Origin of the sequence: Roseovarius sp. TE539 (assembly GCF_003298505.1) — a bacterium.
GTDB lineage: Bacteria > Pseudomonadota > Alphaproteobacteria > Rhodobacterales > Rhodobacteraceae > Roseovarius.
Genome location: NZ_QNGB01000006.1, coordinates 56840 through 113521, shown reverse-complemented (window position 1 = coordinate 113521; position 56682 = coordinate 56840). Strand labels below are relative to the sequence as shown.

General features: G+C 63.9%; 52 protein-coding genes, 2 tRNA genes and 1 other RNA gene (1 of these 55 running past the window's edge). 25 read left to right on the top strand and 30 right to left on the bottom strand.

Going from position 1 to position 56682, the window contains the following annotated elements:
• Positions 1 to 118: 118 nt before the first annotated feature.
• The 4 genes from DQW77_RS06155 to DQW77_RS06140 form a co-directional block, all read right to left on the bottom strand.
• A complete protein-coding gene (locus tag DQW77_RS06155; RefSeq protein ID WP_113257315.1) occupies positions 119 to 1603 on the bottom strand; it encodes an NAD(P)(+) transhydrogenase (Re/Si-specific) subunit beta in 1485 nt (494 codons plus the stop codon).
• A gap of 13 nt (positions 1604 to 1616) precedes the next feature.
• Positions 1617 to 3191, bottom strand: coding sequence for a Re/Si-specific NAD(P)(+) transhydrogenase subunit alpha (locus DQW77_RS06150; protein WP_113257378.1), 1575 nt, complete (start codon positions 3189 to 3191; stop codon positions 1617 to 1619).
• 133 nt (positions 3192 to 3324) lie between these two features.
• Positions 3325 to 3777 carry an isoprenylcysteine carboxylmethyltransferase family protein gene (locus tag DQW77_RS06145; RefSeq protein WP_113257314.1) on the bottom strand — a complete coding sequence of 151 codons (453 nt, stop codon included), beginning with the start codon at positions 3775 to 3777 and terminating at the stop codon, positions 3325 to 3327.
• 96 nt (positions 3778 to 3873) lie between these two features.
• Positions 3874 to 4824 carry an MBL fold metallo-hydrolase gene (locus DQW77_RS06140; RefSeq protein ID WP_113257313.1) on the bottom strand — a complete coding sequence of 317 codons (951 nt, stop codon included), beginning with the start codon at positions 4822 to 4824 and terminating at the stop codon, positions 3874 to 3876.
• 132 nt (positions 4825 to 4956) lie between these two features.
• Between DQW77_RS06140 and DQW77_RS06135 the strand changes: the two genes are divergently transcribed.
• The 3 genes from DQW77_RS06135 to DQW77_RS06125 all read left to right on the top strand — a co-directional run bounded on the left by DQW77_RS06135 (position 4957) and on the right by DQW77_RS06125 (position 9659).
• Positions 4957 to 5709 carry an SDR family NAD(P)-dependent oxidoreductase gene (locus DQW77_RS06135; RefSeq protein WP_113257312.1) on the top strand — a complete coding sequence of 251 codons (753 nt, stop codon included), beginning with the start codon at positions 4957 to 4959 and terminating at the stop codon, positions 5707 to 5709.
• A 208-nt stretch (positions 5710 to 5917) separates the two neighbouring features.
• Positions 5918 to 7111 carry a kynureninase gene (kynU, locus tag DQW77_RS06130; protein WP_113257311.1) on the top strand — a complete coding sequence of 398 codons (1194 nt, stop codon included), beginning with the start codon at positions 5918 to 5920 and terminating at the stop codon, positions 7109 to 7111.
• A gap of 202 nt (positions 7112 to 7313) precedes the next feature.
• Positions 7314 to 9659 carry a Hint domain-containing protein gene (locus tag DQW77_RS06125; RefSeq protein ID WP_113257310.1) on the top strand — a complete coding sequence of 782 codons (2346 nt, stop codon included), beginning with the start codon at positions 7314 to 7316 and terminating at the stop codon, positions 9657 to 9659.
• On the opposite strand, the gene DQW77_RS06120 is transcribed toward DQW77_RS06125, so the two are convergent.
• The 5 genes from DQW77_RS06120 to DQW77_RS06100 form a co-directional block, all read right to left on the bottom strand.
• Entirely contained in the window at positions 9660 to 10232 is a 573-nt protein-coding gene (locus tag DQW77_RS06120) for a flavodoxin domain-containing protein (RefSeq protein ID WP_258523717.1), read from the bottom strand.
• Between the two features lie 27 nt (positions 10233 to 10259).
• Positions 10260 to 10688: a cytochrome c gene (locus DQW77_RS06115; RefSeq protein ID WP_258523716.1), complete on the bottom strand. Its 429-nt coding sequence runs from the start codon at positions 10686 to 10688 to the stop codon at positions 10260 to 10262.
• A gap of 88 nt (positions 10689 to 10776) precedes the next feature.
• Positions 10777 to 11553 (bottom strand): gamma-glutamyl-gamma-aminobutyrate hydrolase family protein, encoded by a 777-nt coding sequence (locus tag DQW77_RS06110; protein WP_113257376.1) that lies wholly within the window; start codon positions 11551 to 11553, stop codon positions 10777 to 10779.
• A 149-nt stretch (positions 11554 to 11702) separates the two neighbouring features.
• Complete coding sequence (locus DQW77_RS06105; RefSeq protein ID WP_309301308.1) at positions 11703 to 11870, bottom strand: DUF2256 domain-containing protein; 168 nt, start codon at positions 11868 to 11870, stop codon at positions 11703 to 11705.
• An 8-nt stretch (positions 11871 to 11878) separates the two neighbouring features.
• Positions 11879 to 13378, bottom strand: coding sequence for an FAD-binding domain-containing protein (locus DQW77_RS06100; RefSeq protein ID WP_113257307.1), 1500 nt, complete (start codon positions 13376 to 13378; stop codon positions 11879 to 11881).
• A gap of 118 nt (positions 13379 to 13496) precedes the next feature.
• On the opposite strand from DQW77_RS06100, the gene pepN reads away from it, so the two are divergent.
• From pepN to DQW77_RS06070, 6 genes are all read left to right on the top strand, one after another.
• On the top strand, positions 13497 to 16055 hold the full coding sequence (gene pepN / locus DQW77_RS06095; protein WP_113257306.1) for an aminopeptidase N: 2559 nt from the start codon (positions 13497 to 13499) through the stop codon (positions 16053 to 16055).
• Positions 16056 to 16201: 146 nt separating this feature from the next.
• The gene (locus DQW77_RS06090; protein WP_113257305.1) at positions 16202 to 17461 is read left to right on the top strand and encodes a hypothetical protein; all 1260 of its coding nucleotides are present in this window, start codon (positions 16202 to 16204) and stop codon (positions 17459 to 17461) included.
• Positions 17462 to 17554: 93 nt separating this feature from the next.
• Complete coding sequence (gatB, locus tag DQW77_RS06085) at positions 17555 to 19069, top strand: Asp-tRNA(Asn)/Glu-tRNA(Gln) amidotransferase subunit GatB (protein ID WP_113257304.1); 1515 nt, start codon at positions 17555 to 17557, stop codon at positions 19067 to 19069.
• 4 nt (positions 19070 to 19073) lie between these two features.
• Positions 19074 to 19478 carry a hypothetical protein gene (locus DQW77_RS06080; RefSeq protein WP_113257303.1) on the top strand — a complete coding sequence of 135 codons (405 nt, stop codon included), beginning with the start codon at positions 19074 to 19076 and terminating at the stop codon, positions 19476 to 19478.
• 88 nt (positions 19479 to 19566) lie between these two features.
• Entirely contained in the window at positions 19567 to 20049 is a 483-nt protein-coding gene (locus DQW77_RS06075) for a thioesterase family protein (protein WP_113257302.1), read from the top strand.
• A 98-nt stretch (positions 20050 to 20147) separates the two neighbouring features.
• Positions 20148 to 21068, top strand: coding sequence for a DMT family transporter (locus DQW77_RS06070; protein ID WP_258523715.1), 921 nt, complete (start codon positions 20148 to 20150; stop codon positions 21066 to 21068).
• A gap of 92 nt (positions 21069 to 21160) precedes the next feature.
• Here the strand turns inward: DQW77_RS06070 and DQW77_RS06065 are convergent, their stop codons facing one another.
• The gene (locus tag DQW77_RS06065; RefSeq protein ID WP_113257301.1) at positions 21161 to 21838 is read right to left on the bottom strand and encodes a thiamine diphosphokinase; all 678 of its coding nucleotides are present in this window, start codon (positions 21836 to 21838) and stop codon (positions 21161 to 21163) included.
• Positions 21839 to 21985: 147 nt separating this feature from the next.
• Here DQW77_RS06065 and DQW77_RS06060 point away from each other — a divergent pair, with 147 nt between their 5' ends.
• The 8 genes from DQW77_RS06060 to DQW77_RS06025 all read left to right on the top strand — a co-directional run bounded on the left by DQW77_RS06060 (position 21986) and on the right by DQW77_RS06025 (position 29055).
• Positions 21986 to 24085 carry a hypothetical protein gene (locus DQW77_RS06060; protein WP_258523714.1) on the top strand — a complete coding sequence of 700 codons (2100 nt, stop codon included), beginning with the start codon at positions 21986 to 21988 and terminating at the stop codon, positions 24083 to 24085.
• Between the two features lie 162 nt (positions 24086 to 24247).
• Positions 24248 to 24600, top strand: a transfer-messenger RNA (tmRNA) gene (gene ssrA, locus DQW77_RS06055).
• A 115-nt stretch (positions 24601 to 24715) separates the two neighbouring features.
• Positions 24716 to 25981, top strand: coding sequence for a chromate efflux transporter (gene chrA, locus DQW77_RS06050; protein WP_404947925.1), 1266 nt, complete (start codon positions 24716 to 24718; stop codon positions 25979 to 25981).
• A 77-nt stretch (positions 25982 to 26058) separates the two neighbouring features.
• The gene (locus DQW77_RS06045; protein ID WP_113257299.1) at positions 26059 to 26529 is read left to right on the top strand and encodes an SspB family protein; all 471 of its coding nucleotides are present in this window, start codon (positions 26059 to 26061) and stop codon (positions 26527 to 26529) included.
• A gap of 128 nt (positions 26530 to 26657) precedes the next feature.
• The gene (locus DQW77_RS06040; protein ID WP_113257298.1) at positions 26658 to 27215 is read left to right on the top strand and encodes a class I SAM-dependent methyltransferase; all 558 of its coding nucleotides are present in this window, start codon (positions 26658 to 26660) and stop codon (positions 27213 to 27215) included.
• 54 nt (positions 27216 to 27269) lie between these two features.
• Positions 27270 to 28661, top strand: a complete 1392-nt coding sequence (fumC, locus tag DQW77_RS06035; protein WP_113257297.1) for a class II fumarate hydratase — start codon at positions 27270 to 27272, stop codon at positions 28659 to 28661.
• The gene (locus DQW77_RS06030) at positions 28661 to 28843 is read left to right on the top strand and encodes a DUF4169 family protein (protein ID WP_113257296.1); all 183 of its coding nucleotides are present in this window, start codon (positions 28661 to 28663) and stop codon (positions 28841 to 28843) included. The genes fumC and DQW77_RS06030 overlap by 1 nt, the downstream gene beginning before the upstream one ends.
• On the top strand, positions 28840 to 29055 hold the full coding sequence (locus DQW77_RS06025; protein ID WP_113257295.1) for a ribbon-helix-helix domain-containing protein: 216 nt from the start codon (positions 28840 to 28842) through the stop codon (positions 29053 to 29055). Before DQW77_RS06030 ends, DQW77_RS06025 begins: the two co-directional genes overlap by 4 nt.
• A gap of 47 nt (positions 29056 to 29102) precedes the next feature.
• Here the strand turns inward: DQW77_RS06025 and DQW77_RS06020 are convergent, their stop codons facing one another.
• Genes DQW77_RS06020 through DQW77_RS06010 form a run of 3 tightly spaced genes read right to left on the bottom strand, consistent with a single transcriptional unit; the run spans position 29103 to position 32534 of the window.
• Positions 29103 to 30467, bottom strand: a complete 1365-nt coding sequence (locus DQW77_RS06020; protein WP_113257294.1) for a cytochrome P450 — start codon at positions 30465 to 30467, stop codon at positions 29103 to 29105.
• Entirely contained in the window at positions 30464 to 31729 is a 1266-nt protein-coding gene (locus DQW77_RS06015; RefSeq protein ID WP_113257293.1) for a hypothetical protein, read from the bottom strand. The genes DQW77_RS06020 and DQW77_RS06015 overlap by 4 nt, the downstream gene beginning before the upstream one ends.
• A 52-nt stretch (positions 31730 to 31781) precedes the next feature.
• Positions 31782 to 32534 (bottom strand): cytochrome c biogenesis CcdA family protein, encoded by a 753-nt coding sequence (locus DQW77_RS06010; protein ID WP_113257292.1) that lies wholly within the window; start codon positions 32532 to 32534, stop codon positions 31782 to 31784.
• A 93-nt stretch (positions 32535 to 32627) separates the two neighbouring features.
• On the opposite strand from DQW77_RS06010, the gene DQW77_RS06005 reads away from it, so the two are divergent.
• Positions 32628 to 32864, top strand: coding sequence for a sulfurtransferase TusA family protein (locus DQW77_RS06005; protein ID WP_113257291.1), 237 nt, complete (start codon positions 32628 to 32630; stop codon positions 32862 to 32864).
• Positions 32865 to 32914: 50 nt separating this feature from the next.
• On the opposite strand, the gene DQW77_RS06000 is transcribed toward DQW77_RS06005, so the two are convergent.
• From DQW77_RS06000 to purC, 6 genes are all read right to left on the bottom strand, one after another.
• A complete protein-coding gene (locus tag DQW77_RS06000) occupies positions 32915 to 35725 on the bottom strand; it encodes a ribonuclease E/G (RefSeq protein ID WP_113257373.1) in 2811 nt (936 codons plus the stop codon).
• Between the two features lie 405 nt (positions 35726 to 36130).
• The gene (locus DQW77_RS05995) at positions 36131 to 37465 is read right to left on the bottom strand and encodes a sigma-54 dependent transcriptional regulator (protein WP_113257290.1); all 1335 of its coding nucleotides are present in this window, start codon (positions 37463 to 37465) and stop codon (positions 36131 to 36133) included.
• A gap of 7 nt (positions 37466 to 37472) precedes the next feature.
• On the bottom strand, positions 37473 to 39233 hold the full coding sequence (locus DQW77_RS05990; RefSeq protein WP_113257289.1) for an ATP-binding protein: 1761 nt from the start codon (positions 39231 to 39233) through the stop codon (positions 37473 to 37475).
• A 39-nt stretch (positions 39234 to 39272) separates the two neighbouring features.
• The gene (gene purQ, locus DQW77_RS05985; protein WP_113257288.1) at positions 39273 to 39941 is read right to left on the bottom strand and encodes a phosphoribosylformylglycinamidine synthase subunit PurQ; all 669 of its coding nucleotides are present in this window, start codon (positions 39939 to 39941) and stop codon (positions 39273 to 39275) included.
• Positions 39941 to 40171: a phosphoribosylformylglycinamidine synthase subunit PurS gene (gene purS, locus DQW77_RS05980; protein WP_113257287.1), complete on the bottom strand. Its 231-nt coding sequence runs from the start codon at positions 40169 to 40171 to the stop codon at positions 39941 to 39943. The genes purQ and purS overlap by 1 nt, the downstream gene beginning before the upstream one ends.
• 42 nt (positions 40172 to 40213) lie before the next feature.
• Complete coding sequence (purC, locus tag DQW77_RS05975; RefSeq protein ID WP_113257372.1) at positions 40214 to 40975, bottom strand: phosphoribosylaminoimidazolesuccinocarboxamide synthase; 762 nt, start codon at positions 40973 to 40975, stop codon at positions 40214 to 40216.
• Positions 40976 to 41133: 158 nt separating this feature from the next.
• On the opposite strand from purC, the gene DQW77_RS05970 reads away from it, so the two are divergent.
• Together DQW77_RS05970 and bmt are read left to right on the top strand one after the other, a co-directional pair.
• The gene (locus DQW77_RS05970) at positions 41134 to 41448 is read left to right on the top strand and encodes a DUF1476 domain-containing protein (RefSeq protein WP_113257286.1); all 315 of its coding nucleotides are present in this window, start codon (positions 41134 to 41136) and stop codon (positions 41446 to 41448) included.
• Positions 41449 to 41584: 136 nt separating this feature from the next.
• Complete coding sequence (bmt, locus tag DQW77_RS05965) at positions 41585 to 42598, top strand: betaine--homocysteine S-methyltransferase (RefSeq protein ID WP_113257285.1); 1014 nt, start codon at positions 41585 to 41587, stop codon at positions 42596 to 42598.
• Positions 42599 to 42719: 121 nt separating this feature from the next.
• Here the strand turns inward: bmt and DQW77_RS05960 are convergent, their stop codons facing one another.
• The gene (locus tag DQW77_RS05960) at positions 42720 to 43826 is read right to left on the bottom strand and encodes a PA0069 family radical SAM protein (RefSeq protein ID WP_113257284.1); all 1107 of its coding nucleotides are present in this window, start codon (positions 43824 to 43826) and stop codon (positions 42720 to 42722) included.
• A 213-nt stretch (positions 43827 to 44039) separates the two neighbouring features.
• Here DQW77_RS05960 and DQW77_RS05955 point away from each other — a divergent pair, with 213 nt between their 5' ends.
• Positions 44040 to 44744 carry a B12-binding domain-containing protein gene (locus DQW77_RS05955; RefSeq protein ID WP_113257283.1) on the top strand — a complete coding sequence of 235 codons (705 nt, stop codon included), beginning with the start codon at positions 44040 to 44042 and terminating at the stop codon, positions 44742 to 44744.
• Between the two features lie 73 nt (positions 44745 to 44817).
• Complete coding sequence (locus DQW77_RS05950; RefSeq protein ID WP_113257282.1) at positions 44818 to 45468, top strand: DUF1638 domain-containing protein; 651 nt, start codon at positions 44818 to 44820, stop codon at positions 45466 to 45468.
• A 19-nt stretch (positions 45469 to 45487) separates the two neighbouring features.
• Here DQW77_RS05950 and DQW77_RS05945 read toward each other — a convergent pair whose 3' ends face one another.
• Positions 45488 to 45898, bottom strand: a complete 411-nt coding sequence (locus tag DQW77_RS05945) for a SufE family protein (RefSeq protein WP_113257281.1) — start codon at positions 45896 to 45898, stop codon at positions 45488 to 45490.
• Positions 45899 to 46026: 128 nt separating this feature from the next.
• Here DQW77_RS05945 and DQW77_RS05940 point away from each other — a divergent pair, with 128 nt between their 5' ends.
• Positions 46027 to 46548, top strand: a complete 522-nt coding sequence (locus tag DQW77_RS05940) for a hypothetical protein (RefSeq protein WP_113257280.1) — start codon at positions 46027 to 46029, stop codon at positions 46546 to 46548.
• A 31-nt stretch (positions 46549 to 46579) separates the two neighbouring features.
• Here DQW77_RS05940 and rnd read toward each other — a convergent pair whose 3' ends face one another.
• From rnd to purM, 3 genes are all read right to left on the bottom strand, one after another.
• Positions 46580 to 47737, bottom strand: coding sequence for a ribonuclease D (gene rnd, locus DQW77_RS05935; protein ID WP_113257279.1), 1158 nt, complete (start codon positions 47735 to 47737; stop codon positions 46580 to 46582).
• Positions 47738 to 47828: 91 nt separating this feature from the next.
• Entirely contained in the window at positions 47829 to 48422 is a 594-nt protein-coding gene (gene purN, locus DQW77_RS05930) for a phosphoribosylglycinamide formyltransferase (protein ID WP_113257278.1), read from the bottom strand.
• Positions 48419 to 49465: a phosphoribosylformylglycinamidine cyclo-ligase gene (purM, locus tag DQW77_RS05925; RefSeq protein WP_113257277.1), complete on the bottom strand. Its 1047-nt coding sequence runs from the start codon at positions 49463 to 49465 to the stop codon at positions 48419 to 48421. The genes purN and purM overlap by 4 nt, the downstream gene beginning before the upstream one ends.
• A 108-nt stretch (positions 49466 to 49573) precedes the next feature.
• Here purM and DQW77_RS05920 point away from each other — a divergent pair.
• A tRNA-Ile gene (locus tag DQW77_RS05920) sits at positions 49574 to 49650 on the top strand.
• A gap of 256 nt (positions 49651 to 49906) precedes the next feature.
• Here DQW77_RS05920 and DQW77_RS05915 read toward each other — a convergent pair.
• The 6 genes from DQW77_RS05915 to pdxH all read right to left on the bottom strand — a co-directional run bounded on the left by DQW77_RS05915 (position 49907) and on the right by pdxH (position 56523).
• Positions 49907 to 50440, bottom strand: a complete 534-nt coding sequence (locus tag DQW77_RS05915; RefSeq protein ID WP_147094933.1) for an ImmA/IrrE family metallo-endopeptidase — start codon at positions 50438 to 50440, stop codon at positions 49907 to 49909.
• An 11-nt stretch (positions 50441 to 50451) separates the two neighbouring features.
• Positions 50452 to 54111 carry a vitamin B12-dependent ribonucleotide reductase gene (locus tag DQW77_RS05910; protein WP_113257275.1) on the bottom strand — a complete coding sequence of 1220 codons (3660 nt, stop codon included), beginning with the start codon at positions 54109 to 54111 and terminating at the stop codon, positions 50452 to 50454.
• Between the two features lie 493 nt (positions 54112 to 54604).
• Positions 54605 to 54681 (bottom strand) — tRNA-Pro (locus tag DQW77_RS05905).
• Between the two features lie 78 nt (positions 54682 to 54759).
• Positions 54760 to 55260 (bottom strand): DUF192 domain-containing protein, encoded by a 501-nt coding sequence (locus DQW77_RS05900; RefSeq protein ID WP_113257274.1) that lies wholly within the window; start codon positions 55258 to 55260, stop codon positions 54760 to 54762.
• Complete coding sequence (locus DQW77_RS05895) at positions 55227 to 55754, bottom strand: cold-shock protein (protein WP_113257273.1); 528 nt, start codon at positions 55752 to 55754, stop codon at positions 55227 to 55229. Before DQW77_RS05895 ends, DQW77_RS05900 begins: the two co-directional genes overlap by 34 nt.
• Positions 55755 to 55884: 130 nt before the next feature.
• Positions 55885 to 56523, bottom strand: coding sequence for a pyridoxamine 5'-phosphate oxidase (pdxH, locus tag DQW77_RS05890; RefSeq protein WP_258523722.1), 639 nt, complete (start codon positions 56521 to 56523; stop codon positions 55885 to 55887).
• Between the two features lie 112 nt (positions 56524 to 56635).
• Between pdxH and fabI the strand changes: the two genes are divergently transcribed.
• Positions 56636 to 56682, top strand: the beginning of a protein-coding gene (gene fabI / locus DQW77_RS05885) for an enoyl-ACP reductase FabI (protein WP_113257272.1). Its footprint extends 760 nt past the window's final position; the window shows 47 of its 807 coding nt (coding positions 1-47); it begins with the start codon at positions 56636 to 56638; the stop codon falls past the right edge of the window.

The following is a 56682-nucleotide window of genomic DNA, read 5'->3' as shown; positions in this document are numbered from 1 at the left end:
ATCTTTCCGGAAATACTCCGGGGGCCGGAGGCAGCGCCCCCGGGGCCTGCGTGGCCCGAACGCGAACCGCAGATGGGTGGCGCAGCCACGCCGCGGGAACAGGGCCGGCCCGGGCCCATCAGTCCACGAGTGTCAGCAGCTTGCTCACGCTGTCCTTCGCGTCACCGTAGAACATCCGCGTATTGTCCTTGAAAAACAGCGGATTCTCGATCCCGGAATAGCCCGTACCCTGCCCGCGCTTTGACACGAAGACGTTCTTGGCCTTCCAGACCTCCAGCACCGGCATGCCGGCGATGGGGCTGCCCGGATCCTCCTGCGCCGCAGGATTCACGATGTCGTTGGAGCCGATGACGATCACAACATCCGTTTCGGGGAAATCCTCGTTGATCTCGTCCATTTCGAGCACGATGTCATAAGGCACCTTCGCCTCGGCCAGCAGAACGTTCATGTGCCCCGGCAGGCGCCCCGCGACGGGATGGATGGCAAACCGGACGCTCTTGCCCTTCCCGCGCAGCTTGGTCGTGAGTTCGCTAACCGCCTGCTGTGCCTGCGCGACAGCCATCCCGTACCCGGGCACGATGATGACGCTATCGGCCTCGTTGAGCGCCGATGCCACACCTTCTGCGTCAATCGCCACCTGTTCGCCCTCGACTGCCATCTGTTCGCCCGAGGCACCGCCGAACCCGCCGAGAATGACGCTCACGAAGGACCGGTTCATCGCCTTGCACATGATGTAGCTCAGGATCGCACCGGAAGAACCGACGAGCGCCCCCACCACGATCAGGAGGTCATTGCCGAGGCTGAAGCCGATCGCCGCCGCGGCCCAGCCCGAATAGCTGTTGAGCATGGATACCACGACGGGCATGTCCGCGCCGCCTATTCCCATGATCAGGTGATAGCCGATGAAAAGCGCCAGAAGCGTCAGCAGAACCAGGGTCCATATTCCCGCACCGCCAAGATACATCGCCGCGAAGACAAGCGACAGGCCCGCCGCCGCGGCATTGAGCATATGCCCTCCCGGAAGCTGTCTGGCCGCGCTGTCCACCCGTCCCGCGAGTTTGCCATATGCGATCACCGAGCCCGTGAACGTCACGGCGCCGATCCATATCCCGAGCACAAGCTCGACCTTCAGAATGTTCACCTCCACGGCCGTCTTCTTGGCCACGATCGCCGCGAACCCCGAAAATTCCTTTGCGAATTCCGCGCCTTCGGGCGTGATCTCGTAAGGCCGCGGGAAAGCCAGGCCGGCCCCGGTGAAGGCCGCCGCGACGCGGCCCAGTTCGATATCCGCGTTGAACCCCACAAACACCGCCGCGAGACCGACAAGCGAATGCATGATCGCCACCAGTTCGGGCATCTGCGTCATCTGCACCCGGGTGGCAAGCTGGTACCCAACGACAGCGCCCGCCGCGATCAGGACCACCGACAGGAACCACAGCCCCTGCCCCGGCCCGATCATCGTGGCCAGCACCGCGATGGCCATGCCGACGATACCGTACCAAACGGCACGTTTCGCACTTTCCTGGCCACTCAGCCCGCCGAGGCTGAAGATGAACAGAACAGCCGCGACCGCGTAGGCCGCTATGGTGAAACCGAATTCCATGATCCCCTCCGCCTTATGATTTCTGGAACATGGCAAGCATGCGCCGGGTCACGAGAAAGCCGCCGAAGATGTTTATCGAGGCCATGAACACCGCAAGCGCGGCCAGGATCGTGATCAGGACGGAGCTGGAGCCGATCTGAATCAGCGCGCCGAGGATAATGATCGACGAAATCGCGTTGGTCACCGCCATGAGAGGCGTGTGAAGGCTGTGCGACACATTCCAGATGACCTGGAAACCGACAAAGACCGACAGCACGAAAACGATGAAATGCTTCATGAAACTGGCCGGCGCCACCAGACCGACCGCAAGCACCAGAACCGCCCCGATCGCAAGGAGCGTAACCTGGTTGCGGGTCTGCTTTCTGAACTCCGCCAACTCCCGTGCGCGGCGTTCCTCGGGCGTCAGCTCCTTCTCCGGCTCCTTCTTAGGGGCGGCCGCGATGGCCTGCACCTTTGGCGGGGGCGGTGGATAGGTCACGTCGCCACCATGCGCCACGGTGGCGCCGCGAATCACGTCATCCTCCATGTCATGGACCGGCTTGCCGTCCTTTTCCGGCGTCAGGTCGGTCATCATGTGGCGGATATTGGTGGCATAGAGCATCGAGCTCTGGGTCGCCATGCGGCTGGGAAAATCGGTATAACCGACGATGGTCACACCGTTGTCGGTCACGATCTTCTCGTCGGGTCTGGTCATCTCGCAATTGCCACCCCGCTCGGCCGCAAGGTCGATCACCACGCTGCCGGCCTTCATGGCCTTGACCATGTCCTCGGTCCAGAGCTTCGGTGCCGGCCGCCCCGGGATCAGGGCGGTGGTGATGACGATGTCCATCTCCGGCGCCATCTCCCGGAACTTCTCAAGCTGCTTTTGCTGGAATTCCGGCGAGGACGGCGCGGCATAGCCACCGGTGGCGGCGCCGTCCTGGCTCTCCTCCTCGAAATCGAGATAGACGAATTCGGCGCCCATGCTCTCGATCTGTTCGGCGACTTCCGGGCGGACGTCGAAGGCGAATGTGATCGCGCCCAGAGATGTCGAGGTGCCGATCGCGGCCAGGCCCGCCACACCGGCCCCGACAACAAGCACCCTGGCGGGAGGCACCTTGCCCGCCGCCGTGACCTGCCCGGTGAAGAAACGCCCGAAATTGTTGCCGGCCTCGATGACGGCGCGGTACCCCGCGATATTGGCCATCGAGCTCAGGGCATCCATCTTCTGCGCCCGGCTGATGCGCGGCACCATTTCCATCGCGATGACGGTCGCCCCCTTCTCGGCCGCCATCTGCATCTGTTCTTCATTCTCGGCCGGGGTGAAGAAACTGATGAGCGTCTGCCCCTCGCGCAGTCGCTTCACCTCCGTATCGGTGGGCTGGCGGACCTTGGCGACGATGTCCGCGGCCTTCCACAACTGCGCGCCGGTCTTGATGATCTCGACGCCCGCGGCCTCGTAATCCGCGTCGGAGAACCCGGCCAGCTTGCCGGCCCCGGTCTCGATGGCGCATTCATAGCCCAGCTTCTGCAACTGGGTGGCGGAGTCGGGCGTCATGGCGACCCGCGCCTCGCCCGCGCGTATTTCTTTCGGCGTTCCGATCTTCAACGTGATGTCCCCCTTCTGGCAGGTCACTTTCTTGCCGCGGCCCCGCGTGACACACGGATGGCGGTTTCCTGTTCCCGGATGCCGTTATTTCACACTCCGGCAAGACATGCGACACCCAGTTTGTCCGGTCCGGTCAAAGCCATCGCCGGGTTTTTCGGCAGTATTGCGCAAATTGCATGCGGAACGTGCGGCGCAGGCGGTCCTCCTCGGGAATCACGAAACGCCTCTCGATGATCCACAGGAAAAGCGGGACCAGCGGCAGAGACAAAACCGCGTCCCATCGCAGGATCAGCCCCGTGAGGATCAGGGTATCGCCAAGGTAGATCGGGTTGCGCGTCCGCTTGAAAATTCCCGTCTGTATCAGCCGGCCGGCCTCGCGGTGCGGCACAATGGTGGTGCGATGGCGCCGGAATTCCGCCGCCGCCATAAGGATGAGCACCACGCCGCCGCCCAGCAGGATGCCGCCGGCAAAATCGGCCCAGACCGGCCCGAAGGTCAGCCCGGATCCGAAATGTGACGATTGCAGCCAGGCCAGCACCAGACAGCCGAGCAGCCAAACCGGCGGGATATCCAGCCAGCGCAGCATTTCAGAGCAACCGGAATTCGGGCGAATTCCGGGGTGGAAAATGACCATTTTCCATCCCGTTTTCCGCCCGGAAAACGGCGCCCCGTGGCAGCGGTGTCATTCCCATTCCATCTCCTCGAAGACGCGCCCGGCGTTCTTGGTTGCCAGTTCCTCGAACGTGTCCAGATGTGCCCATTCCGACTGGTCTACATAATATGCATCCGCCAGATCTCCACCCGCGTCCAGATGCGCACCGATCTTTTCGCGTATATCGACCAGATAATCGCGGGTATACCGCGTCACCTGCGCCATGTTGGTAGGATGACCGTGGCCGGGGATCACATAGGTCGCCCCCAGATCGGCAAACGGACCTTCGAAGGTTTCGATCCAGGCATCGGTATCGGTGCCGGGAAATATCGGCAGCATACGCTCGTGAAAGGCGATGTCGCCGGCGATCACGATCTCCCATTGCGGGATCCAGACCTGGGTATCGCCCGGGCCGTGCGCGGGCCCGAGATGCAGCACCTCGAGAGTGACATCACCCATCTGGATCACCTTCCGGTCCCGAAAGCTCAGATTCGCGGCCACCACGGTGGTCCCCTCGGCCTTGTCGCGGTTGTATCCCTGCATGCGCTGGAGGATGAAATCGCCCTCCTCCTCGACCTCGTGAATCGCATCCGCATGGGCGAGGATATCAACCCCCTGCCCGGCCCAGTAGGAATTGCCCAGCATCGCGTGGCCCTGCCCGTTCTCGTTGATCACCAACTTCACCGGTTGGTCGGTGACCGCACGGATCTCGTCATGCAGGGCTTGCGCCAGTCGGTACGAGGCGCCGCCATTGATCACCACGACCCCGTCGCCGGTGACGATGAAACTCAGGTTGTTGTTGTGGCCGGAATTCTCGTAAGTGGGCGGCGCGGTGGCGCCGATCGCGGAGAAGACATGCGGAATGAACTCGACCGGCTTCTGGTAGAGATCCGATTGCGGGTACTGATCGGCAATATCCTCGCTGGCAAGACCGGGCACTGCCAGCCAGAGAATGCCGAGAGCCGCGGTGAAATGTTTCATGGTGCACCTCCCATTGGTTTCACGACACCCTACACATTCACCATCATGAATGTCTAGCACTCCAGCGCGTGATCCGCGCTTGTCACCGCGCGGCGCATCGCTAGGCTGTGCGCAAACAGCGGGAGGCAGGACATGACGATCGACGGAAAACACGCTCTGGTAACCGGCGGTGGAACAGGCATCGGGCTGGCGATCGCGCGGACACTCGCGGACGCGGGCGCGCAGGTCACGATCACCGGGCGGCGCCTTTCGGTCCTGGAAGAGGCGGCCGGTCCCGGCCTGCACCCGCTGGAGATGGACGTGACCGACGAAACCCGGGTGCAGAGCGGTATCGCACGGGCAGTCACGGCGCGCGGCCCGGTGCAGATCTGCATCCCCAATGCCGGCATCGCCGAGGGGCGCGCCCTGCACAATACCGACAGCGCATTCTGGCGTCACATGATGGCAACCAACCTCGACGGCGCGTTCTTCACGATCCGGGAATGCCTGAACGGCATGCGCGGGACGGAATGGGGCCGGGTGATCGCCATCTCCTCCATTGCCGGGCTGAAGGGCCTCAAGGGAACGGCGGCCTACACCGCGTCCAAGCACGGCATGATCGGCCTCATAAGAGCCCTCTCCGAAGACTACGTCGGCAAGCCCGTGACATTCAACGCCATCTGTCCCGGTTACGTGGATACCGATATCGTCAACCGCAACAGCGCCTCCATCGCCGAGCGGGCAGGCGTGAGCGAGGCGGAGGCGCGCGACATGATGCTTTCGGCCAATCGTCACGGGCGCCTGATCACCCCCGAGGAGGTGGCCGCCGCGGTGCGTTGGCTCTGCGCGCCGGGATCCGAAAGCGTCAACGGACAGACAATCGAGATCGCCGGCGGACAAATCTGATGGACCGCTCACCGGACGTTACCACCCGTCTCGCGTCGCGCGACACGGGCCATCAACCCGACCGGGGGCGCGGCATGACCGGGACCAGACCCGACCGATTGTGTCACGGTCCGCCCCGGGCCCACCTGACGGCGGCTGTGACGATGTCGCTTGACCCTGGTCCTGCCGGCCCGGGCGGGAAGAAAGGCGCGGAACCGGGGCGTGCACAATGACGGATTTCAACGCCACGAAGACGATGTTCGACCTGCCCGTTGGGATCACCTATCTCGACGGCAACTCGCTCGGCCCGCTACCGCGCGCCGCCGGCGCGCGGATGCAGGAGGTGATGCGGGACGAATGGGGGGAAATGCTGATCACCGGCTGGAACAGGGCCGGCTGGATGGAGCACCCCGCGCGCCTTGGAGACCGGATCGGGCGGTTGATCGGCGCCGAAACGGGGCATGTGATGGTGGGCGACACCCTCAGCATCAAGGTCCATCAGGCGCTGGCGGCCGCATTGGCGCTGCGACCCGACCGCAGTGTGATCCTCAGCGACAGCGGCAACTTTCCCACCGATCTCTACATGGCCGAGGGGCTGATCAAGGCGCTGGACAGGGGCCACCGGCTGCGGGTCGTCGCGCCGGAAGAGATCGCGGCCGAGATCACCGGGGATGTCGCGGCCCTCATGCTCACGCAAGTGGATTACCGCACCGGGCGGCTTCATGACATGGACGGGCTGACCGAAACGGCGCACGCCGCAGGTGCGCTCACGATCTGGGATCTGGCCCACTCGGCCGGGGCGCTGCCGGTTGACGTGGCCGGTGCGGGGGCCGATTTCGCGGTCGGCTGCACGTACAAGTATCTCAATGGCGGGCCCGGCGCGCCGGCCTTCATCTATGTCGCCCCGCGCCTTGCGGACCGGGCCGAACCGGTCCTCTCGGGCTGGCTGGGCCATGCCGCGCCCTTCGATTTCGAACAGGGATACCGCCCCGGCGCGGGGATCGCGCGGATGCGGGTGGGCACGCCCCCGGTGCTGGCCATGGCCGCGCTGGACGCGGCCCTCGATGTCTGGGACGGCGTGGACATGGCGGCGCTGCGCGCCCGCTCCGTCGCGCTGTCGGAGCTTTTCATCGCCGAGGTCGAGGCCGCCTGCCCGATGCTCACCCTCGCCTCGCCGCGCGATCCGGCCCTGCGCGGAAGCCAGGTTTCCTTTGCCTTCGCGGATGGCTACGCGGTCATGCAGGCCCTCATCGCACATGGCGTCATCGGCGATTTCCGCGCCCCCGACATCATGCGCTTCGGCTTCACGCCGCTCTATACGGGCGAGGACGACGTGCGCCATGCCGCCGCCACGCTGGCGGAGATCATGCAGGGACGGGTCTGGGACCGGCCCGAATATCACGCCCGCGCCGCGGTGACCTGACCGGCGCGGCGCCCGCTCCGGCACACGGCCGCCGTGATTCGCCGGAGATTCGTCGCGAATTCCACCAAATTCCGCCTGAAACACACTGTATTCCGAATCGAAACGGAATGTCGTCCGGCCCTGCCGCCGGCGCTTTCGAAGGCCCGTAACGGCGTGAAAGGGCGCCAGGGGCAATGGAGCGGATCAGAGAGGGCGAAGGAAAATGCCGGAACTCACGGTTCAGAACGCAAGTTTCGAGCAGACGAGTCATGCCGATGGCGTCTGGTCGCAGGGCATCCCCGGCTGGACCATCACCGGCAGCGGTTCGGGCGAGGCGGGGGATTACGATCCGACCTCCTCCCAGACCGACCTTTCGACCGTGGATGGCGAGAACGTCGCGTATCTCTATTCCGGAGACAGCGGCGGCAGCGGCGTCCGCATCTCGCAGACCCTGTCGGACACCTACATCGCCGGCAACACCTATGACCTTTCCTTGGATATCGGTGACGGCAGCTACGCCAGCGGCGGCGATCTTACCTACCAGATCAATATCCTTGCCGGATCGACGGTGATCGGCACGGTCAGCGGTACCACCGGGGATATCGACGGGCTGCAGACCGTGACCGTCACCTCGACGGTCGATGATCCGTCCCTGAACGGCGCGCCGCTGACGATCGAGATCGTCAAGCCCGAGGGCAGCGGCGAGTCGGGCGAGTTCCTCATCGACAATGTCAGGCTGTTCGAGACCGTCGCGCCGGATGGCGTGGTCGACGGCACAGCGGGGGCCGAGACCATCGACGCCGCCTATACCGGCGACCCCGAGGGCGACATGGTGGATGACACCGGCAACAGCATCAGCGCCGGAGACAGCGACGACGCGATCGCTGCCGGCGCGGGCGCCGACAAGATCGTCGCGGGCGGCGGCGACGACACCGTCACCGGCGGGGGCGGCGGTGACAGGATCTACGGCGACAGCAGCGATGACGGCGGTGCGCCCGCCCCGGTTGCCGAATCCCTGAACTGGAGCCAGATCGCGGCGGATGAAACCGACATCTCGGCGGGGGCCACCCTCGCCACCGGCGAGATGAACGTGACGGTGGAATTCGATGACGGCGGCAGCAATGTGCCAATGTTCGAGGTCGAGACCTCCGATACCGTCTACACCGACACGGGCGAACCCTTCGAGGCCAAGTCCAGCCTCTACATGTTCACCGACAACGGTGTGACGACACATGCAAGCCTGGATTTCACCGCCTCCCCCGGCAGCGTGATGAGCGAGGAGGTGCAGAACGTCGCCTTCCGCATCAACGACATCGACTGGCAGTTCGAGGACCATGTCGACGTGGTGACGATCAACGCCTACAACGCCGACGGTGACCCGGTGGAAGTGACGATCAAGCCCGATGGCGGCGATACCGTCTCGGGCAACACCATCACCGCCGACATGACAGCGGACTCCGCCGATGAAGCCGGCGGCTCGGCCCTGATCGAGATCGCCGGGCCGGTTCAGTCCATTGACATCATCTATGAAAACGGCGGTGTCGGCGAGCAGGCGATCTGGGTCTCGGACCTGCATTACTCGACCATCGTGCCGGATGATGGCGATGACGACCTGATGGGCGGCGCAGGCAGTGACACCATTTTCGGCGAGGGCGGCAACGATACGATCGACGGCGGCGAAGGGGCCGACAACATCGCGGGCGGCACCGGGCATGACGCGATCACCGTCGATCAGGGCGATACCGTCACCGGCGGCAGCGGCGACGACACCTTCACGCTGCAGGATACGGACAGCACAGGCTCGGGCGCCATCTCCATCACCGGCGGGGAAGACGGCGAAACCGTCGGCGACACACTTGTCCTGACGCCCGACGTGAGCAAGGACGACATCACCTACACCAACACCGACGACAATGCCGGCGGGCTCTCGGGCAGTTTCACGATGGGGGACGGCCCTGACAGCACCGTTGTCACGTTCTCGGAAATCGAGAATATCATCTGCTTCACCCCCGGCGCTCGAATCCTGACGGAAACCGGAGAACAGCCGGTGGAAACGCTGCAGCCGGGGGACCGGGTGGTGACCCGCGACAACGGGATCCAGCGGATCCGCTGGATCGGACGGCGCAGCGTGCCCGGCCACGGACGTTTCGCACCGGTCCTGATCGCGCCCGCCGCGCTGCGGGGTGCGCGCCGTCCGCTGCTGGTCTCACCCCAGCACCGCCTGCTGTTCGAGGGGTATCGCGCCGAGTTGCTGTTCGGTCAGTCCGAGGTTCTGGTTGCCGCGCGCCACCTGATCGACGGCCACAATGTACGCTCGGCCCCTCGCGGCCTGGTCAGTTACATCCACCTGATGTTCGACCGTCACGAAATCATCTACGCAGATGGCGCCGCCACCGAAAGTTTCCATGCCGGTGAGACCGGTATCGCGGCCGTATCCGGATCGGGCCGCGAAGAGATGTTCGCGCTGTTTCCCGATCTGCGAAGCGATCCGCGCGCGCATGGCGGCACCGTGCGGCCCTGCCTGAGGGCGCACGAGGCGCGGCTGCTCTGCGGTGCGCCCGCTGCCTGATCAGCCGGCCCAGTCCGCCAGCAAGGCACGAAGGGCGGACCAGTCGGTGTATTCGCGGTCCTCGTTCGGGGTCACGTCCTCGCCCTTGCGCGCCGCGATCCAGCGCATCGCCCAGGACTTGAAGAAATCGTACTGGGTGAACCTGAATGCCCCGGCAACCTGTTCAACGCGCCCCGGGGTCCAGCCCGTCTCGGCGGCGAAATCGGTGGCGATCCTGTCCAGGTCGGCCAGCTCATCGGCATCGTCCCCCGCCGCGGCCAGCGATACCGGCAGAAAGAGCGTGCGCAGCCGGTTCAGCCCCTTGGCATGGGCGCTTGCGAAGGTGCCGATCTCGGGCTGGTAGCGCCCCGCATGGACCGACGCCAGAAGCACCGCCGCCTCGAACCGCGCCAGGTCCAGCTCCGCGCCCTCCGCCGCGGGCAACAGCTCAACCGTGTGGCCGGCCCCGTGCAGGTGGTCGGCGCAGAACCGGGCGATCCGGCGGGTCTGGCCTTCGGTGGTGGCATAGACGACGAGGATGTTCATGCCCTCAGGGTGCCGGTCCGCGCCCGCCCCCGCATTGTCATGGATCAATCCGCGACGCCCGGCTGCGCGATCCGCTCAGAAAATCCCGTTGGCCTTCTGCACCGCCCGCACATAGGCGATGATTTCCTCCAGCGCGGCGTCGCTCACGCCGTCGATGGCCGGCATGTCGCCGAAGCGCCAGTGATGGGCCCGCACCCCGCGCCGCACTGCCAGGCGAAAGGACATGTCGCCATGATGGCCGGGCTCGTAATAGGCGTGGATGAGCGGCGGGCCCTTGCCACTCACCCCGCCCGCATCCGCGCCGTGACACGCGGCGCAGTTTTCCCCGAAGGCCGAAGCACCCCGCGCCGCCGCGCCGGACAGCGCCGGCATCGTCACCTCTGCAATCGCCGCGCGCCCGCCTTGGGGGCCGCCGCCCGCGCGCCCGCCCTGCGTGGCACTCCACAGCGCCGCGGCACAAGCCGCCAGCACCGCCATGAGCAGTCCGATCCGTGACGGTTTCAAGATGACCTCCCGCTTCGCCCTTGTCCGGCGCCTGTGTGGGGCTTCCGGCAGGGGGAAGGTCAAGCCCCAGGATCGGGGCGCGGCGCCCTCAGGCGCTGCGCCGGCCCGGGGCCGCGCGGCATCCCGCCCAGGCCCGCACCGCATCGCCGAAGGCACCGAAAAGGGGCCGGGAAACGGGATCGTTGGCAGCGTTGTATTCCGGGTGCCACTGCACCGCGAGCATGAAGCCCGGCGCGCTTTCGACATAAAGCGCCTCGGGCGTGCCGTCCGGAGCGTGGCCGTCAATGACAATCCGGGGTCCGGCGCGCATCACCCCCTGCCCGTGCAACGTGTTGGTCATCACCTCGCGGGCGCCCATCAGGCGATGGAAAACACCGCCCTCGACGAAGCTGACCATGTGACGCAGTGCGAACTGTTCGTCCAGCGTGCCATCGGGCGGCATGCGGTGATTGTCCCGCCCCGGAAGTTCGCGGATCTCCGGGTGGAGGGTGCCGCCCAAGGCCACGTTGACCTCCTGAAAGCCGCGGCACACCCCCAGCAACGGCTGCCCGCGGGCGAGGCACGCGCGCACCAGCGGCAGGGTGATCGCGTCGCGCGCCCGGTCGAAGGCGCCATGAGCCTCGGTCGCGGCTTCGCCATACTCTTCGGGGTGGACATTGGGCCGCCCCCCGGTCAGCAGGAACCCGTCGCAAACCTCCATCAGCTCCTCGACCGATACCATGCGCGGATCGGACGGCACCACCATCGGCATGCAGTCGGCAACCTCGGCCACGGCCTCGGAATTCATCGTGCCGCCGGCATGGGCCGGGTATTGATCATTGATCAGGTAATGGTTGCCGATGATGCCGACGATTGGGCGGGTCATGAGGATCCTCTTCTGGCACGTCACCAGCATAGATAATACCGGGTGCGGGACAAGAAAACCTGAAATCCCGCACAAGGGCCCGCGCGCGCCCGCACGGCGCCGTGCAGGACATCACGACACGCCGCCCGGCAAGTGACCGCCGGACGGGATCATTGTTGCCCGCGCGCCCGCGCCGGCCCTCGGGCCGCCCCTGTCCGTCGGCACCGCAGGCTGCAAAAGCGGACATTATCCCAGTCGCGCGCCCATTTGCGCCGCCAGCTGAAGGGGCGCCCGCAGGCCCTACAGGTCTTCTGCGGCAGATCGCCCTTCTTGCGCATCCGGCCCATCAGAAATCGAACCGCATCTGCCGGTCCGGCGCGGGGATGCCGGGACGCCTCCGCTTGCGGCTGCCATGACGGGCAACCAATGCAGTCGCCCGGTCATGAAATCCCTCCTGACCGCGAACCGCCCAGACAGCCTGTCGTGCCGCACGCGCCGCCGCCACCGGATCGACAATCGGAAAGGGGTAGGCTTGGCCCAGAACACAGCCCGCCCGCGGCCAGCGCCAGGGCGCCTGAAGATACGCGTCCGGGACATCGGCCAGTTCGGGCACCCAACGCCGCGTGAACACACCGGCAGGATCCTGGTCCCCGCCCTGCTTGACCGGGTTGTAGATGCGGATGGTGTTGATGCCCGTCGTGCCCGACTGCATCTGCACCTGCGGCCAGTGGATGCCCGGCTCGTAATCGGTGAAATACCGGGCCAGCACCGGACCCGACGCGCGCCAGTCCAGCCACAGGTGATAGCTTGCAACCGCCATCACCATGCTGCGCATGCGGAAGTTCAGCCACCCGGTGGCGCGCAGGCTTCGCATGCAGGCATCCACGAAGGGCAGCCCGGTCTCGCCCGCCGCCCAGGCATCAAGCCGCACGCGGTCGGGCACCGCGGGGCGCAGGCCCTCGTAGGCGGGGTGCATGCAGCGATGCTCCAGCGCCGGCTCGTCCTCCAGTTTCTGGATGAAGTGATCCCGCCAGGCCAGGCGCGACTGGAAGGACCGCAGCGATCCCGCCCAGCCGTCCCGGCGCCCCGTCAGCGCCGCCTGCCGGGCCGACGCGGCCTGAACCGCCTCGCGCACCGAGATCGTCCCGAACGCCAGGTGCGGGCTGAGCCGTGAACAGGCCCGCGCGCCGGCAAGCGGCGACGACATGGCTTTTCGATAGCAGCGCCCGCGGGTCTGCAAAAACCCCTCAAGGGCGCGCTCGGCCCTGGCGCGGCCCCCCTTCTGTCGCTGCGGACACGCATCCTCAAGGCCAAGATCGGCCGCATCGGGCATCCTGTCCGTCGACGTGAACGGTCCGGGCTGCAGGCCCTGCGGCACCGCCGCCGGCGCGTCACGGACGAACCCGTCCCGCGCGCGCTGCCAGCCGTCGCGACCCGGCAAACGGCGCGCCACGCCGCATTGCGGCAGTTGCGTCCATTCCACCCCCTGCGCCCGCGCCCAGGCGGCCACCCTCCGGTCGCGCGCGAACGTCCAGGCATTGCCGGTCTCTTCATGGCTGACCAGCCGTGTCGCCCCATGATCCCGGCGCAGCGTCTCCAGCACTCCAACCGCCTCACCGCGCCGCACCGCCAGCGCCAGCCCGAGATCGGCCAGGTCGCGGCGCAGGGCCTCCAGACACTCCACGACAAAGGCATAGTGCCGCCCCGACGCATCCGCCTGCTGCCACAACCCAGGCTCGACGATATAAAGCGGGATGACCGGGCCAAGCGCCGCCGCCCGGGCCAACGCCGGGTGATCAACGACGCGCAGATCACGCTTGAACCAGCAGATGACAACATCCCTCATGACCGGGCAGATAGCCGCCGCGCGCCGAATTGCCACGTGCCGCACCACATGGCCTTGCAGCCCGCTGCCCGGCACCCTACCGTCCGCCAGCAGCCCTGACCAAACGGAGTAGCCCGCGATGAAAGATGCCGCCCCCGCGTCGATCCACCTGAAGGATTACACGCCTTTTCCCTACCTGATCGACGAGGTCGCGCTGACCTTCCGGCTTGATCCGTCGCACACCCGGGTGCAATCGCGAATCCGCTTCCGTCCCAATCCGGAGGCCGCCCCGGGCGATTTCTTCCTGCATGGCGAGGGGCTGACGCTTCTTGAGGCGCGCATCGACGGCACGCCAGTCCAGCCCGACATCACCGAGGCCGGGCTGACCTGCGATGTGCCCGACGCGCCCTTCACCTTCGAGGCCGAGGTCGAGATCGACCCGGCCGCCAACACCGCGCTTGAGGGGCTTTACATGTCCAACGGCATGTATTGCACCCAATGCGAGGCCGAAGGATTCCGCAAGATCACCTACTACCCGGACCGCCCCGACGTGATGGCCCCCTTCAGCGTGCGCATCGAGGGTGACATGCCGGTGATGCTGTCGAACGGCAACCCCGGCGCCCACGGAGCAGGGTTTGCCGAATGGCACGATCCCTGGCCCAAGCCGGCCTATCTCTTCGCGCTTGTCGCCGGCGATCTCGTCAGCCACCGCGGAGAATTCACCACCCGCGCGGGCCGGCATGTCGATCTCAACGTCTGGGTCCGCCCCGGCGACGAGGGCAAGTGCCCATTCGCGATGGAGGCCCTGATCAAGTCCATGAAATGGGACGAGGAGGTCTACGGCCGCGAATACGACCTCGACGTGTTCAACATCGTCGCCGTGGACGACTTCAACATGGGCGCGATGGAGAACAAGGGCCTCAACATCTTCAACTCCGCCGCCGTGCTGGCCAGCCCCGAAACCGCGACGGACGCCAATTTCGAACGCATCGAGGCGATCATCGCGCATGAATATTTCCATAACTGGACGGGCAACCGCATCACCTGCCGCGACTGGTTCCAGCTGTGCCTCAAGGAAGGGCTGACCGTTTTTCGCGACAGCCAGTTCACCGCCGACATGCGCTCCGGCGCCGTCAAGCGCATCCAGGACGTGATCGCCCTTCGCGCGCGCCAGTTCCGCGAGGATGCCGGCCCGCTGGCGCACCCCGTCCGCCCCGAAAGCTTTGTCGAGATCAACAATTTCTACACCGCCACGGTCTACGAGAAGGGCGCCGAGCTGATCGGCATGCTCAAGACGCTGGTCGGCGACGAGGCCTATTACAAGGCGCTAGATCTCTACTTCACCCGTCATGACGGCGACGCCGCCACGATCGAGGACTGGCTCGAGGTCTTCGAGGACGTGACCGGCCGCGACCTGGCGCAATTCAAACGCTGGTATCAGGAGGCCGGAACGCCGCGCCTGCGCGTCGAAGAGGCCTATGACGAGACCGAGGGCCGTTTCACCCTCACCTTCGAGCAGCACACGCCCCCCACCCCGGGCCAGGAGACCAAGACCCCCCGCGTGATCCCGGTGGCTGTCGGCCTGCTGGGCCCAAATGGTGACGAGGTGCGCAAGACCGTGATCTGCGAGGTCACCGAACCGCGGCAGAGCTTCACCTTCGAGGGGCTCTCCGCCCGGCCCGTGCCGTCGATCCTGCGCGGTTTTTCCGCCCCGGTGATCCTTGATCGCGAGACCTCGAACGCCGAACGCGCGTTCCTCATGGCCCATGACACCGATCCCTTCAACCGGTGGGAAGCGGGACGCGCCCTGGCGCGCGACGGACTGCTGGCCACCATTCGCTCCGGCGCCGCGCCCGACCGGGCCTATCTCGACGCGGTTGGCGCGCTGCTGCGCGATGACGGTCTCGATCCCGCCTTCCGCGCGCTGGCCCTCGGCCTGCCCAGCCAGGACGAACTGGCCCAGAGCCTGCACGAGGCCGGCGACACCCCCGATCCACAGGCGATCTGGACGGCGCTGGAGGGGTTGCGCGATGCCCGCGCCGCGCATCTTGAGGCCGACGCACGGCGGCTGCATGCCGAGTTCCGGGTCGATGCGCCCTACCGGCCCGATGCCGAACAATCCGGCGCGCGGGCGCTGGCCAATGCCGCACTTGGCATGATCACCCGCCTCGATCGGGGCATGGCGGCGCAGGCGCAGTTCGACGGCGCCACCAACATGACCCAGCAGCTTGCCGCGCTGTCCTGCCTTCTTGATGCGGACGCGGGCGACGCGGCGCTCTCGGCCTTTTACGACCAGTGGCAGGCGGACCGGCTGGTGATCGACAAATGGTTCATGCTCCAGATCGTGCATGCCAGGCCCGATCGGGCCGCCGACACAGCCGCGCGCCTGACCGGACACCCCGATTTCGACATGAAGAACCCCAACCGCTTCCGCGCAACGCTGGGGGCGCTGGCGATGAACCCGGCCGGGTTCCACCATGCCTCGGGCAAGGGCTATGAATTGCTGGCAGACTGGCTTGTCCGGCTCGATCCGGTGAACCCGCAGACCACGGCGCGCATGTGCTCGGCCTTCGAGACATGGCGGAGATACGATTCCGACCGGCAGGCGCTCATCTCCGCACAGCTTGACCGCATTCTCGCCACCGATGGGCTGAGCCGCGACACCACCGAAATGGTCAGTCGCATCCGCGGCTCCTGAAACACAACGCGCCCGCACCGTCCGGACGGGGCCCGGTCCCGGGCCCCGCGGGCGGCCTTGGCAATTCCCCTGCAATTCCCAAGCCACGACACGATTTGGCCCGAAACCCGCGGCATGCTCATCCTGTATTCAAACAGGGAATCCGCATGCCAGGACCGCTCGCCACCCGTCTGCTCACCATCCTGTCGCGTTCCCGCAAGCCGGACACCGGACGCCCCCCGCAGCCTCCCGGGGACGCGGCGCCCGACTTCGAGCAACTCAGCCGCAGAATCCTCCTGCCCTCCCTTCAGGTCAGCGACGAGGAACTGGCCCGCGCCGCCCACCAGGACCGCGGGCAGCGGCTGGCGCGACAGGAAATGTGGCCCGAAATCTGCGCCGAGATCCGGGCGGCCGATACCACCCGCCTGGCCACCCCCGGCGGAGAGTCCGCGGCGATGCTGCTGGCTTACGGGGCGCGCGGCGATGTTGTCGCCGTGGCAGAGGACACGCTGCATGGTGGCGACACGCCGACGCCCGACGGGCTTGCTGCGCTGGAGGACGCACTTGACGACCACCCCCACGATTACGCTTGCGCACTGGTGGTGGCGATGGCCCATGTCGATATCGGCTGGGCCTGGCATACCGCCCGGCAGACCCCCGCGGGCAAAAGGCGATTTCATCACCATTTCGACCGGGCCGCCGACATCCTCGCACCGTTCAGCGGGGTCGAACTCGACGCGCCGTCGCTGGCCGCGGCCCAATGCGCCCTTCTTGCCGCAGAGGACCGGCCGGGCATCCGCGTGGCCGACGATTTCGAAGATCTGATCGACCTGGATCCGAAAAGCCCGCGCCACATGCGCGCCCTTGGCCAGAACCTTCTGCCAGGGCGTTTCGGCTCACTCGACGCGCTGGAATTGCAGGCGCGCCGCACCGCTGCACGCACCGGCGACATATGGGGCGCCGGGGCCTATGCCTGGGTCTATTTCGACGCGCTGGCGTCCGATCACGCGGCGCTGACGGGCCTTGATACGGATTTCTTCATCGAGGGACTGAAGGATATACTGTCGCACACCTCGGAACAGCATGTCGCCAACCTGATCGCAGCCTTCTGCGCGGTGTCGATGGCACCCACCGCCACCGACGAGGCCCGCCAACTGCCCGCCGCGGCCGAGGCCGCACGCGCCCGGCTGCACGACTGCCTGGGGTGGGTTCTGAAGGACCATCTGCACGAACTCCATCCGTTGCTTTGGTCGCAGGCGCTGCTCAGCCCCGGCCTAACACCGCCGCTGCCGTCCCGCCGGGCGCTGGTGAACAAGGGGCGGCATACCGCCCTTCTGGCAATCGCCACGCGCTTCGCCGACGATATCGAGGACGGCTACAACATCGCCTTTTCCCCCAAGGGGATGTACCGCCTGCCCGGCGCCTGAGCCCCGCCTGCGGACCGGAACGTGCCGCACCCTCTTGTTCCGAGGCCCGCGCTATCCTAGAAGACGCTCGATCTGACAGAGGATGGCCCGACGATGCTTGACCTGACCTATGATGCCCCGACACCCAAGGTGATCGCGGGTGCGAAACACGACTGGGAACTGGTGATCGGCATGGAGGTCCATGCGCAGGTGGCCTCCAGGGCCAAGCTGTTCTCGGGCGCCTCCACGCAGTTCGGCGCCGAGCCGAATTCCTGCGTGTCCTTCGTGGACGCGGCGATGCCCGGCATGCTGCCGGTGATCAACGAATTCTGTGTCGAGCAGGCGGTGCGTACCGGGCTTGGCCTCAAGGCGCAGATCAACCTCTGGTCGGCCTTCGACCGCAAGAACTACTTCTATCCCGACCTGCCGCAGGGCTACCAGATTTCCCAGCTTTATCATCCGCTGGTGGGCGAGGGCGAGATCCTGGTGGACATGGAGCCGGGGATCGCCCGCAAGGTGCGTATCGAACGCATCCACATGGAACAGGACGCCGGCAAGTCGATCCACGACATGGACCCCGCGATGTCCTTCGTGGATCTCAACCGCACCGGCGTGGCGCTGATGGAGATCGTCTCGCGCCCCGACATCCGCGGCCCCGAGGAGGCGGCGGCCTACATCGCCAAGCTGCGCCAGATCCTGCGCTATCTCGGCACCTGCGAGGGCAACATGCAGTCGGGCAACCTGCGCGCCGACGTCAACGTGTCGGTCTGTCGCCCCGGCGCCTACGAGAAATACATGGAGACACAGGACTTCAGCCATCTCGGCACCCGCTGCGAGATCAAGAACATGAACTCCATGCGGTTCATCCAGATGGCGATTGACCACGAGGCGCGCCGCCAGATCGCGATCGTGGAATCCGGCGGCGAGGTGGTGCAGGAAACCCGCCTCTACGATCCCGACCGCAACGAGACCCGCTCCATGCGCTCGAAGGAAGAGGCGCATGATTACCGCTATTTCCCCGATCCCGACCTCCTGCCGCTGGAGATCGAGCAAGACTGGGTCGACGGGATCGCGGCCTCCCTGCCCGAGCTGCCGGACGAGAAAAAGGCCCGTTTCGTGACCGAGTTCGGCCTGTCCGAATACGATGCCGGAGTGTTGACCGCCGAGGTCGAGGCCGCAGCCTATTTCGAGGCCGCCCGCGGCACCAATGACGGCAAGCTTACTGCCAACTGGATCATCAACGAACTGTTCGGACGTCTCCGTAAGGACGGTGACAAGGCAATCACCGAAAGCCCTGTCACCCCCGAGCAACTCGGAAAGATCGTGGCCCTGATCGCCTCGGACGCAATCAGCGGCAAGATCGCCAAGGACCTCTTCGAGATCGTCTATACCGAGGGCGGCGATCCCGAGCAGATCGTCGAAGAGCGCGGCATGAAGCAGGTGACGGACACCGGTGCGATCGAATCCGCAGTGGACGAGATCATCGCCGCCAACCCCGCACAGGTGGAAAAGGCGAGAGGGAACCCCAAACTCGCGGGCTGGTTCGTCGGGCAGGTGATGAAGGCCACCGGCGGCAAGGCCAACCCCAAGGCCGTGAACCAGATCGTGACGGCGAAACTGGGGCTGTAAGGGCATGGTCGCGGACGCGCTTTTGATCCTGCACTACCTCGCGCTGGCGATCGGGCTTGGTGGCGGCATTTCGGCCAGCGTCGTCGCGGCGGTGGCGGCGCCACGGGATCCGGGGCTGGCAGGGGCGGTGCTGGTCCGGCTGGCGCGCTTTGGCTTCGTTGCGCTGATCCTGCTCTGGATCACCGGGCTTGCCATGCTGTCGCAAGGCGCGGGCGCGGCCGCCGCGCCGGTGTGGTTCTGGATCAAGATGGGGGCGGTCGCCGTGCTCACCGCGGCAGCCGTGGCGATGCAGATCGCCATCCACAGGCTTGATCCGCCGGCCCGCGCCGCCCGGGCACGGATCCTGCGCCCGGTCATGAACGGTGCCGCCATCGTGGCGGTGATTTGCGCCGTTCTGGCATTCGGCTGATCTCAAGAACAGCGTGGCGTGCCGGGCCCTTGCAACCGGCGGCAGGGCGCACTATCGCACGTGGTGGAACCCTGTTAGACGCGCCATCATGACCCGACCTGTCCCATTCCTTTCCTCCCTGCTTGACATCGAACCGGCATGGATAGACTACAATGACCACCTGAACATGGGTTATTACACCGTTCTTTTCGACCGCGCCGCAGACGAGGCTTTCGCGAAGTTCGGTTTCGGCCCCGACTACCGGACACGCACCGGGCACACGACCTTCTCGGCCGAATTCCACGTTCGTTACCTGCGCGAACTCAAGATCGGCGACAGGGTGCGGTCGTCGTTCTGGCTGATCGACCATGACGAGAAACGGTTTCATTCCTTCCAGGAACTCTATCACGAGGATGGATGGATGGCCGCCACCGGCGAGGGGCTGACCCTGCATGTCGACCTGTCCGGTCCGCGCGTGGCACCGATGCCCCCCGAGGTTCTCGACCGGGTCGCGCGCATGGCCGGCGAACATGCCGGTCAACCCGCCCCCGATGGCGTTGGCCGCAGGATCGGGATCGGACGAAAGGGCTGATCCGGGGGCCGCCATGCCCGGTACGGCCCTTTTTTGATACTCATCCGGGGACTTTGGGCACCGGGCAGACGCCACCCGGCTGTAGCGGAAAAGGACATATGTCAGGCACTGACGGCAAGATCACCCTCGGCATTCTGCTCATGGTCGCCTTTTCGCTGCTGGCGCCGCTGATGGACAGTTTCGCCAAGCTTATCGGCGATGCGGTGGCGGTGGCGCAGGTGGCCGCGACGCGCTTCGTCTTCCAGGCCGGCCTGCTGCTTCCGCTGGCCTGGGCCATGGGGTGGCTTCACCGCCCCGCGCGCCTGGAATCCGGGCTACACGCGCTGCGCGCCGCGCTGCTGCTGGTGGCGACAGGCTGTTTCTTCACGGCCCTGCGCTTCATGCCCATTGCCGACGCGATCGCGATCTTCTTCGTGGAGCCCTTCATCCTGACCTTGCTGGGCGGGCTGATCCTGCGCGAACCGATAGGACCGCGCCGCTACATCGCCTGCGCCGTGGGCTTCGCGGGCGCGATGCTGATCATCCAGCCAAGTTTCCGCGCCGTCGGTCCTGTGGCGCTTCTGCCGGTGGTCACGGCACTTTGCTTCGCCTTCTACATGATCCTGACCCGGCGCATGGCCACGCGCATGCATCCGATCACCCTGCAGGTCTACACCGCGGTCGCGGCGCTTGTGGTGGCCGCGCCGGTCCTGATGGTTTTCGACGGCTCGGGCGTGGCGCCGCTGGATCCGTCGTGGCCTGAGGCGCGCGTGGCCTGGATGCTGGTGGCACTGGGCGTGATCGCCACTCTCAGCCATGTCTGCATCAGTTTCGCGCTGTCCTTGGCGCCGGCTTCGCTGCTGGCGCCGCTGCAATACCTCGAGATCGTCGGGGCAACGCTGTTCGGGTACCTCATCTTCAGCGACATGCCCGATGCCACCACCTTCGCCGGAATAGCATTGATCGTGGCCTCGGGGCTTTACGTGTACCTGCGCGAACGCCGCCTCGGGCGCCGTCGCCGCCCCACTCCGGCCCCCTGAAAAGCCTATAGCGTGCATCATTCAATAGGAAACGGTCCGCGGACGGGCGGGTGACTCCGATCCGGCATAATGCACCCCGGGCGGGGCGGCCCTCAGCCGTCCTCGGGCCAATGCGCCGCCGCCTCCAGCAGGGCGCGCACCGTCTGGCGCAACATGTCGCGCGGCAGGATCACCAGCATCTTGGGCGCCGTCACCGCAAGGTCCACGTCCCCGGTTGCACGATTCGACGTGCCCACCTGTCCGTCCGGTGCAAAGTTAAGCCCCCCTATGGGCCAGCGAAGGCCGTCCGAAACGCCCTCTACCGCCCCCATCGGAAACAACGACAGCGGCGTGCCCTCGGGCAGCGGCAGACGCAGGGTCGGCGGCGCCAGGAAAAGCAGCTCCTCACGGCCCAGAAGGACGCAACGCCGCGCCGGCCGGCGCACCAGCGTGTTGCAGGCAGCCAGTTGATGATCAAGCCAGGCGCCCGAAAACCCCACGCCCAGGACCAGCGGCGCCGCTATATTGCGCAGGCACTTGTCAAAATCGGTGCTGTCCTGTTCGGGAATCTCGTGAATGACCTGCCTTGGCAGGGATGCCCGGGCCTCGGGCGACAGAGAGTCCATGTCTCCGATCACCGCCTCGGGCTTGAGCCCCGCGGCCAGTGCCGCGTCGGCACCACCATCGGCGGCCACCACCCTCGGGGCCAGTGCCAGCGCGTCATCCAGCGCCGCGCGCTGCCAGGCCGCACCGCCGATCAGCGTTACAGGTTCGGATGCCTCAACAATCATCTTTCCACCCCCCGATTTCCCCCCTGAAACGAAACAGAACACAAATACGACATGAAATGATACGCTTCATATCCAAGATTCGGGCGGCTTTCGTCGTGCAGGGCATGGTAAACCAGAATTTCGCGAGGACAGCAAAGTGAGCCTTTCATGGTCGGTACAAGTAAAATTCTAACTGTTTCCTACGGGACGTTCTCCTGCACGCTGGAGGGGTTCGACGACTCGTTCGAGACCATGAAGGCGATCGCGGAATATTTCCGGGACCTGGCGGCGGATGACCGTTACTTCGGCGCCGAGCCGCCAACCCCGGATGCCGAGATGCTGGCGCGTATCGCGGAACGCGAGATCGCCCGCCGCGTCGACGCCCACGAGGATCATGGCCGCATCGTTTTGCGGGCCGGTGACTCCGCACAGACCGACACGCCTGCCGACGCGGGGGAAAACGCCCCCCGGTCCGCGGACGCCCCCCCCGCCGGGCCGCCTGCTCAGGGCCCGGCGGAAGACCGCCCGGACAGCACCGCCGCGCTGGCCTCCGCCCCGCCGGACGCGGACAGCGATGACAGCGTTGCCGCGCGTCTGCGCCGGATCCGCGCCGTCACGGCCCATGCCGAGGTGCCCTATACATCGTTCGACGAGGACGAGCACGCACAAGCCTTCCTGGATATCACTGCCGCGGATCTGGATGCGGCGCTGCGTGCGGATGATGCAGCCGAAGACAGCACCGAAGGCGCCTACGACGATGACGGCATCGGCACGGAACCCACGCCCGAAACGCAAACCGAACCCGAAAGGGAACCGTCAGCCGAAACGCAACCCGAACCCGAACCCGAAGAGGTACCTGAAATCGAAACGGTACCGGAGTCCGAAACGGTGCCGGAACCTGAAACGGTGCCGGAAATCGAAGACAGCACCACCCGGCCAGGGCCGGCCATCGACTTCGAGGGTATCGAGGAAACCGCGCCTGGCCCTGACGCCGAGGGAGAAGATGACGACACGTCCGGCTGGGACGACGAGACCGTAGACCACGCCGGAGGCCCGGAATCCGACAGCCGGGAAATCGAGGACACTCTCGCGCAGCTCATGGCAGACGCCCTGAAAGACGAGGAAAAACCATCCTCCGATGACGGCACGCATGCCCTGACCGCACCCGGGCCGAAAACCGGAAGCGAAACCTCTGACGTCTTCGACGACGGCACCCAACCACCCGAGCCCGACAACACGACGGAACAAGCCGACCCGGAAACCGGCGCGCGTGAAACGTCCGTACGCCCGACCCCTGCCGCGCGGGTGGTCAAGATGAAGCGCAGCGATATTGACGCCGCCATCACCGGGAAAACCGGAGCCGGCGCGGACGACACGGAAGAGAAGGCCGATCACGAATCCGGGTCAGAGGCCGCCGGGGCGAGCGGGACGGTCCCGGCCGACAGCAGCCTCAGCCCCGAGGACGAGGCCGAGTTGCAACGTGAACTTGCCGCGGTTGAGGCGGAGCTTGGAGGCGACTCCGGCGCCGGCCCCGACACGCCGCATGACAAGGACGATGGCGCTTCCGCCGGCGATCAGCCCGCCGGCGACGATCCCAACGGGCAATCGCACGAGGGACGCAGCGCCAGCACCGATGTGTCACGGATGTTCGACGAAGCCGAACATCACCTTGAAACGCCCGATTCCCATGAACGCCGCGCCGCGATCCGCCATATGCGCAAGGCTGTCACGGCTGCCGAAGCCGAGAAGCGCGCTGGCCATGACATCAGCGGCGATGCGGATGACAAACCCTACAGGCTCGACCTGGCCGATGTTGTCGAACCGTCCGAAAAGCCCAATCGGCGCGAGCGCCCGGCGCGACAGGGCACCAGGCTCGCCCCGCTCAAGCTGGTGGCCGAGCAGCGCATCGACACGCCCCGCGACCCCGTGCAGCCGCGCCGCGTCGCCCGCGATCATGTGCCTGCCACCGATGCCTCCGGTGGCGAGACCTTTGCCGAGTTCGCCAACGCACAGGGGGCCCGTGAACTGCCCGAACTGCTGGAAGCCGCCGCCGCGTTCATGGCCGATGTCGAAGGCCGTACGCAGTTCTCGCGCCCGATGCTCATGCACAAGCTTCGCGAAGTGCAAAGCGACGGTTTCTCGCGCGAGGAGGGTTTGCGGTCCTTCGGTCAGCTCCTGCGCAGCGGCAAGCTCCAGAAGCTAAAGGGTGGCCGTTTCACCGTGACCGACGCGACCGAATACCGGCCCGCGGCCCGTAACGTCGGCTGATAACGGCGCGCGGACCGCGGAATTCGCGCGCGCGGACACAACGAACCGGCCCCACGCGCCCGCCCGTTCCGAACATCGCCCGCCCGGCTGCGGGTGTCGTGTTCGAAATCTTTGGAAAACCGGGACAAAATGTGCATTCCGTTCACGTCCCGGCCATGCTCGCCCTTTGCAATTCACGGGCGGCATGCCTATATTTGTAGTGTTCCGCAAGGAACTATGGACATAAACGCGCTCGAAATAAGCGGATCGGACCCGGGGGCGGTACCCGGCGGCTCCACCAGAAATCCTTTCGTTGGAGGGTATCAGGGGCCGAAACAGGATCGACGAACGTGTAAAGGGGTTGCTTTGTCCCGGTGAGATACCACCGTTATCGGTTCATCAAAGCATAATTGCCAACGACAATCGTGCTCCGGCCCTCGCAGCAGCGTAAGCTGTTGTAAAGGCCGAAACTTAAGCCCTTGCCTCTAGCAAGGTAAGGCGGGGTTCGCAGGCACCTGGCAACAGAAGCCTGCACTTTACCGGATCCTGCACGAGGGCAACGTCCCCGATCCGGCAAGCCGGCGAGGCCCGGTTTTTCATGACACTTCAATGACATCGCGCAAATCGCTTGCCTCTGTCGCGGGGGGCTATATGCACCCTTTCATGGCAAACGTCCCGGGATATCAGCTGTTCCGCACCTTCCTGCGTATTGGCCTTCTGTCTTTCGGTGGCCCCGCAGCACAGATCTCTCTCATGCACACTGAACTTGTGGACCGGCACAAGTGGTTGACGGAGAAGCAGTTTCTCGGCGCGCTCTCGTTCTGCATGTTGCTTCCGGGACCAGAGGCCATGCAACTGGCCACCTACGCCGGATGGCGGCTGCGCGGCGTGTCCGGCGGGCTGATCGCGGGATTGCTTTTCGTCATGCCGGGCGCCCTCGTGATTCTCCTGCTTGCCTCGGGCTATGCGTTCTATGGTCAGGTCCCTGTTATTCAGGCAGTTTTCGTCGGCATCAAGGCGGCGGTCGTGGTGATAGTCCTCCAGGCGCTCCTGTCGCTTTCCCGGCGCGCCCTGACCGGACGGGACAGCTGGATCCTGGCGCTTCTGGCCTTCGGTGCGATGTTCTTCATCGGCATTCCCTTCCCCGCCATCATCGCCACCGCCGCAATCTACGGCTACCTTTCGACAACACCGGGCGTGGCCGTTTCTGAACATGAGGAATGCGGCGCAGTAAATTGGTATGAAACGATAAAAACAATTGCCACCTGGGCTTCGTTATGGGCGGCGCCCGTGGTTGCCGCCTGGCTGGCAGGTGCGGCATTCCTCACCGAGATCGCGGTTTTCTTCAGTCAGCTCGCGATTGTCACTTTCGGCGGCGCTTATGCAGTTCTGGCCTACATGACCCAGGCGGTGGTTGAAACACATGGCTGGCTAAGTACCGAACAGATGATCGACGCACTTGGCCTCGCTGAAACGACGCCCGGCCCCTTGATCCTCGTGACGGTCTTCGTCGGGTTCCTCGCGGGGTTCGCCCAGGATGGCGCGGCAATTGCCGCAGCCGCCGCGGCGATGACATTGTGGGTCACCTTTACCCCTTGTTTTCTATGGATTTTCGCCGGCGCCCCTTATGTGGAACGGTTGCTGGCACAGCCGCGCCTAAAGGGGGCGCTGGCGGCGGTCTCGGCGGCCGTGGTCGGCGTGATCCTCAACTTGTCGGTCTGGTTTGCCCTGCATGTGCTTTTTGCCGAGGTGGGCCGGACCGGCCTCGGGCCCCGTCCGGATATCTCCAGTTTCTCGCCCTTGTCGGCCGTGCTCGTCCTCCTGGCCGCGGTGCTCCTTCTCTGGTTCCGCGTCCCGATGCTTGTCACCCTCCTGCTGACGGCGGCCGCGGCGGGTGCGGCGCACATGCTTGTCTGACGCGCGAATGCGCCGCCAGGTCTTTTGTTTTGGATCGAATCCCGTATGCTGCCTCGGGAACTCTACCGGGGGGCTGGATGACGCGCTCGATCGACTATGGAAACCTGATGCACCGCGCGATGCGCGGCCTCATACAGCAGGTCCTCTCGGATGTTCGCGACCACGGACTGCCCGGGGCACACCATTTCTTCATCACCTTTGACACGACCCATCCCGAGGCGCGGCTTGCCGACTGGCTGAAGCAGCGTTACCCCTCCGAGATGACCGTGGTGATGCAGCATTGGTACGATAACCTCGACGTCACGGACGAAGGTTTCTCGATCACGCTCAATTTCGGCGACGCGCCAGAGGATCTTTATGTTCCCTATGACGCGATCCAGACATTCGTGGATCCCTCCGTCGAATTCGGGTTACGCTTCGAAACCCAGGACGATGATGGCGATGACGACCCAGAGCAGATCGCCACCGATCAAGACCCGGACCCCGCACCGGATGACGAGCACCAGAGCGATGCGGAAATCGTCAGCCTTGACAGTTTCCGGAAGTGACCCGCCGCCGAGGGCGCATGCTGTCCACGTGAATTTTCCATGAAGTTCTTTGCCTGACCATTGCCCTTCCGGGTCGGTCTGCGTACCGCGTCGTCAAAGGGTGGATCGGCTGCGGGGGCAAGAGCATCATGGCCAGCGAAATCGGCATATTCCTTGGCGAGGTCTTGCGCAGGCCGGCCGAAGTGGTCGCAATCGCACCGTCGTCAGGCGCTGTTGCACGCCGCATGACCGAAGGACTGGAAGGGATGACCGGACCGGTGGTCGAGATCGGTCCGGGCACCGGCAGCTTCACCAAGGCCATTCTCGAACGTGGCATCGCGCCGGAACAGCTGACCCTTCTGGAAACGAATGCCCGGTTTTGCGAGACCCTGAGCAAAAGGTTTCCCCGCGTGCGGGTGCTCAACAGTCCGGCACAGGAAATTGCCGAAATCGGGTTGACCGGAATTGCCGCGGTGATCTCCGGGGTGCCGGTCCTGGCACGCCCCAGACTCCAACGCGAGGTGGTTGGCCGCGCCTTCGCGGTCATGACCGAAAACGGGTTCTTCACACAGGTCACCTACAGCCCGAACGCCCCTATCGGACCCGCCATGCAGCGCGAACTCGGTGTCATTGCGACCCGCCGCGGCGTGGTCTGGGCCAACCTGCCGCCGGCACGCGTGTTCGAATTCCGCCGCCGCCGACATTGAACTTTCCACCGCGTCAGGTATGACTTTGGCAAACCTTCCAGGAGAGCCGACGACATGACCGAGACCCGCACCGAGACCGACAGCTTTGGCCCCCTCGACGTTCCCGCGAACAAGTATTGGGGGGCGCAGACCCAGCGTTCGATCCTGAATTTTCCGATCGGCTGGGAAAAACAGCCCGTGGCGGTGGTTCGCGCGCTCGGCGTGATCAAGAAGGCCTGCGCCAGGGCCAATATCGATCTGGGCAAGCTGGACGAAGACCTTGGCGCCGCGATCATACAGGCCGCCGGCGAGGTCGTGGACGGCAAGCTGGACGAGCACTTTCCGCTGGTGGTCTGGCAAACGGGATCGGGCACCCAATCGAACATGAACGCCAACGAGGTGATCGCCAACCGCGCGATCGAGATCCTCGGCGGCCAAATGGGCAGCAAGGATCCGGTGCATCCCAACGATCACTGCAACATGGGACAGTCGAGCAACGACACCTTTCCCACCGCGATGCATATTGCCACCGCGATGACCGCCCGCGACGTGACCCTTCCGGGCCTGCGCAAGCTGCACGCCGCGCTTGAGGCGAAGGTCGCCGCGTTCGACGGGATCATCAAGATCGGCCGCACCCATACGCAGGACGCCACGCCCCTGACCCTCGGTCAGGAATTCTCAGGGTACGCCCATCAGGTGGCAATGGGTATCGCGCGGATCGAAGGAGCACTCGACCGCATATACGAACTGGCCCAGGGCGGCACCGCCGTGGGCACCGGGCTGAACACCACCAGCGGCTGGGACAAGACGGTGGCCGCCAACATGGCCGAGATCACCGGCCTGCCCTTCGTCACCGCCCCCAACAAGTTCGAGGCGCTTGCCGCCCATGACGCGATGGTCGAAATATCGGGCGCTCTCAAGACGGTGGCCGCGAGCCTCTTCAAGATCGCCAACGACATCCGCTTTCTGGGGTCCGGGCCGCGCTGCGGACTGGGCGAGCTGATCCTGCCGGAGAATGAGCCGGGGTCCTCGATCATGCCCGGCAAGGTCAACCCCACGCAGTGCGAAGCCCTCACCCAGGTCTGCGCGCATGTCATGGGCAATGACGCGGCGGTGGGTTTCGCCGGCAGCCAGGGCCATTTCGAGCTCAATGTCTACAAGCCGATGATGGCCTACAACGTGCTGCAATCCATGCAGCTTCTGGGCGATGCCAGCGTGGCCTTCACCGACAACCTGGTCGACGGGCTGGCCGCGGACGAGGCGCGGATCGACAAGCTGATGCGCGAGTCGCTGATGCTGGTCACCGCCCTGGCCCCCGAGATCGGATATGACAACGCCACCAAGGTCGCCAAGACGGCGCACAGGAACGGCACCACCCTGAAGCAAGAGGCGATCAACCTCGGCTTTGTTGACGCCGAAACTTTCGAGCGCGTGGTGCGTCCCGAAAACATGATCGGACCCAGGTGATGGGGGACAAGCCGGTCAACCTGAACCGGGTCCGCAAGGCCAGGGCGCGCGCCGACAGTAAGGCGCGGGCCGACGAGAATGCGGCGTCTTGCGGCCTCGGCAAGGCCGCAAGACGGGCACAGGCCGCCCGGGCCGACAAGGCGCGCGCATTCCTCGACCGCCACAAGCGCGGGGATGAATGAGCGGCCGGCCCGTCAAACGCTCGCTCACCCTGCGCGGCCATCGCACCAGTGTGTCGCTGGAAGAGGAATTCTGGCAGGCCTTCCGCGAGATCGCGGAGGATCGGAACATGCCCGTCAACGCGCTTGCCGCCGAAATCGACGCCGCCCGGGATCTGGAGTCCGGACTGGCATCGGCGATACGTATCTATGTCCTTCGGCACTGGCGACGGTAGCCGGCAATCCCGGTTGGACGCGTTGCGACGGTGGCGCCACAAAGAGGTCACCGCGGGCTGATGCGCAACCAGATCCCGTCCTGCCCGCGCACCGTCAGATGTGCCACGGGCATAGGCGGGCGGGTCGCGACGGTTTCAAAACGGTAGGACCGGACCAGCATCGACAGGAGCAGCGGCCCCTCGATCATCGCGAACCCCGCGCCCGTGCAGACCCTCTGACCGGCCGAGAAGGGAATATAGGCCTCCCGAAGACAGGACCGCCCGTTCCCGGTTTCGAAACGGTCGGGATCGAATTCGTCGGGACGCGTCCACAGCCTTTCATGTCGGTGCAGGTGCCACGAGCTGAGCACGATCTGAGAGCCCCTGGGTACGTCACGATCGCGGAAATGCTCAGGGCAGGCCGCTTCGCGCACCATCATAGGGACAGGCGGGTAAAGGCGCAGGGTTTCACGAAAGCAATCGCGTGAGACACGCAACCGGCCGACATCTGCAAAATCCGGCCACGCCCCATTGAAAATTTCCGACGCCTCGTGCGCGACCTTGTCCTGCCATTCAGGATAAAGGGCAAGCATGTACAGCGCCCAGGCCAGGGCCGAAGCGCTCGTTTCATGGCCGGCCAGAAAGAATATGGCAACCTGATCCACCATTTCGTCGGGCTCGAAACACGCACCGCTGACCGGGTCGGGCGTCGTCATGATCTTCGTGGCCAGATCATCGGGGGCGGTCCCGGCCTCGATCTCGGCCATGCGCGCCGTTGTCAGTTCCGCGATCAGGCGCCTTATGACTGCCGCGGTCCGCAGGGTCCGGCGCCGGCGGAGCCGTGGAAACCAACGCGGCAAGGGCAACAATGCCCCCAGGTTGACAACCGGTTGTGTTCTCTGGTGTTCGCGGAACGCATCGAAGACCTGCGCCGCGACAGAATGTTCAATCGGGATGGAGAAAAGGGTTCGGAAGATCACGTCCGCAGCAGCGTGGCTGGTATGCGCCTCGATTTCCCTCGGTTGGCCGTCGGCAAGCGTGGCCAGCCGCGAAACGGTGCCCTGACCGGCTTCAAGCATCGCGGGAAAGACATCACGCAAGCGCCCGCCCTCGAAGGCCGGGTCGATGATCCGCCGCTGGCGCTTCCAGGTTTCCCCGTTCGTGACGAAGACGGAATTGCCCAGAAGCGGCTTCAACCCTTCACGAACCCGGTCCGATTTTGGAAAATCGTCCGGCCGTTGACGCAGGACTAGATCCACAAGCGCGGGCTGGTTGCATAAATACGAGCGGAAGAACGGCGTCCGGAATTCCGCCATCCAGGCCCGGTAAAGGCGCGCGGGTTGGGCCGAAAGGACATCCTTGCGGAACAGGCGCAGGTAGCGCCACAGCGACACGCGCCCTTCTCGCGCCGGGGGTTTCGGGGGCAGCGTCATACCGTGATATCCGTGTAGCCGGAAACCGGCGTTTCAATCCTGCTGGGCGAGGATTGGCGACCCTTGAATCTGTCTGCCAGCGTCCGGGGACCGGCCGTGATGCGGAAATAGTCGTAGTCACCGGGCTGATCGAATGCACACAGATATTGAAAGTGCAGCCGGAAAAAGCGCCAGCGAAGCGCGCGCCACCGTTCGGGGCTGAGCGTTCGGGTGAATGCGGCCGAGATCACCACAGGCCACCGTTTGTCCCGTGCTGCGACCCCCGTGACCGCGACCGGATCGCAAAGCGCGAACGCGCATCCGTCGCCGGGCGCGGTCACATCTATCCATGTTACCTCGTCCCGCGCGGCAAGGTAATGCAGATCGGCGCGGAGACGGTTGGCATCGGGCAGGAATGAAACCATCGGCACCACCTGCCCGAGAGACAGAAACGAAAGGGCCGGTCCGTTCTCGGGCACTTTTTCCCCTCGAATCAGATCCGACAGACAGGAAACGGCCAGGTGCGCACCCGAAGAGTGCCCGACGACCAGAACCTCATCCACATCCTGCCGCAGGGCTGCCGAGATCTCGGAGCTGAATTCAGCCATGCGTGCCTCCAGTTCCGGCGGGTTCGCGCCGCGATGCCGTGCCGAATACGCGTAATCATGCATCAGGTAGTAGGCAAAGAACTTGTTGTCCTTCGATTTGAACCATGAAAGCACCACCCAGATCGTCCCGAGCCCCAGCAGAATCGCGGTCGTACCGGCGACCGGCCCGTTGGCCGGCAGCATGCAATCGCGCGGGCATGCCAAGGCGCCCCAGACCCACAGTAACGCCCGGCCCGCAATGTATCCCGCACAAATCGACAGCACCAACTGAACAAGAAGAAACCCGACAGGGTAAAGCGCCGCGATCACGGGGCCCTTTCGCAACCGCATGAGACGAAAGAGAGCACCGGACACAATGTATGTCCATGCCGTGCGCAGAAGCTGCAAGTAGGTCCCCGGGATACCCCTTTCCATGCTGTCGCGTACGATGTCGGACCACACCAGGACATCGAAATCGGCGGTGACGGCCATATCCTCGATCGTGGCGCTGACGTGCCAGCCATACCTCCCGCCACCCTGCTTCGGAGACAGGTGGATGTCGTGGCCCGAGACGTCGGCCTGCGCCGCCGCCTCCGCGCGGTAGAGCTCGCGGTAGCGGCGCGGGTGGATCGGATCGTACCCCGGTATGTAGAAAACCTGTCTGCGGCGAACCGCCCTGCCCGTCGAACTGCTCATGCCTCACCTCTCGCGCCGGAAGGCTAACGACGGTTTCTGGCAAGAGTAAGTCCTATCCGAGGAGCGCCAGAGACGGGAATGTTTCCAGAAGCCAGTAGGAGAAGTCAGAAAACCCTCCTGTCAGCATCAGAAGGCCGATAGTCCAGAGCAGAAGCCCCATGACCTTCTCGATCTGTTCCATGTGCCGTTTCATCCAGCCCATCAGCCCGTCCAATCGCGGCAGATATGCCGCCACGAGCAGAAATGGCACCCCGAGCCCCGCCGCGTAAACGGCGAGAAGGAGCGTGCCGCGCGTCACCGATGCCTCGGACGCGGCAAGCGACAGGATCGCGCCAAGCTGCGGTCCGATACAAGGGGTCCAGCCAAATGCGAACGCCAGCCCGAGAATGTAGGCCCCGAACGAAGATCCCCCCCTGTCACCGGCATCGAAACGGGCCTCCCGGTCAAGAAAGCCGATGCGATAGATGCCGATGAAGTGCGCCCCGAAGCCCATGACAAGAAGGCCGGCTATGGTATTGAAATAGTTCTGGTATTGCAGAAAGGCCGCGCCGACGGCCGACGCCGTGAAGCCAAGAAACAGAAAGACGGTCGACAACCCGAGAACGAAGAACAGCGCCGGCACGACGGCACGGCTCCGCGCGCTGGTTTCGTCACTGAGTTCGGTAAGGGTAACGCCGCTCATATAGGCAAGATATGGCGGCACAATCGGAAGGACGCAGGGACTCAGAAATGATATGATGCCGGCCACAAGGGCAACTGTCATTGCAGGAAGCAGGGCCGCGTCGATGATTTCGATTCCGAACATGGTTTGTCACATAGTCCATTGTTCGGACGCCGTCACGACGCAAACGGTCACAACCCTGTGGACAGGTTGAAACATGCGTCGTATTCCGCCCTCATGAGCAACTTGGACACCCTCGATGCGACCGGGCTCCTGTGCCCGCTTCCGGTCCTCAAGCTGCGAAAGCGGTTGAAACCCCTCCCGGCGGGCACCTGTATCCGGCTGCTGGCCGACGACCCGGCAGCGGCGGTCGACGTTCCGCATTTCTGCCGGGAAGCGGGCCACGACCTTTTGACCGTGACCGAGGAGTCGGAGCACACGATCTACCTGGTCTGCAAACGCGACGCTGAATAGCGACCGCACGCCACCCGCCGCCACCGGGGCAACCGGCCCGCCGGGCCGGATCAGCGACCCAGTGACCACCAACCGCGCCGCTTGGGGCGTTGGTCTTTGTCGTCCTGCGCGCCGACCGGTTCCGCCTTTTCTTCCGGTTTGTCATCGGGTGCGGCGGGTGTATCAGCCGGAAGCTCTTCCGCGTCCCCTGTCGCAGCGGGCACGGGCGCGGGCGCTGAAACGGCCTCCGTCGTATCGGACTCCACCGCAGCCGGTTCGGACGGGGACGTCGCCTGAGCCTTCCCTTCTGCCCCGGGGGCCGGATCATCCGCCGCGGCGGTATCTTCCTCGACCGCAGGCTTTTCCACCTTCTTGCGCCGGGAACGTGGCTTTGGCTTTGGCTTGCTCTCGGCTGCCGTCTCAGGGGCCGACTCGGCGTCGGTTCCGGATGCTGGCGCGGCCTTCTCCGCAGTCGTTTCCGGGCTGGATTCCTCGGAGGGGGGCTCTTCCGGTTCAGCCTTCTTGCGGGGTTTCCTTTTGCGTTTGGGTTTTGGCTTTTCGCCCTCGTCAGGGGCCTCTTCAGGGGTTTCCTGCGCCGGCTTGCCGCCTGCATCCTCGGTGGCTTCATCCGGCGCGGCATCGGTCCCGTCGTCGGTGTCGTCCGATTGCTGGCCTTCCGCCTGCGTGTCCTCCGCGCCTTCGGTTTTCGACTTGGAGCGGCGGCGGCGGCGGCGGCGGCGTTTCTTGGGCTTGGGGGTATCATCCCCGCCCTCCACCGGCGCGGGCTCGTCCTGCGCTTGTTCCTGTTCCGCTTCCTCGGGCGCGTCCTGAACATCGGACATCATGGAACTGTCCACCGATACCACCGGCGCGGCAACTTCAGGCACATTTCGCGTGGCTGTCTTGAACTTCTCAATGGCGAAATCCGGGCTGATCAACGCCGGGTCGCCCTCGATACGCACAGACAGGCCATACCGCTCCTCGATCTGGGCCACGTGCTCGCGCTTCTGGTTCATCAGGAAGTTGGCGATCCCGACGGGGCACTTGACCAGAACTTCGCGGGACCGGCGGCGCACGCCCTCTTCCTCGATCTGCCGCAGGATCGACAGCGAAAGGTTGTCATCGGACCGGATGAGCCCGGTGCCGTGGCAATGCGGGCATGGCTGGGTTGTCGCCTCGATCATGCCGGGGCGCAGGCGCTGACGGCTCATCTCCATCAGACCGAAACCGCTGATCCGGCTGACCTGAATCCGCGCGCGATCGGTCTTGAGGCGTTCCTTGACCCGTTTCTCGACCGCGGCATTGTTCTTGCGCTCATCCATGTCGATGAAATCGATGACGATCAGACCGGCCAGGTCGCGCAGGCGCAGCTGACGTGCCACCTCGTCGGCAGCCTCGAGATTTGTCTTGAGCGCAGTTTCCTCGATCGAACCTTCCTTGGTTGCCCGGCCCGAGTTCACGTCGATCGCCACGAGCGCCTCTGTCACACCGATGACGATATACCCGCCCGACTTGAGCTGCACGGTGGGATTGAACATGGCCGCAAGGTAGCTTTCGACCTGATACCGCGCGAAAAGCGGCATCGCGTCGTGATAGTTCTTCACGTTCTTGGCATGCGACGGCATGATCATTTTCATGAAGTCCTTGGCGATGCGGTATCCACGCTCGCCCTCCACCAGAACCTCGTCGATCTCGCGGTTATAAAGATCGCGGATCGAGCGCTTGATAAGGTCGCCCTCCTCGTAGATCTTGGCCGGCGCGATGGATTGCAGGGTGAGTTCCCGGATTTGCTCCCACAGCCGCTGCAGATATTCATAATCGCGCTTGATCTCGGTCTTGGTGCGCTTGGCCCCGGCCGTGCGCACGATCAGGCCCGCCCCGCGGGGCACGTCGATTTCCGTGGCGATCGCCTTCAGCTTCTTGCGGTCGGCGGCATTGGTGATCTTGCGGCTGATCCCGCCGCCCCGGGCGGTATTCGGCATCAAGACGCAGTAACGCCCGGCAAGGCTGAGGTAGGTGGTCAGCGCGGCGCCCTTGTTGCCGCGCTCCTCCTTGACGACCTGCACCAGAAGAATCTGGCGCACCTTGATGACTTCCTGAATCTTGTAGCGTCGCGGACGCGGCTTGCGCGGCGGGCGGATATCGTCCGGCCCGTCCTCGTCGGCAACCGTTTCTATGGAGGCATCGCGCGAGGTTGCATCAGGGGTCTTTGCGCCGGATCCGCCGTTCCCGTTGCCATTGCCGTCATCATTGGCCGCAGCCGTTTCGTCATCCCCGTTTTCAGCCTTGGAGCCGGCGTCATCGGATTGCGATTGCGCCCCCTCTCTTGCAGTTTCCTCACCCGCTTCATCGGCTTCAGCAGGTTCTTCGACGGGCGTGTCGGCGACCCGCTCCATCGGGGACTGGCCTTCCTCGCCGGTGTCACCGTCGAAATCTATCGTCTCCATCCCGGAAATCTCGTTGCCGTTGTCGTCGTCGCTGACAACCGCATCGTCCGAGCGTGATTTTTCCGCCGCCGACTTCGAGCGCGACCTTGAGCGTCGCTTGGGCTTTTCCTTCTCTTCATCCTCGTCACCCGCCTTCAGTGCATCGGCATAGGCGCGTTCCTCTTCCAGCAGGGCCTCTCGGTCAGCCACCGGAATCTGGTAGTAATCGGGATGTATTTCGGAAAAGGCGAGAAAACCGTGCCGGTTTCCCCCGTAATCGACAAATGCCGCCTGCAGGGACGGTTCGACGCGGGTTACCTTCGCGAGATAGATATTACCGGCAAGCTGCCGTTTGTTTTCGGATTCAAAGTCAAACTCTTCAACCTTGTTTCCGTCGACCACCACGACGCGGGTCTCTTCCGCGTGAGTGGCATCAATGAGCATTTTCTTGGACATGATTTCCGTGTGCGCCCGGCGCGTGCCGCCACCCCGGGAGGAGCGGCGCACCGAAACGGGCGTCTGTCATGGGCGATGGCGGGCGCAGAAAAGGCGGGGCGCTTCGTGGCCCCCGTTTGCATACCGGTTTTCTGCGTCACGCATTGCATCGCGTTGCTTCTCCGGCGCCCCGGGAGGCGCCCATTCAGATCCCGACCCACCCGTCAGAAAGGGCGGCAGGAATTCGTGAGACCCTTTACAGAGGGTCTGATCGGTCTGTTCAGAAGTGCCGGAAGATTTCCCTACAAATGTCTGAAACAGCGAATATCGTAATGGGGTCTCGACACGACCCCTTGCCTGAGCATTTAATGCCTCATGGCCCCCGATTACAATGGTGAAATTCCCGTCCCCCGGCCGGGGTGGAAATCAGATGTAGTCCGCGCGCTGCAACCCGTACTTCGCCATCTTCTCGTTCAGGGTGCGCCGGGGAAGGCACAATTCGTCCATGACCGCCGCGATGCTGCCGCGGTGCCGGCGCATGGTGTTGTCGATCAGCATCCTTTCGAACGCCTCCACATATTCCTTGAGCGGCTTGCCTTCGGTGGTCATCACCGGGCGCATCTCCTGATGATCCGTCATGAGAAGCGAAACGATCGTCCCGCTGCCCCGGCGTGATTGCAGGACAGCACGTTCGGCCACGTTGAAAAGCTGCCGGACGTTGCCCGGCCATGGCGCTTGAAGGAGCTGCGCAGCCTCCTGCGCGCTGACCTGTGGCGGCTCACAGCCGTAATCCGCCGCGAACTGTTCGGTGAACCGGGTGAAGATGGTGAGGATATCCTCGCCCCGCTGCCGCAGCGGCGGCACCGTGATGCGCAGCGCGGCAAGCCGATAGAAAAGATCGGCCCTTAGCGCGTCCTCACAAGTGCGGCCTTCGTCCTGAAGGTTGCTGATCGCGACGATCCGGGTCTCGGGCGGCGTCCCTTCGTCATTCACGAAACTGAGCAGCCGGGCCTGCGAAGCGTCGCTCAGCGTCTCGATATCCTCAAGCACAAGCGTTCCGCCACGGGCTTCCTCGACCGCGGGAAGGTAGTTGTCTTCCGGCATGACCGGCCCGAAAAGGCGCTTGGCAAGCGCCTCCTCCTCCAGCGATGCACAGGATACGAGGACAAATCTCTTGCCCGCGCGCGCGCCCACGGCGTGCAGGGCATGCGCGACCAGCGTCTTGCCGGTTCCGGTTTCGCCGTCAATCAGCACGTGACCATCTGCCTGCCCGAGATCTAGGATGTCTTCCTTCAGGCGTTCCATGACCGGGCTGGACCCGATCAGCTTTTCCATCAACTGCCCGCCATCGCTGAGTTCGCGCCGCAAGGCGCGGCTGTCCAGTGTCATGCGCCGGACGTGGCTCGCCTTCTTGGCCAGCTCGTTCATGCGATCCGGGTTGAACGGCTTTTCCAGGAAGTCATAGGCACCGAGGCGCATCGCCTCGACGGCCATCGGCACGTCTCCGTGGCCGGTGATCATGATAACCGGAAGAGAGGAGTCCGTGCTCATCAACTTCTTGAGGAACTGCATGCCCCCCATGCCCGGCATCTTGATGTCGGTCACCACTATTCCCGGATAATCCGGGCCAAGCACGCGCAGCGCGTCCTCGGCGCTCGCGAAGGTTTCGGTGTCATACCCGGATAGGGCCAGCCACTGGCTGATTGACTGGCGCATGTCACGTTCGTCATCAATTATGGCAATCTTGGTTGCGTTCGGCATTGTCCCATTACTCCGCTGCACGGGTTTCTTCCGGCAAGATGGGAAGCTGAACCTCGAATACAGCCCCCCCATCGGCGGCATTGCGCGCCGTCAGGCGCCCGCCAAGGTCGTTCACGATACCCGAGGAAATGGCAAGCCCCAACCCGACGCCGTCGCCGGGTTGCTTGGTCGTGTAAAAGGGCTCGAACAGGTTCTCGATATCCTGGATTCCCGGTCCGTTGTCCCGAACCGTCAGCATCGCCGTTTCCCCGGCGGCCAGGAGAATATCTATTTGCGCCTCTTCAACATTTTCGGTGGCGTCCATCGCGTTGCGCAGAAGATTGATCATCACCTGCTCGATCCTGAGCCGATCCCCCATGACCATGACCGGGTTTTCAGGCAATGTCCGGTTGATATTGACCTGTCGGCTGCGCAGTTGCGGCTCCATCATCGCCAGCGCCGAGGCAAGGGCATCGGCCAGGTTGACGGGTTCAAGCGCGTCACCCCCGTGCCGGGCATAGGATTTCAACTGCCTGGTGATCGCCCCCATCCTTTCGAGAAGGTCATCAATGCGCTGAAAGGAGGAAAGGGCCTCTTCGGGGCGATTGCGGCTCAGCAACAAGCGCGCACCGGCCAGGTAGGTCTTCATCGCTGCAAGCGGCTGATTGAGCTCATGGCTCACCGCCGCCGACATCTCCCCGAGGGCGGCGAGTTTCGAACTTTGCGCGAGCGTCTGCTCAGCGACGGCGAGGTTTTCCTGTACCCGTTCACGTTCGGCGATTTCCCGCTGCAGGCGCGCGTTCAATGCGCGAAGCTCCGCCGATTCCCTCTGGAACACGGCCATGCGCACCGCGGTCTTTCGGCTGAGAAACCAGAATGCCCCGGCCAGGAGAATCGCAAAGCCCATGATCTCCAGCGCCAGAACGCCGTTAACCTTTTCGCGGACACTGGCATAGGTGGTGAAGCTGGCAATCCGCCAGCCGCGGAACCCGACCCGTCCGGTGACCCGCATCACCGCTTCGCCCTGCACATAGGCATCTGCCGGCAATGCGGTCCAGTCCGCGGTTGCCTGGATGGCGCGTTCGATCGCGCTGCTGACCGGTTCGCGTTCCAGCGCCTCGCCTTCGGTCAGGCCGCGCCATCGCGGCTCCGTCGCCAGGATGATCCGTCCGGTGCTGTCGGTCACCATGACGGCGTCGGAAATCCCGGCCCAGGCGCGCTCGTATTTTCCCAGGTCGACCTCGACAACAATGACGCCGGCAAGATCGCCGTTGCTTTCAATGCGGCGTGCGTAATAGAAGCTGTACTGGCCGGTTTCTTGCTCCAAGAGCTTGAAAACAGTGTCTTTCGATCTCTGGGCGTCGACGAAGTAGGGGGCTTGCCGGTGGGATTCCCCGAGCGAACCGCGCTCCGTCACCGCGACCGCGCGACCATCGGTATCCAGCAAAGTGAGCGACGCCGCGCCGATTTCATCCAGAAAGGATATGAGCCGCTGCGTGGATTGCGAATAATCACCAGAATTCAAGGCCGCGATGAGCGCGGGATCGCGGGCGAGAAGCTGTGGCACGATGGCATTCTGGCGCAGTTCACTCTGAAGATTGCCGCTGTAGAGAACAAGCCGCAGTTCCGCCCGGTTGCGCGTCGTTTCGGTGAAACGGTCGGTCAGAAAACGATTGGTGACATAGACCACCACCGCCGCCAGGATCAGCAAAAGCAACAGGGCGAGGCGCGCCCGCCACCCGGTCGTGCGCGCCCGTCGGACCGGTACGGGGGCCGAAGCGTCACTCATTTCGAAAATCTAGGCCCGTCCACGCCGTCCCTCAAGCCCTCATGCGTGGGCCAGAGCCGCTGCCAAACCGGAAAAGAAGCTCGCACCGTCCGTCCCGCCATGCATGGGATCGGCCATACGTTCGGGATGAGGCATCATGCCGAGCACACGGCGGTTCTCGGACACGATGCCCGCGATGTCATCGACCGACCCGTTGGGGTTGTCGAGATACCTGAACACAACGCGGTCCTGATCGTCGAGCCACTTCAGCGTGTCCGCATCGGCGAAATAGTTGCCGTCATGATGTGCCACGGGGATCGTGATCTCGTCACCGGCGGCATAGCCACAGGTGAAGGCGCTATCCGCGGTCTCGACCCGCAATCGCACAGTCCGGCAGACATATTTCAACGCCGCGTTCCGCAGCAGAACCCCCGGCAGCATCCCGGTTTCCGTCAACACCTGGAACCCGTTGCAGATGCCCAGTACGTAACCACCGCGCCCGGCATGTGCTATGACGGATCGACATATCGGGGAATTCGCCGCGATCGCACCGCATCGCAGGTAATCGCCAAAGGAAAACCCCCCGGGAATTCCGACAACGTCCACCCCATCCGGCAGCGCCGTATCCTTGTGCCAGACCATCGTGACCCGCGCACCGGCTTGCCTGAAGGCGACCGCCATGTCGCGATCGCAATTGGAGCCGGGAAAGACGATCACCGCAGCATGCATCACTCCATCTCCACGCGGTAGCTTTCGATTACCGTGTTGGCCAGCAACTTCTCGCACATCTGCGTCACGGTTTCCTCGGTCGTGTCTTCGGCCAGATCAAGCTCTATCACCTTGCCCTGCCGGACCCCTTCGACGCCATCGAACCCCAGACTTCCAAGCGCGTGACGCACCGCTTCGCCCTGCGGGTCGAGAACACCCGCCTTCAACATCACATAGACACGTGCCTTCATTTGCGCGCCTTTCCCTTTTGCACCGGCTGACGGAAACAGCGGTCAGTTGATCAGTGTGGGCCGCGCCATCGGAGTGGCCCCCTTGGGCATCACGCCCAGACGTGTCGCGACCTCCGTATACGCGTCGGTCAGGCTGCCCAGATCCCGGCGAAAGACGTCCTTGTCCAGTTTCCGCCCGGTGGCAATGTCCCACAAGCGGCAGCTGTCGGGGCTGATCTCGTCCGCGACGATCAGCCGCTGGAAATCGCCGTCATAGACGCGGCCGATCTCGATCTTGAAATCCACCAGGCGAATGCCGACCCCGTACATGATGCCGGACATGAAATCATTGACCCTCAGCGCCAGGCTGAGGATGTCGTCCATATCCTGCTGGCTGGCCCAGCCGAAAGCCGCGATATGCTCTTCGGTCACCAGCGGGTCGCCAAGAGCATCATCCTTGAGACAGTATTCCACGATCGGACGGGGCAATTGCGCGCCCTCCTCCATGCCGAGACGCGAGGCCATGCTGCCGGCGGCGTAATTGCGCACGATCACTTCCAGCGGCACGATCTCGCAGGCGCGGACCAACTGCTCGCGCATGTTGATGCGGCGGATGAAATGCGTGGGCACCCCGACATTGTTCAGGCCGGTCATGAAATATTCCGAAAGCATGTTGTTGAGCACGCCCTTGCCCTCGATCACATCCTTTTTCTCGGCGTTGAACGCGGTGGCATCATCCTTGAAATACTGCACGACCGTGCCCGGCTCGGGGCCCTCGTACAGCGTTTTGGCCTTGCCCTCGTATATCTTCTTGCGCCGCGCCATTTTCACTCCGTCGCTCGCCGGCGGCGGCTCCACGCCACACGCCTGCGCCCTCTTAGTGCATGGGCGAGAGTGTCGCAAGGCGCGACGGGGGACTTGCCCTCGCGAGCATTGGCCTGCATACCAATAACAACTGAAACTCCTTCTTCGGGGGAAAACCAATGACCACATTCGACGACCGTGAAAATGCTTTCGAAAACAAGTTCGCGCATGACGAGGAAATGAAGTTCCGTGCCGTTGCGCGTCGCAACAAGCTGCTTGGCCTCTGGGCGGCGGAACTGATGGGCAAGACCGGCGACGACGCCGATGCCTATGCCCGCGAGGTGGTGAAGGCCGATTTCGAAGAGGCCGGCCACGAAGACGTTGTTCGCAAGGTGGCCGGTGACCTCGGCGATCTGGCGGATCCCGACACCATCCGCGGAAAGATGGACGAACTTCTTCTCATCGCCAAATCGCAACTGGTCAAGGAAGACTGACCGCGTCGGCAGTCCGGCACGCCTGAGCGTTCCGCGCGGCGCCGACCGGAATCATGCTCAGGATGATCATGAGCACTCTTCGATTGCGCGCGCTTTGCCCGCATGCGAAGTGGCCCGGACAGGGAAGGGAACAGATATGGCCAACGCTTTGTCCGACATGCTTGCCCGGCGCGAGTGGCTTCTTGCAGATGGCGCCACCGGGACAAACCTGTTCAACATGGGACTGGAATCCGGAGACGCTCCGGAGATGTGGAACGAGGATCATCCCGACCGTGTCAAGCGCCTCTATTCCATGGCGGTCGAGGCCGGCAGTGACTTGTTCCTGACCAATTCCTTCGGTGGCAATGCCGCGCGGCTGAAACTGCATGGCGCGCAGAAACGGGCCCGGGTCCTGTCGCGGATCGCGGCCGAGATCGGGCGCGAGGTTGCAGATACGGCCGATCACCCGGTCGTCGTGGCCGGATCGGTCGGGCCGACGGGCGAGATCATGGCACCGATGGGCTCGTTGACGCACGACCTGGCGGTCGAGATATTCCACGAACAGGCAGAGGGCCTCAAGGAAGGCGGCGCCGACGTCCTGTGGCTGGAAACGATATCGGCACCGGAAGAATACACGGCTGCGCAGGAGGCGTTCCGCCTCGCGGCAATGCCATGGTGCGGAACAATGAGCTTCGACACTGCAGGCCGGACCATGATGGGGCTTACCTCGGCCGACATGGTGACACTGGTCGAAGGGCTGGATACCCCGCCGCTGGCGTTCGGCGCCAATTGCGGCGTCGGGGCATCCGATCTGTTGCGAACCGTGCTTGGGTTCGTTGCGCAAGGCACCGAACGGCCGATCATCGCCAAGGGCAATGCCGGCATCCCGAAATATGTCGACGGCCATATCCACTATGACGGCACGCCCGAGCTGATGGCCGAGTATGCGGTCCTCGCCCGCGACGCGGGGGCCACGATCATCGGCGGGTGCTGCGGCACGATGCCCGAGCACCTGCGCAAGATGCGGGACGCGCTGGAGACCCGGCCGCGCGGCGAGCGGCCGACACTCGAGCAGATCACCGACACGCTTGGCGCCTTCTCGTCCGCTGTCGATGGAACCGGAAAGGATGAAGGCCCGGCCCCGCGACGCAGGCGCCGCAAACGCGGCTGACGTTCATGGTTTCACGAGCGTGAAACCACGATCCGGCGCAACGCACTCCAGAGATACATATCCCGGCGGATCGGAACCCTGTGGCGGTGCGGAACCTAACATGCTGACCGCTCCGAAGCCCCTATTCGAGAAACGTCAACTGGTCCCCGATCCGCGGTGGCGGCGCAAAGAGATCGCATCGCAGCGGCGGCAAAGTACGGTCAAGCCCGTGCTGTCGCGCCGCACGTTGAAACCGACGGGCGATCATCCGGGCATAAGGGCCGTCGCCGCGCATGCGCCGGTGCCATTGCGCATCGTAGTCGTTGCCTCCGTGCATGTCACGGACAAGACCCATGATCCTGCCCGCGCGGTCAGGGCAATTGGCCTGAAGCCACTCCCGGAACAGCGGTGCCACCTCCAGCGGGAGGCGCAGTATAATCCAGCTTGCCGCGGCCGCGCCTGCCATTTTACCGGCCGCGAGCAACGCTTCGATTTCGTGATCGGTCAGGCCGGGTATCAGCGGCGAAGTCATGATGCGGACGGGAACCCCGGCCTCTGACAATTTTCGCACAGTCTCAAGCCGGCGTTCGGGCCGGGGCGCACGCGGTTCCAGACGGCGCGACAGGTCCGGGTCCAGGGTGGTAATCGAAATGCCGACACGCGCCAGCCCACGATCGGCCATATCGGCAAGAAGTCCGATATCCCTCTCGATCAGGGTGCCCTTCGTCACGATCGCGACGGGGTGCCCGAAATCCCGCAGCACGCCCAGGCAGGCCCGCGTGATCCCGTGCTCCCGCTCGATCGGCTGGTAGGGATCCGTATTGGTGCCGATCGCGATCGGGCGAGGCGCATAGCCCCGTCTGCGCAATTCCGCCGACAGGACCTCGGGCGCCTTGGGGCGCGCGATGAGACGGGTTTCGAAATCAAGGCCGGCCGAAAGCCCCAGCCAGGCATGGGTCGGGCGGGCGAAACAGTAGATGCATCCGTGTTCACAACCACGGTAGGGGTTGACCGACCGATCGAACGGCAAGTCCGGCGATCGGTTATAGGTGATGATGCTGCGCGGCGTCTCCGGATCGGTACGGGTGCGCAAGACCGGCCGGGTCGGTGATGTGTCCCCCCCGGGCCAGCCATCATCCTCAAAAAACGTCGCGTGGCGTTCGTGGCGTCCCGCCGCGTTGCCGAGCGCGCCCCGCCCGGTCACGCGCAGTGCGGGATCAACCGTGGATCTGTCGTGAGTGCCGGTCATTGCCATGCAGTTATAGAACAAAAAGGGAACACATGCAACAGACCCATGTTAGCCATGAAAACTATTCCGGCCCCCCGCGGTCAAAACCGCGCTATAAGTCGGAACAGGGGCGGGCCATGTCGCAATCCGGACAGTGCCGCTGCGACAAATTTACGAAACCTGCCCACAGCAACCGCGCGCGAGCAAGCGCCTCTCATACGGGGATTTTCTTACATGTCGGAAGAAGAAGACGACATCATCCTGTCGGAACTGGACGACGAGGAACTGGTTCAGCAGATGTTCGACGACCTTTACGACGGTCTCAAGGAAGAGATCGAGGAAGGTGTCAACATTCTTCTCGAGCGCGGCTGGGCCCCCTACAGGATCCTGACCGAGGCTCTGGTCGGCGGCATGACGATCGTCGGAAAGGACTTCCGTGATGGCATCCTTTTCGTGCCCGAGGTGCTTCTTGCCGCCAACGCCATGAAGGGCGGCATGTTCATCCTCAAGCCGCTTCTGGCCGAAACCGGCGCACCGCGCGTGGGCAAGATGGTGATCGGCACGGTCAAGGGCGACATCCACGACATCGGAAAGAACCTCGTGTCGATGATGATGGAAGGCGCCGGTTTCGAGGTCGTGGATATCGGCATCAACAACCCCGTTGAGAATTACCTGGAGGCGCTTGAGAACGAGCAGCCCGATATCCTGGGCATGTCCGCGCTTCTGACCACCACGATGCCCTACATGAAAGTCGTGATCGACACGATGGTGGAACAGGGCATCCGGGATGACTACATAGTGCTCGTCGGCGGTGCACCACTGAACGAGGAGTTCGGCAAGGCCATCGGCGCGGATGCGTACTGCCGGGATGCCGCCGTGGCGGTCGAGACAGCCAAGGATTTCGTGGGCCGCAAGCACAATCAGGGTGCCACGGGCTGACCGCGACTCCCTGCAATACGGAAATCACGGTTCGTCCAGCACGTGCGGGCCGGTTCCGTCAGGAGGCTGCCAGATGAACGCCCTGCCCGACGACAGCACACTGACCGAAACCGGGTTCACGGCGGCGCATGGACGGGGGCGCATCCTGCTGATCGCCTGTGGCGCCTTGGCGCGCGAGATCCTTGCGCTGAAGCGCGCCAATGGCTGGGACCACATGGACCTGACCTGTCTGCCGGCCAAGCTTCACCTTTACCCCGACAGGATCACCGACGCCGTCGCCGAGACGGTGGACAGGCACCGGGCGGATTACGACACGATCTTCGTGGTGTACGCGGATTGCGGCACCGGCGGCCAGTTGCAGGCCAAATGCGCCGAACTTGGCGTCGAGATGATCGAAGGCCCGCATTGCTACTCCTTCTTCGAGGGCAATGAGGCCTTCGCCGAGCATGACGACGAAATCAGCGCTTTCTACCTCACCGATTTCCTTGTGAGGCAGTTCGACGCCTTTGTCTGGAAGGCGATGGGGCTGGACCGGCACCCCGAATTGCTGGGCATGATGTTCGGCAACTACACGAAACTGGTCTACCAGGCTCAGACCGATGATCCCGATCTGGTTGAAAAGGCGCGTGAATGCGCCGGCCGTCTCGGGCTTGATTTCGAATACCGGTTCACCGGCTACGGGGATCTGGAAACGGTGTTGCGCCGCCAGTCCTCAAGGTCCTGACACCCGGAGCACCCCAAGCTCAGGCGGCGTCCGCGCCCACGTTCCGAATACGCTGTACCATCGCCTTGAGACCGTTCGACCGCTGCGAGGAAAGGTGATCGTGCAGTTCCAGCCGGGCAAGTTCGGCTTCCGCGTCGATATCCGTGACCGCCTGCACCGGCAGACCGTTGTACAGACAGCGCAAAACAGCGATCAGCCCCCGGACGATCATGGCATCGCTATCGCCATCGAAGGAGAATTCGCCGGTTTCAATTCGCGGATGCAACCATACCTGGCTGGCACACCCCTCCACTTTCGTGGCTGGCACCTTGAGGGCCTCGTCAAGAGGCTCCATGGCCTTTCCGCGATCTATTACGTAACGATAACGGTCTTCCCAGTCATCCAGGAATTCGAAGTCCTCAACGATTTCTTCAAATGCGGGCTGCGCCATTTCTGGTCTCCAATCCATCTGCCACAGAGGTAGGCACATGTCAGCCAAACGTCCAGCCCCGGCTTGCGCATCCAGAGCAACTCGGGATAGGGTCTGCGCCGGAAGCCCGGGTCAGGAAAGGCCGATACATGCGACACCTCACAACGGTCCTGATCATTTCAGCCGTGGTTCTCGCCGGCTGTGGCCGCATGGGGGAATCGCGCCTCAACCCTATGAACTGGTTCGGCAAGAGCAAGTCCGCCCCGCGCACGGAGCAGACAACCGGCGAGACGCAGGTCAACCCTCTCATCCCGGAACGTCAAAGCATCTTCCGCCGAGACCCCTTGGCCGATGATTACGAGGGCACCCCGGTCGAGCGGATCACGGACCTGGTGATCGAACGCACGGCATCCGGCGCCATAGTGCGGGCAACCGGCGTGGCGTCCCGTCAGGGAGCGCACGACGTGCGACTGACATCCGAGACGGAAGGCGAACCCGTGGATGGCGTCCTGACGTTCACTCTCGAGGCGGTACAACCCGACCGGCAATGGGCAGGCGCCGAATCCCAGCGAACCGTGACAGCGGGACGCGCCGTGAGCCGGGCCACACTCGAGTCGGTTCGCCGCGTCAGGGTTCTGGGCGTTTCGAATGCGCGCACGTCCAGCCGGTGACGCGGCCCGTTTCCGATTGACTCCGACGTCTTTACAGTTCGACAACCTCGATCACGCTGCCCTTGGCGCGCAATGCGATGCGCCCCTCGCACAGACGGATAGCATCGGCGCCGAAAACATCGTGACGCCAGCCGCTCAGCGCCGGCACATCGCGCAGCCCGCCGGCAAGAGCATCGAGGTCGGCCGCCGTGGCGATCAACTTCGAAGCCACGCCGTAGGATTCCGCCTTGCCCTTGAGAAGGACGCGCAACAGGTCGGCCAGGGCCGGATTGACCTGCAGCTTCTCGCGCGACTTGTCCGGTTTCGGAAGATCGCCGTCGGGACAGTCGAGGCCCGATTTGACAGCGGCGAGAATTCCGTCGGCCACGTCCCCCTTGCGCGCCTCGCGCAAGAGAAGCCGGGACTTGTGCAGATCCTGAACCGTGGCGGGTTTTGTCGCCGCCAGCTCAAGAAGGGCATCATCCTTCAACACACGATTGCGCGGCATGTTCCGTGCCTGGGCATGGGACTCGCGGAAACGGGCCAGCTCGCGCACCACGGCAAGGTAGCGGCCGGAGCCATTGCGCGTCTTGATACGCTTCCAGGCATCCTCGGGACGGGTCACGTAGGTTTCGGGATCGGTGAGCGTGGCAAGTTCCTCGGCGACCCACGTATGGCGGCCGGTCTTTTCCAGTTCCTTGGCAAGATACTCGTAAATCCGTCTCAGGTGAGTCACGTCCGCCAGGGCATATTTCATCTGCGCTTCGCTCAGCGGGCGCCGCGACCAATCGGTAAATCGGGATGTCTTGTCGAGTTGCGCCCGCGCGATCCTGCGCACAAGGGTCTCGTATCCGACCTGCTCGCCGAATCCGCAGACCATGGCGGCAACCTGCGTATCAAAGAGCGGTTGCGGGATGACTCCGGCATCTACCTGAAATATCTCCAGGTCCTGCCGCGCGGCGTGGAACACCTTGACCACCGACGTGTCCGCGAACAGTTCGTATAGCGGATCGAGCGAAAGATCCCCGGCGATGGGATCGACAAGCGCGGCCGTGCCCGCACCCTCGCCCGGCATTGCAAGCTGCACGAGGCAGAGCTTCGAATAGTAGGTTCGTTCACGCAGGAATTCCGTGTCCACAGTGACATAAGGGTGTTCCCGCGCTTGCGCGCAGAATGCGGCAAGTTCGTCGGTGGTGGTGATGTTTTTCATGCGGGGTCACTTCTTGTTAATGTATTTCCAGGCTCAAATCCCCCGCATCCATTCATAGGGCATCAATCGAAGAATTGAAATGCCGCGACCGTCAGGACCAGAGGATCGGCCTTGTGTCGCCGGTGGCGAAACGGCGCAGAACCGCCGGATAGAGCGAATGTTCCATTTCCAGAACGCGGGCGGCCAGCGCCTCGGGGGTATCCCCGGGCAGAACCGGGACACGCGCCTGCCCCAGAATCGGGCCCGCATCCAGATCCGGGGTCACCTCATGGACAGTGCAACCCGCCTCCGTGTCCCTGGCGGCGATCGCCCTCGCATGGGTATCGAGCCCCCGGTACTTCGGCAAAAGCGATGGATGAATGTTCAGGATCCGTCCCTGCCAGCGACGCACGAAGCCCGCGCCCAGGATGCGCATGAAGCCGGCCATGCAGATGATATCCGTCCCGGCCTCCGCCAGCACGTCGGCCAGTGCCGTCTCGAAGGCGGCGCGATCCCGGCCAAAGCGGCGATGATCCACCACCGCGGCAGGCACGCCACGCTCCGCCGCCCTGAGAAGGCCCTTCGCCTCCGGCACATTCGACACCACCAGAACCGGGCGTGCCGGGTGATCGGGGTCCATGCTGTCGATCAGCGCGGCCATGTTCGATCCGCCGCCCGAAATCAGGATCGCGACCCGTTTCTTCACCCAAGCTGTCCTGCGTAATGTACACCCTCTTCCGCGATCACCCACCCGATACGGTGGACGGTTTCACCTTCCGCCTCCAGTACATCCCGCAGGCCATCCGCCGCCTCCGGCGCAACGACAAGTACCAGCCCGATACCGCAATTGAAGGTCTTGAGCATCTCCGCCTCGTCCAGACCGCCCGCTCCGGCAAGCCAGCCAAAGACACCGGGCATCGCCCAGCTCCCCTTGTCGACCCTTGCTCCCGTGCCGTCGGGCAGAACCCGCGGCAGGTTCTCCGTCAAACCGCCACCCGTCACATGGGCCAGCGCATGGACCCCGCCCGCCCTGATCGCAGCAAGTGCCGGTTTCACATAAAGGCGCGTGGGTGTCAGCAGAGCGGCCCCCAGACTACCTTGCGACCAGGGGCACGGGGCCTGCCACCCGAGGCCGGACTGCGCCACGATCCTGCGCACAAGGCTGTAGCCGTTGGAATGCACGCCATCACTGGCAAGTCCGAGCAAGACATCGCCCTCCGAGACCCCGGCCGGAAGCGCGCGGCCACGCTCCATCGCGCCGACTGCGAACCCCGCAAGATCGAAATCGCCCTCGGGATACATTCCGGGCATCTCCGCCGTCTCACCGCCGACCAGGGCGGCTCCGGCGCGTGCGCACCCATCCGCGATACCCTCGATCACTTCCGCGGCGCTATCGACCTCCAGTTTGCCGGTTGCGAAATAATCTAGGAAGAAAAGGGGCTCGGCCCCCTGGCACACCAGGTCGTTCACGCACATCGCCACGAGATCCACACCCACGGCCTTGAAATGGCCGGTGTCTATGGCGATCCTCAGCTTGGTGCCGACACCGTCCGTGGCGGCGACAAGAACCGGGTCATCGAATCCCGCCGCCTTCAGATCGAACAGCGCGCCAAAACCGCCGAGTCCCGACATCACGCCAGGCCGCGAGGTCGCCGCGACCGCGGGCTTGATCCGGTCCACCAGCGCGTTGCCCGCGTCGATGTCCACGCCGGCATCGGCATAGGTCAGACCGTTCTTTCGCTCGCTCATCGCCGACTTCCCCCGCTTTGCCGCGACGGGGTTAGACCATCACCCGGCCGCGCGCAATCCGAAAGCCTTGACGCCCGATCGGCATATGCCTAACACGGCGCGCAGGCCGGGCCTGTAGCTCAATTGGTTAGAGCAGAGCGCTCATAACGCTTTGGTTGGGGGTTCGAGTCCCTCCGGGCCTACCAAACTCCTGCATTTCAATGTGTTGCACAGGGCTTGGGGACACGCGGTGCACATTGTATCAAGGATCTGCGGCGAGTCTGTCCCCAACCACAGACAGCACCGGTGCACAAGCGCCGGGGTGGCAGGCCATCAGGGACGGTTAACCGATGGGCAAAGGGTGCCGGATCAGGCGCCCGGAGCGTTCCTTCCGGGCGGGGCGGGCCACCACTTCAAGCGTCGCGGCCTGGCCCCCTGTTCGGCGCCCAGGGGCAAGACCCCTCAGCTACACTCGAATTTCCGCATAGCCACTCGGATCATATTTTCTGTGACTCCGAAATACTTCGCCAATTTTTTCACGTCGCCTCTGTGCAGCGAAACTGCCGCAGCAAGCGCGCCATCACCAAACAGAAGGACATCAGCAACGTTGTTCGCTTCCCACTCTTGGCTCTGATTAAAGTAAAACTCGTCGTCGCTCCGGCTTAATAGCATTGCATCGGCCAATGGGTCAGTCACATCAGCATGGAGCAAAAAATGTCCAATCTCATGCAAAACCGTATATCTACGGCTCAAGACACTATGCTGCCGATTCACTTCGATAGCATACCCACTGTCCGAAAATGGATCAGAGACCAAGCGACCGGCCATTCCTTTCGGCAACTCGACTTGGTAGACGTCTAGACCCAATGATTCAGCGAGTTCTCTTACGGAAACTGCTTTGCCTAACCGGCCCGGGGCAAGATTGAACTGGCGCAACGCATGGCGTAAGACGCCGTCCGCCGGAAGTTTTGCAAAGAGGTCTCTTAGCGATCTCATTCTGCTACTCCTCAGCTGCACCCCGACGTCGCCCCGCAGGTGTTGCACTTCATGCAGGTGCCGTTGCGGACCAGTGTGTAGTTGCCGCAATCGCCGCAGGCCTCGCCTTCGAACCCCTGCAGGCGCGCGCGTGTCGACGCCGTCATGGTCATGCTGCCGGCGGTCACCGCCGTGGCCGACACATGCGACTCGGGCACCAGCGTTTCCAGAGCCTCCACCGGATCGGCGGCCCCATCAAGAGCGGTGGCACCGGCGCCCTGCCCGCCCTGCAGCACCACCAGTTCCTGTGGCAGGCGCTTGCGCAGATAACCTGTCGAACTGATCTGCTTGAGCACCTCCAGCGACTTGCTCGCGGCCGCGTCCGACATCTCGGTGATGTTGGACACGCCCTCTTCCTCGCCGCGGCCCAGGTCATCAAAGCTGGCGCCCTCGGGCTTCACATGGGCCAGATCCGTCCGGTCAAGATAGCTGACCGCCAGTTCGCGGAAGATGTAATCGAGGATCGAGGTGGCGTTCTTGATGCTGTCATTACCCTGCACCATGCCCGCGGGTTCGAACTTGGTGAAGGTGAAGGCATCCACGAACTCCTCCAGCGGCACGCCGTATTGCAGGCCCACACTCACGGCGATGGCGAAATTGTTCATCATCGCACGGAAACCGGCGCCCTCCTTGTGCATGTCGATGAAGATCTCGCCAAGATTGCCATCGGCGTATTCTCCGGTGCGCAGGTACACCTTGTGCCCGCCCACGATTGCCTTCTGGGTGTAGCCCTTGCGCCGTTCGGGCATCTTCTCGCGGTGGGAGCGCACAACTTCCTTGACCACCACCTTTTCCACGACCTTCTCGGCCAGGACCGCCGCCTTCTCTTGCGAGGATCCGCTTTCGAGGATTTCCTGGGCGTCGTCGTCATCCTCCACCAGCGCGCTTGCCAGCGGCTGGCTCAGCTTGGAGCCGTCGCGATAGAGCGCGTTGGCCTTTACCCCGAGGGACCAGCTCAGCTCATAGGCCTTCTGGCAATCCTCGATGGTGGCGTCATTGGGCATGTTGATCGTCTTCGAGATCGCCCCGGAAATGAACGATTGCGCCGCGGCCATCATGTATATGTGACTGTCGACGCTGAGATAGCGCCGCCCCTTCTTGCCGCAGGGATTGGCGCAATCGAAGACGTTGTAATGTTCGGCCTTCAGGTGCGGCGCGCCTTCCAGTGTCATTGTCCCGCAGACATGATCATTGGCGGCCTCGATCTGGGCGCGGGTATACCCAAGATGCGCCAGCAGATCGAACCCCGGATCGTTGAGCCTCGCCTCCGGAATGCCCAGCACATCGGTGCAGAATTCCTTGCCCAGAGTCCACTGGTTGAACACGAACCGGATGTCGAAGGCAGCGCCGAGGGCCGCATCCACCTTTTCCAGCTCAGCCGGCCCGAACCCGTGCCCGGCCAGCGAGGTGTGATTGATGCCCGGCGCGTTGCCGATGCTTCCGTGCCCGACGGCGTATGCGATGATCTCCTCGATCTGGGCGGGCGCATATCCCAGCTTCTCCAGTGCCGCGGGAACAGACTGGTTGATGATCTTGAAATATCCGCCGCCGGCCAGCTTCTTGAATTTCACCAGCGCGAAGTCCGGCTCGATGCCCGTTGTGTCGCAATCCATGACCAGCCCGATGGTGCCCGTGGGCGCGATCACGGTGGCCTGCGCGTTGCGGTAGCCGTGCGCCTCGCCCAGCCTGAGCGCCTCATCCCAACTGGCCATCGCCAGCTTCACCAGCCGCGCATCCGGACAGCTTGCATGGTCCAGCGGCACCGGCGGTATCGCCAGCCCTTCGTAACCGTCGCTCTTGCCCCGAGAGGCGGTGCGGTGGTTGCGGATGACACGGAGCATGTGATCGCGGTTGCGGGCGTAGCCCGGAAACGGACCGAGTTCTCCGGCCATCTCAGCGGACGTCGTGTAGGCCACGCCGGTCATGATCGCGGTCAGTGCCCCGCACAGGGCGCGGCCCTCGTCACTGTCATACCCCAGCCCCATGTTCATCAACAGGCCGCCAATGTTGGCGTAACCCAGCCCGAGGGTACGGAAATCGTGGCTCAGCTGCGCGATCTCGCGCGAGGGGAACTGCGCCATCATCACGCTGATTTCCAGTGTCACGGTCCACAAGCGGGTGGCATGCATGTACCCCTCCGCATCGAATTCGCCGTTGGCGAAGAACTCCAGCAGGTTCATCGAAGCCAGGTTGCAGGCCGTGTCATCAAGGAACATGTATTCCGAGCAGGGGTTCGAGCCCCGGATCTCGCCGTCCTCCGGGCAGGTGTGCCACGCGTTCACGGTATCGTGATACTGGATACCCGGATCTGCGCAGGCCCAGGCCGCGTGACCCACGTCTTCCCAAAGATCGCGCGCCTTGATCGTCCTGGCCACCTTGCCGTCGGTACGGTTGATCAGCGCCCAGTCGGCATCGTCCCGGACCGCCTGCAGGAACGCGTCGGTGACCCGGATCGAGTTGTTGGAGTTCTGCCCCGACACGCTGGCATAAGCCTCGCTGTCCCAGTCTGTGTCATAGGTGGGGAACTCGATGCTGCCGTAGCCCTGCTTGGCATAATCGAGGACGCGTTTGACATAGGTTTCGGGGATCGACACCTTCTTGGCGGCGCGGATTGCCGTCTTGAGGCTGTCGTTCTTCCCTGGATCCACAGCATCCTCTTGGCTGCCGTCCCAGCCGCGGATCGCCGCGAAGATATCGTTGAGCCTGGCTTCGTGCATCTTGGAACCGGCCACGATGCTGGCCACTTTCTGTTCCTCGCGAACCTTCCAGTTGATGAATTCCTCGATATCGGGGTGATCGGCGTCGCAGATCACCATCTTCGCGGCCCGGCGCGTGGTGCCGCCCGACTTGATCGCGCCCGCCGCGCGGTCGCCGATCTTGAGGAACCCCATCAGCCCGGAAGACTTGCCGCCGCCCGACAGGGCTTCGCCCTCTGCCCTCAGCGATGAGAAATTGGTGCCTGTACCCGACCCGTACTTGAACAACCGCGCCTCACGCACCCAGAGATCCATGATGCCGCCATCACCGACCAGGTCATCCGCCACGGACTGAATGAAACAGGCATGAGGCTGCGGATGCTCGTAGGCGCTTGTGGACCGCGTCAGATTGCCGGTGGCATGGTCGACGTAGAAATGCCCCTGGCTGGGGCCATCGATACCATAGGCCCAGTGCAGCCCCGTATTGAACCATTGCGGGCTGTTGGGCGCCGCCATCTGCCGCGCCAGCATCACGCGCATCTCGTCGAAATACGCCCTGGCATCGTCCTCGGTGGAGAAATATCCACCCTTCCAGCCCCAATAGGCCCATGCACCCGCCAGCCTGTCGAAGACCTGTTTGGCACTGGTTTCGCCGCCGGTCTCCACATCATCCCCGTCGGGAACCGAGCGCCAGAGGAACTTCGGAACGTTTTTCTCGCGCACCTTCTTCAGGCGCTTCGGAATTCCCGCCTTGCGGAAATATTTCTGTGCGATCACGTCGCTGGCCACCTGGCTCCAGCCCGAGGGAACCTCGACTTCGTCGAGACGGAAAACGGTCGTCCCGTCCGGATTGCGAATTTCCGAGCTGGTGGTCACAAATTCCAGATCGGCATATGCATCCTGTCCCGCCTTCGTGAATCGTCTTTCGATCTTCATTTTGCAAGCGCCTCGTATTCAAGCATTTCAGTTTCCGTCGCGGACCGGATCGTCCAACACGCCCCTGTCTGAAAAACAGGCCCTCGACACCGGGCACATCCCTTCCTGTGCACGGTTTCGGTCCGGTCCTGTGTCCCGGGTATGTGTTGAGTATCTGTCCCTGCTCCAGCCTGCTACACTATATGTTGTGCGTTGATCGCCGGTAAGCACAAAACTGGCGCATGTGTGCAGTGCTGGTCAATGACTATTTTGTGAAAATCGATACAAAATCGTGTTGACCATCCGCTTTTCGCAACGCGCGCCTGCCGGCGCTGATTCACCCGGTCGTGACATCACCCGTCAAAGTCCCGAAGTTCGGCCAACTTAGGCCGGAAAGCTCAGAAACCGGATGAGAGGACCGCAACGCGCCCCCACCCGGGGGACCGCGGGCAAGCCCCTCGAAGGACGTTGCGGAAACGCAACGCTGCCCGACGGCCGCATGGCTTGTGAAGGATGGTCGGGGCGGCGAGATTCGAACTCACGACCCCCTGTACCCAAAACAGGTGCGCTACCAGACTGCGCCACGCCCCGGACCACGGGTTTGTTTAGGCCGTGGCGTGGCATTTGAAAACCCGTGATTTTCAGACGATGACGGGCCGCAGGGCCGCGTCACCCGTTTTCCGGCACACAGGGCCAGGCAGCCATGTCGGGATCGAAGGCCGGATGACGCAATTCGGAGCCCGGTTTGATGCCGTATTGCCTGGCGAGGCCGCCGTTGATCTCGAGCACGGAAAGGATATCCGTCCCGCCGAATATCGGTGTCGTATCCAAGGGCTTCGCCTCATGATGCACATGGCGCACGGTACCGGACTCATCCACAAAGATCATGTCCAGCGAAATCAAGGTGTTCTTCATCCAGAATCCGACCCGCTGGGCCTTTTCATAGACAAACAACATGCCCGAGCCGCGCGGCATGGACTCCCTGTGCATGAGGCCCCGGTTCCGCTCCTCGGGGGTATCTGCCAGTTCCACGGTGAACCGTACCTGCCCCCAGTCGCCGCGCAGATCCACACGGTCAGGTCGGCATTCCGCCGCGTGCGTCACAGCCGACCATCCCGCCAGAACCACCGCAGCGATCAGTCTCGATGCTGTTTGACCGCGCTTTCCCATCCACACACCTCCGATGCCATACGACCCCGTTTACCATCGATAACCCGAATCGCCAGCGCCTCTCCGGGCTGAAGATCGGCCAGTCCCGATCGGCGAAGCACCTCGATGTGGATGAACACGTCTTCATTGCAACCGAACGTGTTCGCAAAGCCGAACCCCTTGCCCTTGTCGAACCACTTGATGCGCGCCGGCTCCAACGGCGCGGCCCGCACGTCGTCGGGATCAAGCGCGTCAATATCGCTGAGCCCGCTGGGTTCGATATCCTCGGGCGGGGATATGGCGTGCACCTCTACCGCCTGCATGCCGCGGTCTGTGTCCTGCACATCGATTTCCACCACCGCGCCATCGACCACTGAGCTCTGGCCAAAGTTCCGCAACACGTTCGCATGGAGCAGTATATCCGGACCGCCTGAGTCCGCGATCACGAAGCCGAAGCCCTTGCCGGGATCAAACCATTTCACTCGCCCGGTTAACCGTCGGACATCTTCCGTCATAGCCCTTCAAACACCCTTTAATGCCGCCCCCGGCCCTCGAACATCTAAATGCTTTCCACGAAATATTTAACCCGCACAAGCAGAAAACCGCCTGAATTTCGTCAGCTTAGCATTTCGCGCGACGTGAGTGTCAAGGACTCAGGCGAAGGGTTTCCCATTCATTATCAGGATCTTCACGCCTCCAGAGGAACCTGTCGTGCAGGCGATGATCGCCATCGGCCCAGAACTCGATTTCAACCGGGCTGATCCTGAATCCGCCCCAGAACGGCGGGCGCTCAGGGTTCGTTCCGTGCCGCGCGGCCACCTTCGCCACTTCGGCAACGAGCGCCGCACGGGAAGAAAGCGGACGCGACTGACGTGATGCCCAAGCGCCCAGCCGGCTCTTGAGCGACCGCGACGCGTAATAGGTATCCGCCCCTGCCCCGTCATACCGGGTCACGAAACCGCGGACACGGATCTGCCGGCGCAGGGTCTTCCAGTGGAGGACCAGCGCGGCCTTGCCGGACATGTCCAGTTCCTGTCCCTTGGTGCTCTCGTAATTGGTGTAGAACACAAAATCGCCATCCATGATTTCCTTCAACAGCACCATGCGCACATTGGGAAGGCCGGTCTCATCCACGGTCGCGAGCGCCATTGCGTTCGGGTCGTTCGGCTCGGACCCGGCCGCCTCCGAGAGCCAGGCCCGCGCGATCTCGAACGGATCATCCCCTGCGAATATGCCCTTGCGGTCTGTCATGATGTAACTCCGGCTGACTTTCTGAAGTGTGATTCCGGCCTGTTCGGCCCTCAAAGGGCGGCAAAGCTTGAACGGCTTGCCCTTGATGGATCATAGACGATCACCTAAAGGAACAACATAACGCCAATTGGGTCGGGGACGTGAAATGTCGAATCAATTAATGGCTGGCAAGCGTGGCCTGATCATGGGGCT

What these genes read in the sequence shown, in the direction of transcription:
- DQW77_RS06155 (WP_113257315.1), bottom strand. Translation starts at nt 1,603, where the DNA reads ATGGAATTCGGTTTCACCATAGCGGCCTACGCGGTCGCGGCTGTTCTG.
- DQW77_RS06145 (WP_113257314.1), bottom strand. Translation starts at nt 3,777, where the DNA reads ATGCTGCGCTGGCTGGATATCCCGCCGGTTTGGCTGCTCGGCTGTCTG.
- DQW77_RS06140 (WP_113257313.1), bottom strand. Translation starts at nt 4,824, where the DNA reads ATGAAACATTTCACCGCGGCTCTCGGCATTCTCTGGCTGGCAGTGCCC.
- DQW77_RS06135 (WP_113257312.1), top strand. Translation starts at nt 4,957, where the DNA reads ATGACGATCGACGGAAAACACGCTCTGGTAACCGGCGGTGGAACAGGC.
- kynU (WP_113257311.1), top strand. Translation starts at nt 5,918, where the DNA reads ATGACGGATTTCAACGCCACGAAGACGATGTTCGACCTGCCCGTTGGG.
- DQW77_RS06125 (WP_113257310.1), top strand. Translation starts at nt 7,314, where the DNA reads ATGCCGGAACTCACGGTTCAGAACGCAAGTTTCGAGCAGACGAGTCAT.
- DQW77_RS06110 (WP_113257376.1), bottom strand. Translation starts at nt 11,553, where the DNA reads ATGACCCGCCCAATCGTCGGCATCATCGGCAACCATTACCTGATCAAT.
- DQW77_RS06105 (WP_309301308.1), bottom strand. Translation starts at nt 11,870, where the DNA reads ATGCGCAAGAAGGGCGATCTGCCGCAGAAGACCTGTAGGGCCTGCGGG.
- DQW77_RS06100 (WP_113257307.1), bottom strand. Translation starts at nt 13,378, where the DNA reads ATGAGGGATGTTGTCATCTGCTGGTTCAAGCGTGATCTGCGCGTCGTT.
- pepN (WP_113257306.1), top strand. Translation starts at nt 13,497, where the DNA reads ATGAAAGATGCCGCCCCCGCGTCGATCCACCTGAAGGATTACACGCCT.
- DQW77_RS06090 (WP_113257305.1), top strand. Translation starts at nt 16,202, where the DNA reads ATGCCAGGACCGCTCGCCACCCGTCTGCTCACCATCCTGTCGCGTTCC.
- gatB (WP_113257304.1), top strand. Translation starts at nt 17,555, where the DNA reads ATGCTTGACCTGACCTATGATGCCCCGACACCCAAGGTGATCGCGGGT.
- DQW77_RS06080 (WP_113257303.1), top strand. Translation starts at nt 19,074, where the DNA reads ATGGTCGCGGACGCGCTTTTGATCCTGCACTACCTCGCGCTGGCGATC.
- DQW77_RS06075 (WP_113257302.1), top strand. Translation starts at nt 19,567, where the DNA reads ATGACCCGACCTGTCCCATTCCTTTCCTCCCTGCTTGACATCGAACCG.
- DQW77_RS06070 (WP_258523715.1), top strand. Translation starts at nt 20,148, where the DNA reads ATGTCAGGCACTGACGGCAAGATCACCCTCGGCATTCTGCTCATGGTC.
- DQW77_RS06065 (WP_113257301.1), bottom strand. Translation starts at nt 21,838, where the DNA reads ATGATTGTTGAGGCATCCGAACCTGTAACGCTGATCGGCGGTGCGGCC.
- DQW77_RS06060 (WP_258523714.1), top strand. Translation starts at nt 21,986, where the DNA reads ATGGTCGGTACAAGTAAAATTCTAACTGTTTCCTACGGGACGTTCTCC.
- chrA (WP_404947925.1), top strand. Translation starts at nt 24,716, where the DNA reads ATGCACCCTTTCATGGCAAACGTCCCGGGATATCAGCTGTTCCGCACC.
- DQW77_RS06045 (WP_113257299.1), top strand. Translation starts at nt 26,059, where the DNA reads ATGACGCGCTCGATCGACTATGGAAACCTGATGCACCGCGCGATGCGC.
- DQW77_RS06040 (WP_113257298.1), top strand. Translation starts at nt 26,658, where the DNA reads ATGGCCAGCGAAATCGGCATATTCCTTGGCGAGGTCTTGCGCAGGCCG.
- fumC (WP_113257297.1), top strand. Translation starts at nt 27,270, where the DNA reads ATGACCGAGACCCGCACCGAGACCGACAGCTTTGGCCCCCTCGACGTT.
- DQW77_RS06030 (WP_113257296.1), top strand. Translation starts at nt 28,661, where the DNA reads ATGGGGGACAAGCCGGTCAACCTGAACCGGGTCCGCAAGGCCAGGGCG.
- DQW77_RS06025 (WP_113257295.1), top strand. Translation starts at nt 28,840, where the DNA reads ATGAGCGGCCGGCCCGTCAAACGCTCGCTCACCCTGCGCGGCCATCGC.
- DQW77_RS06020 (WP_113257294.1), bottom strand. Translation starts at nt 30,467, where the DNA reads ATGACGCTGCCCCCGAAACCCCCGGCGCGAGAAGGGCGCGTGTCGCTG.
- DQW77_RS06015 (WP_113257293.1), bottom strand. Translation starts at nt 31,729, where the DNA reads ATGAGCAGTTCGACGGGCAGGGCGGTTCGCCGCAGACAGGTTTTCTAC.
- DQW77_RS06010 (WP_113257292.1), bottom strand. Translation starts at nt 32,534, where the DNA reads ATGTTCGGAATCGAAATCATCGACGCGGCCCTGCTTCCTGCAATGACA.
- DQW77_RS06005 (WP_113257291.1), top strand. Translation starts at nt 32,628, where the DNA reads ATGAGCAACTTGGACACCCTCGATGCGACCGGGCTCCTGTGCCCGCTT.
- DQW77_RS06000 (WP_113257373.1), bottom strand. Translation starts at nt 35,725, where the DNA reads ATGTCCAAGAAAATGCTCATTGATGCCACTCACGCGGAAGAGACCCGC.
- DQW77_RS05995 (WP_113257290.1), bottom strand. Translation starts at nt 37,465, where the DNA reads ATGCCGAACGCAACCAAGATTGCCATAATTGATGACGAACGTGACATG.
- DQW77_RS05990 (WP_113257289.1), bottom strand. Translation starts at nt 39,233, where the DNA reads ATGAGTGACGCTTCGGCCCCCGTACCGGTCCGACGGGCGCGCACGACC.
- purQ (WP_113257288.1), bottom strand. Translation starts at nt 39,941, where the DNA reads ATGCATGCTGCGGTGATCGTCTTTCCCGGCTCCAATTGCGATCGCGAC.
- purS (WP_113257287.1), bottom strand. Translation starts at nt 40,171, where the DNA reads ATGAAGGCACGTGTCTATGTGATGTTGAAGGCGGGTGTTCTCGACCCG.
- purC (WP_113257372.1), bottom strand. Translation starts at nt 40,975, where the DNA reads ATGGCGCGGCGCAAGAAGATATACGAGGGCAAGGCCAAAACGCTGTAC.
- DQW77_RS05970 (WP_113257286.1), top strand. Translation starts at nt 41,134, where the DNA reads ATGACCACATTCGACGACCGTGAAAATGCTTTCGAAAACAAGTTCGCG.
- bmt (WP_113257285.1), top strand. Translation starts at nt 41,585, where the DNA reads ATGGCCAACGCTTTGTCCGACATGCTTGCCCGGCGCGAGTGGCTTCTT.
- DQW77_RS05960 (WP_113257284.1), bottom strand. Translation starts at nt 43,826, where the DNA reads ATGACCGGCACTCACGACAGATCCACGGTTGATCCCGCACTGCGCGTG.
- DQW77_RS05955 (WP_113257283.1), top strand. Translation starts at nt 44,040, where the DNA reads ATGTCGGAAGAAGAAGACGACATCATCCTGTCGGAACTGGACGACGAG.
- DQW77_RS05950 (WP_113257282.1), top strand. Translation starts at nt 44,818, where the DNA reads ATGAACGCCCTGCCCGACGACAGCACACTGACCGAAACCGGGTTCACG.
- DQW77_RS05945 (WP_113257281.1), bottom strand. Translation starts at nt 45,898, where the DNA reads ATGGCGCAGCCCGCATTTGAAGAAATCGTTGAGGACTTCGAATTCCTG.
- DQW77_RS05940 (WP_113257280.1), top strand. Translation starts at nt 46,027, where the DNA reads ATGCGACACCTCACAACGGTCCTGATCATTTCAGCCGTGGTTCTCGCC.
- rnd (WP_113257279.1), bottom strand. Translation starts at nt 47,737, where the DNA reads ATGAAAAACATCACCACCACCGACGAACTTGCCGCATTCTGCGCGCAA.
- purM (WP_113257277.1), bottom strand. Translation starts at nt 49,465, where the DNA reads ATGAGCGAGCGAAAGAACGGTCTGACCTATGCCGATGCCGGCGTGGAC.
- DQW77_RS05915 (WP_147094933.1), bottom strand. Translation starts at nt 50,440, where the DNA reads ATGAGATCGCTAAGAGACCTCTTTGCAAAACTTCCGGCGGACGGCGTC.
- DQW77_RS05910 (WP_113257275.1), bottom strand. Translation starts at nt 54,111, where the DNA reads ATGAAGATCGAAAGACGATTCACGAAGGCGGGACAGGATGCATATGCC.
- DQW77_RS05900 (WP_113257274.1), bottom strand. Translation starts at nt 55,260, where the DNA reads ATGGGAAAGCGCGGTCAAACAGCATCGAGACTGATCGCTGCGGTGGTT.
- DQW77_RS05895 (WP_113257273.1), bottom strand. Translation starts at nt 55,754, where the DNA reads ATGACGGAAGATGTCCGACGGTTAACCGGGCGAGTGAAATGGTTTGAT.